Origin of the sequence: Micromonospora sp. NPDC005087 (assembly GCF_042872965.1) — a bacterium.
In the GTDB taxonomy this organism is placed as follows: Bacteria; Actinomycetota; Actinomycetes; order Mycobacteriales; family Micromonosporaceae; genus Micromonospora.
Window position 1 is genome coordinate 1 of the sequence record NZ_JBIALB010000024.1, and the last position, 54940, is coordinate 54940.

General features: G+C 70.6%; 57 protein-coding genes and 1 pseudogene (1 of these 58 cut by a window edge). 26 read left to right on the forward strand and 32 right to left on the reverse strand.

Features of this window, described 5'->3' with window-relative positions; all coding sequences use genetic code 11:
- Positions 1–168, forward strand: a 168-nt coding sequence (locus ACFYPS_RS32360; protein ID WP_387329756.1) for a zinc ribbon domain-containing protein, incomplete at its 5' end; no start/stop codon positions are given.
- An 80-nt stretch (positions 169–248) separates the two neighbouring features.
- On the opposite strand, the gene ACFYPS_RS32365 is transcribed toward ACFYPS_RS32360, so the two are convergent.
- Together ACFYPS_RS32365 and ACFYPS_RS32370 are read right to left on the reverse strand one after the other, a co-directional pair.
- Positions 249–977: a response regulator gene (locus ACFYPS_RS32365; RefSeq protein ID WP_387329759.1), complete on the reverse strand. Its 729-nt coding sequence runs from the start codon at positions 975–977 to the stop codon at positions 249–251.
- On the reverse strand, positions 956–2209 hold the full coding sequence (locus tag ACFYPS_RS32370; protein WP_387329574.1) for a sensor histidine kinase: 1254 nt from the start codon (positions 2207–2209) through the stop codon (positions 956–958). The genes ACFYPS_RS32365 and ACFYPS_RS32370 overlap by 22 nt, the downstream gene beginning before the upstream one ends.
- Positions 2210–2341: 132 nt before the next feature.
- Between ACFYPS_RS32370 and ACFYPS_RS32375 the strand changes: the two genes are divergently transcribed.
- From ACFYPS_RS32375 to ACFYPS_RS32390, 4 genes are read left to right on the forward strand one after another with little or no spacing between them, the layout of a single operon-like run.
- Entirely contained in the window at positions 2342–3238 is an 897-nt protein-coding gene (locus ACFYPS_RS32375; protein WP_387329577.1) for an ABC transporter ATP-binding protein, read from the forward strand.
- Positions 3235–4032: an ABC transporter permease gene (locus ACFYPS_RS32380; protein ID WP_387329580.1), complete on the forward strand. Its 798-nt coding sequence runs from the start codon at positions 3235–3237 to the stop codon at positions 4030–4032. The genes ACFYPS_RS32375 and ACFYPS_RS32380 overlap by 4 nt, the downstream gene beginning before the upstream one ends.
- A 2-nt stretch (positions 4033–4034) precedes the next feature.
- Positions 4035–4784: a hypothetical protein gene (locus tag ACFYPS_RS32385; RefSeq protein ID WP_387329583.1), complete on the forward strand. Its 750-nt coding sequence runs from the start codon at positions 4035–4037 to the stop codon at positions 4782–4784.
- Between the two features lie 31 nt (positions 4785–4815).
- On the forward strand, positions 4816–5379 hold the full coding sequence (locus ACFYPS_RS32390) for an SOUL family heme-binding protein (protein WP_387329586.1): 564 nt from the start codon (positions 4816–4818) through the stop codon (positions 5377–5379).
- A gap of 2 nt (positions 5380–5381) precedes the next feature.
- On the opposite strand, the gene ACFYPS_RS32395 is transcribed toward ACFYPS_RS32390, so the two are convergent.
- Genes ACFYPS_RS32395 through ACFYPS_RS32405 form a run of 3 tightly spaced genes read right to left on the reverse strand, consistent with a single transcriptional unit; the run spans position 5382 to position 9631 of the window.
- Positions 5382–6365 (reverse strand): hypothetical protein, encoded by a 984-nt coding sequence (locus ACFYPS_RS32395; RefSeq protein ID WP_387329589.1) that lies wholly within the window; start codon positions 6363–6365, stop codon positions 5382–5384.
- Between the two features lie 54 nt (positions 6366–6419).
- Complete coding sequence (locus ACFYPS_RS32400; protein ID WP_387329591.1) at positions 6420–8852, reverse strand: FtsX-like permease family protein; 2433 nt, start codon at positions 8850–8852, stop codon at positions 6420–6422.
- Positions 8846–9631, reverse strand: coding sequence for an ABC transporter ATP-binding protein (locus ACFYPS_RS32405; protein WP_387329594.1), 786 nt, complete (start codon positions 9629–9631; stop codon positions 8846–8848). The genes ACFYPS_RS32400 and ACFYPS_RS32405 overlap by 7 nt, the downstream gene beginning before the upstream one ends.
- 169 nt (positions 9632–9800) lie before the next feature.
- Here ACFYPS_RS32405 and ACFYPS_RS32410 point away from each other — a divergent pair, with 169 nt between their 5' ends.
- The 3 genes from ACFYPS_RS32410 to ACFYPS_RS32420 are packed head-to-tail and all read left to right on the forward strand — an operon-like array spanning position 9801 to position 12208.
- Positions 9801–10958, forward strand: coding sequence for a sensor histidine kinase (locus tag ACFYPS_RS32410; protein ID WP_387329597.1), 1158 nt, complete (start codon positions 9801–9803; stop codon positions 10956–10958).
- The gene (locus tag ACFYPS_RS32415) at positions 10955–11638 is read left to right on the forward strand and encodes a response regulator (protein WP_387329600.1); all 684 of its coding nucleotides are present in this window, start codon (positions 10955–10957) and stop codon (positions 11636–11638) included. Before ACFYPS_RS32410 ends, ACFYPS_RS32415 begins: the two co-directional genes overlap by 4 nt.
- 30 nt (positions 11639–11668) lie before the next feature.
- Complete coding sequence (locus ACFYPS_RS32420) at positions 11669–12208, forward strand: DUF1697 domain-containing protein (RefSeq protein WP_387329603.1); 540 nt, start codon at positions 11669–11671, stop codon at positions 12206–12208.
- Positions 12209–12252: 44 nt separating this feature from the next.
- Here ACFYPS_RS32420 and ACFYPS_RS32425 read toward each other — a convergent pair whose 3' ends face one another.
- Both ACFYPS_RS32425 and ACFYPS_RS32430 read right to left on the reverse strand, forming a co-directional pair.
- The gene (locus tag ACFYPS_RS32425; protein WP_387329605.1) at positions 12253–13230 is read right to left on the reverse strand and encodes an MBL fold metallo-hydrolase; all 978 of its coding nucleotides are present in this window, start codon (positions 13228–13230) and stop codon (positions 12253–12255) included.
- Between the two features lie 154 nt (positions 13231–13384).
- Positions 13385–14308 carry a serine hydrolase gene (locus ACFYPS_RS32430; RefSeq protein ID WP_387329608.1) on the reverse strand — a complete coding sequence of 308 codons (924 nt, stop codon included), beginning with the start codon at positions 14306–14308 and terminating at the stop codon, positions 13385–13387.
- A gap of 52 nt (positions 14309–14360) precedes the next feature.
- Between ACFYPS_RS32430 and ACFYPS_RS32435 the strand changes: the two genes are divergently transcribed.
- From ACFYPS_RS32435 to ACFYPS_RS32445, 3 genes are all read left to right on the forward strand, one after another.
- On the forward strand, positions 14361–15329 hold the full coding sequence (locus ACFYPS_RS32435; RefSeq protein ID WP_387329610.1) for a LysR family transcriptional regulator: 969 nt from the start codon (positions 14361–14363) through the stop codon (positions 15327–15329).
- A gap of 133 nt (positions 15330–15462) precedes the next feature.
- Positions 15463–16314 (forward strand): aldo/keto reductase, encoded by an 852-nt coding sequence (locus tag ACFYPS_RS32440; RefSeq protein ID WP_387329613.1) that lies wholly within the window; start codon positions 15463–15465, stop codon positions 16312–16314.
- A 79-nt stretch (positions 16315–16393) separates the two neighbouring features.
- Entirely contained in the window at positions 16394–17104 is a 711-nt protein-coding gene (locus ACFYPS_RS32445; RefSeq protein WP_387329615.1) for a hypothetical protein, read from the forward strand.
- A gap of 41 nt (positions 17105–17145) precedes the next feature.
- Here ACFYPS_RS32445 and ACFYPS_RS32450 read toward each other — a convergent pair whose 3' ends face one another.
- The gene (locus tag ACFYPS_RS32450; protein WP_387329617.1) at positions 17146–18297 is read right to left on the reverse strand and encodes an RNA-guided endonuclease InsQ/TnpB family protein; all 1152 of its coding nucleotides are present in this window, start codon (positions 18295–18297) and stop codon (positions 17146–17148) included.
- Between the two features lie 23 nt (positions 18298–18320).
- On the opposite strand from ACFYPS_RS32450, the gene tnpA reads away from it, so the two are divergent.
- Positions 18321–18752 carry an IS200/IS605 family transposase gene (gene tnpA, locus ACFYPS_RS32455; RefSeq protein WP_387329620.1) on the forward strand — a complete coding sequence of 144 codons (432 nt, stop codon included), beginning with the start codon at positions 18321–18323 and terminating at the stop codon, positions 18750–18752.
- A gap of 127 nt (positions 18753–18879) precedes the next feature.
- Here tnpA and ACFYPS_RS32460 read toward each other — a convergent pair whose 3' ends face one another.
- Positions 18880–19410 carry a nuclear transport factor 2 family protein gene (locus ACFYPS_RS32460; RefSeq protein WP_387329623.1) on the reverse strand — a complete coding sequence of 177 codons (531 nt, stop codon included), beginning with the start codon at positions 19408–19410 and terminating at the stop codon, positions 18880–18882.
- A gap of 131 nt (positions 19411–19541) precedes the next feature.
- Here ACFYPS_RS32460 and ACFYPS_RS32465 point away from each other — a divergent pair, with 131 nt between their 5' ends.
- Complete coding sequence (locus ACFYPS_RS32465) at positions 19542–20576, forward strand: winged helix-turn-helix domain-containing protein (protein ID WP_387329762.1); 1035 nt, start codon at positions 19542–19544, stop codon at positions 20574–20576.
- Here the strand turns inward: ACFYPS_RS32465 and ACFYPS_RS32470 are convergent.
- Positions 20507–21343 (reverse strand): helix-turn-helix transcriptional regulator, encoded by an 837-nt coding sequence (locus tag ACFYPS_RS32470; protein ID WP_387329626.1) that lies wholly within the window; start codon positions 21341–21343, stop codon positions 20507–20509. The genes ACFYPS_RS32465 and ACFYPS_RS32470 overlap by 70 nt on opposite strands.
- A 102-nt stretch (positions 21344–21445) precedes the next feature.
- On the opposite strand from ACFYPS_RS32470, the gene ACFYPS_RS32475 reads away from it, so the two are divergent.
- Positions 21446–22201, forward strand: coding sequence for an SDR family oxidoreductase (locus ACFYPS_RS32475; RefSeq protein WP_354962911.1), 756 nt, complete (start codon positions 21446–21448; stop codon positions 22199–22201).
- A 79-nt stretch (positions 22202–22280) separates the two neighbouring features.
- Positions 22281–23267 (forward strand): aldo/keto reductase, encoded by a 987-nt coding sequence (locus ACFYPS_RS32480; RefSeq protein WP_387329630.1) that lies wholly within the window; start codon positions 22281–22283, stop codon positions 23265–23267.
- Positions 23268–23292: 25 nt separating this feature from the next.
- Here ACFYPS_RS32480 and ACFYPS_RS32485 read toward each other — a convergent pair whose 3' ends face one another.
- Positions 23293–23808: a GNAT family N-acetyltransferase gene (locus ACFYPS_RS32485; RefSeq protein ID WP_387329633.1), complete on the reverse strand. Its 516-nt coding sequence runs from the start codon at positions 23806–23808 to the stop codon at positions 23293–23295.
- Positions 23809–23963: 155 nt separating this feature from the next.
- Here ACFYPS_RS32485 and ACFYPS_RS32490 point away from each other — a divergent pair, with 155 nt between their 5' ends.
- The 3 genes from ACFYPS_RS32490 to ACFYPS_RS32500 are packed head-to-tail and all read left to right on the forward strand — an operon-like array spanning position 23964 to position 26414.
- Complete coding sequence (locus tag ACFYPS_RS32490; protein WP_387329635.1) at positions 23964–24518, forward strand: NADPH-dependent FMN reductase; 555 nt, start codon at positions 23964–23966, stop codon at positions 24516–24518.
- A 28-nt stretch (positions 24519–24546) separates the two neighbouring features.
- Positions 24547–25560 carry an ATP-binding cassette domain-containing protein gene (locus ACFYPS_RS32495; RefSeq protein ID WP_387329638.1) on the forward strand — a complete coding sequence of 338 codons (1014 nt, stop codon included), beginning with the start codon at positions 24547–24549 and terminating at the stop codon, positions 25558–25560.
- A complete protein-coding gene (locus tag ACFYPS_RS32500; RefSeq protein ID WP_387329641.1) occupies positions 25557–26414 on the forward strand; it encodes an ABC transporter permease in 858 nt (285 codons plus the stop codon). Before ACFYPS_RS32495 ends, ACFYPS_RS32500 begins: the two co-directional genes overlap by 4 nt.
- Positions 26415–26475: 61 nt before the next feature.
- Here the strand turns inward: ACFYPS_RS32500 and ACFYPS_RS32505 are convergent, their stop codons facing one another.
- The gene (locus tag ACFYPS_RS32505; protein WP_387329644.1) at positions 26476–27381 is read right to left on the reverse strand and encodes an AraC family transcriptional regulator N-terminal domain-containing protein; all 906 of its coding nucleotides are present in this window, start codon (positions 27379–27381) and stop codon (positions 26476–26478) included.
- A gap of 159 nt (positions 27382–27540) precedes the next feature.
- Between ACFYPS_RS32505 and ACFYPS_RS32510 the strand changes: the two genes are divergently transcribed.
- Complete coding sequence (locus ACFYPS_RS32510) at positions 27541–27846, forward strand: putative quinol monooxygenase (RefSeq protein ID WP_387329646.1); 306 nt, start codon at positions 27541–27543, stop codon at positions 27844–27846.
- A gap of 1019 nt (positions 27847–28865) precedes the next feature.
- On the opposite strand, the gene ACFYPS_RS32515 is transcribed toward ACFYPS_RS32510, so the two are convergent.
- The 9 genes from ACFYPS_RS32515 to ACFYPS_RS32555 form a co-directional block, all read right to left on the reverse strand.
- A complete protein-coding gene (locus tag ACFYPS_RS32515) occupies positions 28866–30113 on the reverse strand; it encodes an FAD-dependent oxidoreductase (protein WP_387329649.1) in 1248 nt (415 codons plus the stop codon).
- A 31-nt stretch (positions 30114–30144) separates the two neighbouring features.
- A complete protein-coding gene (locus tag ACFYPS_RS32520; RefSeq protein ID WP_387329652.1) occupies positions 30145–30861 on the reverse strand; it encodes a maleylpyruvate isomerase family mycothiol-dependent enzyme in 717 nt (238 codons plus the stop codon).
- Entirely contained in the window at positions 30861–31700 is an 840-nt protein-coding gene (locus ACFYPS_RS32525; RefSeq protein WP_387329655.1) for a fumarylacetoacetate hydrolase family protein, read from the reverse strand. Before ACFYPS_RS32525 ends, ACFYPS_RS32520 begins: the two co-directional genes overlap by 1 nt.
- Positions 31697–32845, reverse strand: a complete 1149-nt coding sequence (locus ACFYPS_RS32530) for a cupin domain-containing protein (RefSeq protein WP_387329658.1) — start codon at positions 32843–32845, stop codon at positions 31697–31699. Before ACFYPS_RS32530 ends, ACFYPS_RS32525 begins: the two co-directional genes overlap by 4 nt.
- Before the next feature lie 13 nt (positions 32846–32858).
- Positions 32859–33065, reverse strand: a complete 207-nt coding sequence (locus ACFYPS_RS32535) for a hypothetical protein (protein ID WP_387329661.1) — start codon at positions 33063–33065, stop codon at positions 32859–32861.
- Between the two features lie 55 nt (positions 33066–33120).
- Positions 33121–33966 (reverse strand): ABC transporter ATP-binding protein, encoded by an 846-nt coding sequence (locus ACFYPS_RS32540; protein ID WP_387329663.1) that lies wholly within the window; start codon positions 33964–33966, stop codon positions 33121–33123.
- A gap of 1 nt (position 33967) precedes the next feature.
- Positions 33968–34753, reverse strand: coding sequence for an ABC transporter permease (locus tag ACFYPS_RS32545; protein WP_387329666.1), 786 nt, complete (start codon positions 34751–34753; stop codon positions 33968–33970).
- Positions 34750–35517: an ABC transporter permease gene (locus ACFYPS_RS32550; protein ID WP_387329669.1), complete on the reverse strand. Its 768-nt coding sequence runs from the start codon at positions 35515–35517 to the stop codon at positions 34750–34752. Before ACFYPS_RS32550 ends, ACFYPS_RS32545 begins: the two co-directional genes overlap by 4 nt.
- A 501-nt stretch (positions 35518–36018) precedes the next feature.
- Entirely contained in the window at positions 36019–36480 is a 462-nt protein-coding gene (locus ACFYPS_RS32555; RefSeq protein WP_387329672.1) for a MarR family winged helix-turn-helix transcriptional regulator, read from the reverse strand.
- Positions 36481–36570: 90 nt separating this feature from the next.
- Here ACFYPS_RS32555 and ACFYPS_RS32560 point away from each other — a divergent pair, with 90 nt between their 5' ends.
- The 5 genes from ACFYPS_RS32560 to ACFYPS_RS32580 are packed head-to-tail and all read left to right on the forward strand — an operon-like array spanning position 36571 to position 40054.
- Positions 36571–36756, forward strand: coding sequence for a hypothetical protein (locus tag ACFYPS_RS32560; protein WP_387329675.1), 186 nt, complete (start codon positions 36571–36573; stop codon positions 36754–36756).
- 5 nt (positions 36757–36761) lie between these two features.
- Positions 36762–37562: a class II aldolase/adducin family protein gene (locus ACFYPS_RS32565; protein WP_387329678.1), complete on the forward strand. Its 801-nt coding sequence runs from the start codon at positions 36762–36764 to the stop codon at positions 37560–37562.
- 18 nt (positions 37563–37580) lie between these two features.
- Positions 37581–38519 (forward strand): ABC transporter substrate-binding protein, encoded by a 939-nt coding sequence (locus ACFYPS_RS32570; RefSeq protein ID WP_387329681.1) that lies wholly within the window; start codon positions 37581–37583, stop codon positions 38517–38519.
- A gap of 16 nt (positions 38520–38535) precedes the next feature.
- Positions 38536–39525 (forward strand): ABC transporter substrate-binding protein, encoded by a 990-nt coding sequence (locus ACFYPS_RS32575; RefSeq protein ID WP_387329684.1) that lies wholly within the window; start codon positions 38536–38538, stop codon positions 39523–39525.
- Positions 39509–40054 (forward strand): aldehyde dehydrogenase family protein, encoded by a 546-nt coding sequence (locus ACFYPS_RS32580; RefSeq protein ID WP_387329687.1) that lies wholly within the window; start codon positions 39509–39511, stop codon positions 40052–40054. Before ACFYPS_RS32575 ends, ACFYPS_RS32580 begins: the two co-directional genes overlap by 17 nt.
- Here ACFYPS_RS32580 and ACFYPS_RS32585 read toward each other — a convergent pair.
- Positions 40021–40119, reverse strand: a pseudogene (locus ACFYPS_RS32585) (integrase); the annotation flags it as partial. The gene ACFYPS_RS32580 and the pseudogene ACFYPS_RS32585 sit on opposite strands and share 34 nt — an antisense overlap.
- Positions 40120–40360: 241 nt before the next feature.
- Between ACFYPS_RS32585 and ACFYPS_RS32590 the strand changes: the two are divergent.
- Positions 40361–41212: an SDR family NAD(P)-dependent oxidoreductase gene (locus tag ACFYPS_RS32590; protein ID WP_387329690.1), complete on the forward strand. Its 852-nt coding sequence runs from the start codon at positions 40361–40363 to the stop codon at positions 41210–41212.
- A 744-nt stretch (positions 41213–41956) separates the two neighbouring features.
- Here the strand turns inward: ACFYPS_RS32590 and ACFYPS_RS32595 are convergent.
- The 10 genes from ACFYPS_RS32595 to ACFYPS_RS32640 form a co-directional block, all read right to left on the reverse strand.
- On the reverse strand, positions 41957–45355 hold the full coding sequence (locus tag ACFYPS_RS32595; RefSeq protein WP_387329693.1) for an ATP-binding protein: 3399 nt from the start codon (positions 45353–45355) through the stop codon (positions 41957–41959).
- 295 nt (positions 45356–45650) lie between these two features.
- A complete protein-coding gene (locus ACFYPS_RS32600; RefSeq protein WP_387329696.1) occupies positions 45651–46547 on the reverse strand; it encodes an aldo/keto reductase in 897 nt (298 codons plus the stop codon).
- Positions 46548–47059: 512 nt separating this feature from the next.
- Positions 47060–47584, reverse strand: coding sequence for a ribonuclease E activity regulator RraA (rraA, locus tag ACFYPS_RS32605; protein WP_387329765.1), 525 nt, complete (start codon positions 47582–47584; stop codon positions 47060–47062).
- Positions 47585–47592: 8 nt separating this feature from the next.
- Positions 47593–48411, reverse strand: coding sequence for a fumarylacetoacetate hydrolase family protein (locus ACFYPS_RS32610; RefSeq protein ID WP_387329699.1), 819 nt, complete (start codon positions 48409–48411; stop codon positions 47593–47595).
- Positions 48408–48866, reverse strand: a complete 459-nt coding sequence (locus ACFYPS_RS32615; RefSeq protein WP_387329702.1) for a nuclear transport factor 2 family protein — start codon at positions 48864–48866, stop codon at positions 48408–48410. Before ACFYPS_RS32615 ends, ACFYPS_RS32610 begins: the two co-directional genes overlap by 4 nt.
- Complete coding sequence (locus ACFYPS_RS32620; RefSeq protein ID WP_387329704.1) at positions 48863–50002, reverse strand: hypothetical protein; 1140 nt, start codon at positions 50000–50002, stop codon at positions 48863–48865. The genes ACFYPS_RS32615 and ACFYPS_RS32620 overlap by 4 nt, the downstream gene beginning before the upstream one ends.
- A 12-nt stretch (positions 50003–50014) precedes the next feature.
- Entirely contained in the window at positions 50015–50839 is an 825-nt protein-coding gene (locus ACFYPS_RS32625; RefSeq protein WP_387329707.1) for an ABC transporter ATP-binding protein, read from the reverse strand.
- Positions 50839–51735 carry an ABC transporter permease gene (locus ACFYPS_RS32630; protein WP_387329710.1) on the reverse strand — a complete coding sequence of 299 codons (897 nt, stop codon included), beginning with the start codon at positions 51733–51735 and terminating at the stop codon, positions 50839–50841. Before ACFYPS_RS32630 ends, ACFYPS_RS32625 begins: the two co-directional genes overlap by 1 nt.
- Positions 51735–52751, reverse strand: coding sequence for an ABC transporter substrate-binding protein (locus ACFYPS_RS32635; RefSeq protein ID WP_387329713.1), 1017 nt, complete (start codon positions 52749–52751; stop codon positions 51735–51737). Before ACFYPS_RS32635 ends, ACFYPS_RS32630 begins: the two co-directional genes overlap by 1 nt.
- A 133-nt stretch (positions 52752–52884) precedes the next feature.
- Positions 52885–53742, reverse strand: a complete 858-nt coding sequence (locus ACFYPS_RS32640) for an IclR family transcriptional regulator (RefSeq protein WP_387329715.1) — start codon at positions 53740–53742, stop codon at positions 52885–52887.
- 529 nt (positions 53743–54271) lie between these two features.
- Between ACFYPS_RS32640 and ACFYPS_RS32645 the strand changes: the two genes are divergently transcribed.
- A protein-coding gene (locus ACFYPS_RS32645) for an aldehyde dehydrogenase (NADP(+)) (protein ID WP_387329718.1) crosses the window boundary here: on the forward strand, positions 54272–54940 show its 5' end (the start). 783 nt of this gene lie beyond the right edge of the window; 669 of the gene's 1452 nt are visible here — the first part of the coding sequence; its start codon is at positions 54272–54274; the stop codon falls past the right edge of the window.

Genomic DNA, 54940 nt, shown 5'->3' on the forward strand with positions numbered 1-54940 from the left:
GGATGCTCCGCCTGCGGACACGTCGCCAAGGCCAACCGGCCCAACCAATCCACCTTCCACTGCCGGTCGTGCGGCTTCGCTGAGCACGCCGACCGGAACGCAGCCCGCAACATCGCCGCACGCGGCGTTACGGGCTGGGCAGCCGTCAGCCTGCCGAACGCGGCGTGACCTCGTGCTCATCACCACGAGCCGTCACGATCCGCAAGCTCGGCCCTTCAAGGTCGAGAAGCTGACCAATGAGTGCAACGTCAGACCAGGCCGGCGTCGTGCACCAGCAGGGCCACCTGGACCCGGTTGTTGAGGTCGAGCCGGGTCAGCAGCCGGGAGACGTACGCCTTCACCGTCGCCACGCTCATGAACAACTCCCCCGCGATCTCCGCGTTGGTGCAGCCCCGGCCCAGCGCGACCGCCACCTGTCGCTCCCGCTCGCTGAGCCCGGTGAGCAGCCGCAGCGCCCGCTCCCGGCGCGGGTCGGGGCCGGCCAGGCCCGGGGCGGCGGCGGTCACGTGGGCGATCAACGTCCGGGTCACCGTCGGGGAGAGCGTCGCCTCGCCGGCCGCCACGCGGCGCACCGCGTGCACGATGTCCGCCGGCGGGGTGTCCTTGAGCAGGAAACCGGCCGCCCCGGCGCGCAGCGCCCGCAGCACCTGCTCGTCGGCGTCGAAGGTGGTCAGCACCAGCACCTCCGGCGGGTGCGGCTGGGCGCGCAGCGCCTCGGTGGCGGTGAGCCCGTCCACCCGTGGCATCCGGATGTCCATCAGCACCACGTCCGGGGCGTACGCGGCGACCGCGGCCGGCACCTCGCCGCCGTCGGCCGCCTCGCCGACCACGGTCAGGTCCGGCAGGCCGCCGAGGATCATCGAGAGCCCGGCCCGGACCAGGGCGTCGTCGTCCACGATCAGCACCCGCACCGGGGTGACACCCGCACCGGCCCCGGTCTCGCCGGGCAACCCGGTCACGCCGGCCACGGCAGCCAGGCGGCCAACCGGAAGTCGCCCGCGTCGTCCCGGCCGTACGCCAACCGGCCGCCGGCCAGGGTGACCCGCTCGGTGATGCCGACCAGGCCGGTGCCGGCGCCCGGTAGCTGCGCCCCGGTCGGGGTGCCCACCGGCCACCGGTTGCTGATCGCCACGGTCAGCCCAGGGCCCGGCCCGCCGGCAAGATCCACGCTGACGGCCGCGCCGGCCGCGTGCTTGCGGGCGTTGGTCAGACCCTCCTGCGCGATCCGGTACGCGGCCCGCCCCAGCGCCACCGGCACGTCCTTTGCCGCGCCGACGCTGTCGGTGACGTTCACCCGCACCCCGGCCGCCCGCGACTCGGCGATCAGGGCGGGCAGGTCGGCGAGGGTGGGCTGCGGGGGCTCCGGGGAATCGCCGTCGCCCTCGGCCCGAAGCACTCCGATCACCTCGCGCAGGTCCTGCAGGGCGGCGTGCGCGCTGCCCCGGATCACCCCGGCCGCCCGGGCCACCTCGTCCGGGGGCGCGTCCGGGCGGAACTCCAGCGCGCCGGCGTGCAGGCTGAGCAGCGAGATCCGGTGGGCCAGCACGTCGTGCATCTCCCGGGCGATCCGGGTGCGCTCGAGGTGGCGGGCCTGGGCGACCCGCAGCTGCTGCTCCGCCTCGGCCCGCTCGGCCCGATCCCGCAGGGACACGATCAACTGCCGCCGGGCCCGTACGAACATCCCCCAGGCCAGCACGGCGAAACTGATCACCACGCCCCACGTCGCGGTGGCCCAGTACGGCATGTCCGGGTCCGGGCGCAGCCAGCTGAAGACCATGTTGGTGACCAGACCCACGCCGGTCATCGCCACCGCGACGGCGGTGCGCCGGTGCACCACCACGGTGAAGTAGAGGATCACCAGCGGGATGGCCGCGGCCATCGAGAACAGCGTCAGCGGTGTCGTGGCCACCAACAGCCCGAGCGGCCACCGCCGGCGCAGCCAGAGCAGCCCGCAGCAGGCCAGCCCGAGCAGCGCGTCCGCGCCGATCATCCAGTCGTGCGGCAGCGGGGTCGTGACGGCCGGGTCGGGCGACAGGGCGTCCGCGGTGGCGAACAGCACCCAGAGCAGGGAGACCAGGAAGGCCAGGGTGTCGACCGCCCAGTCCCGGGTGGTGCGGCGCGGCCGGCGGGTCGCCGCGTCCGGGTTGGCCGCGTCGGCCAGCGCCCCGGGCAGCAGCCAGGGGTGTTCCGGCACGGCGAGGCTGGTCACGAGGCAATGCTAGGCAGCCGACCGGCACCGCGACCAGCTACCAAAGTCGAGACCCACGCGTCGACCAAGGTCGGTGCGGCGCCGACCGGTGGCCGCAGCGGATGGCCGGGCGGCGCGGGCAGTCTCGACGACATGATCACCGTGGAGAACCTCACCAAGCGATACGGGCCGCACCCGGCGGTGGACGACGTGTCGTTCCAGTGCGAGCCGGGCACGGTCACCGGCTTCCTCGGCCCGAACGGCGCCGGCAAGTCCACCACCATGCGAATGATCTGCGGGCTGACCGCACCGACCGCCGGCCACGCCACCGTCTCCGGGCGCCCCTACCGGGAGCTGCCCAACCCGGGGCGGGAGGTCGGGGTGCTGCTGGACGCCTCCGCCCAGCACGCCGGGCGGACCGGCCGCGAGGCGCTGACGCTGTCCGCGTACACCATGGGGTTGGACCGGCGGGAGGTCGCCGCGAAGCTCGACCTGGTCGGGCTCAACGCGGTGGCCGCGAAGCGGCGGGTACGGGCGTACTCGTTGGGCATGCGCCAGCGGCTCGGCCTCGCGCAGGCGCTGCTCGGCGACCCTCGGGTGCTGATCCTCGACGAGCCGGCGAACGGCCTGGACCCGGAGGGGATCTTCTGGATGCGCGGCCTGCTGCGCGACTTCGCCGACCGGGGCGGCACCGTGCTGCTCTCCTCCCACCTGCTGCGCGAGGTGGAGGCGGTCGCGGACCGGCTGGTGGTTATCGGGGGCGGCCGGATCGTGGCCCAGGGCAACAAGGACGAACTGCTCGCCGGCGGCGGCACGCTGGTCCGGGCCCGCGACGGCGCGGCGCTGCGCCGGGCGCTGGACGCGGCCGGCCTGACCGCCGCCGACGGCGGCGACGGGCTGCTGGTGCAGGCCGACGCCGAGGCGGTCGGCCAGGCCGCCGCCGACGCCGGCGTCGCGCTGGCCGAGCTGCGCCCCGCCGACGGCGGTGGCCTGGAACAGCTCTTCCTCACCCTGACCGCCGGCGAATCCACCAAGGAGGCCGTCCGATGAGCACCACCACCGTGCCCGCCGCCGGCGCCGTCACGCCCCGGCAGCACGCTCCGGTACGCCGCCCGTCGCTGCTCCGACTCACCGCCGTGGAGCTGCGCAAGCTCGTCGACACCCGGGCCGGCCGCTGGCTGCTGATCACCATCGGCCTGGTCGCCGCCGCGATCGTCACCATCCAGCTGATCTACGCCAGGGACGCCGAGCAGACGTTCGTCAACTTCTTCACCCCGTCGCTGCTGCCGATCGGGGTGCTGCTGCCGGTGCTCGGCATCCTGTCGATCACCAGCGAGTGGTCCCAGCGCACCGCCCTCACCACGTACACCCTGGTGCCCCGCCGCGAGCGGGTGGTGGCCGCGAAGCTGATCGCGGTGGTGGTGACCGCGCTCGCCTCGGTGCTGGCCAGCCTGGCCGTCGCCGCCGCCGGGACGGCGCTGGCGTCCGCCACCGGCGGCGCGGGCACCTGGCAGATCGACGTGGCGCTGATCCTGAACGCGGCGATCTTCCAGGTCACCGGCGTGCTGATGGGTGCCGCCTTCGGTCTGCTGCTGCTCAACCCACCGCTGGCCATCGTCGGTTACCTGCTGCTGCCCACCCTCTGGGGTGTGCTCGGCGAGCTGGTCCGGCCCCTGCGCGGCCCGGCCGGCTGGCTGGACACCAGCCGGACCATGGAACCGCTGTTCAGCAGCGACGCCATCACCGGCGAACAGTGGGGCCGGATAGCGGTGTCCCTGCTGGTCTGGATGGTCCTCCCGCTGGCCGCCGGCCTGTTCCGGACGCTGCGCCGCGAGGTGTCCTGAGCATGGCCGGCGAGGATTACGGCCCGCGCACCGTCGTCACCGGCGGGCCGGTCGAGCTGGTCGTGCTGTGGGGCGGCTTCCCGCTGCTCGGCGCGGGCGCCGGCGCCCTGCTCGCGCTGGCGGCGGGCTGGGTCGCCGGGCTGCCCTGGGCACCCGTGCAGTGGCTGTTCAACCTGCTGGACCGGCTGCCCGAGCAGCAGGCGATCGCCGGCACCGCAGCGGTGGGCGCGCTGGCCGGTCTGGTCATCGCCGGGGTGGGCACCGCCGAACGGCTGGTCGTCACCGTCGACGCGGCGCGGGTCCGGCTACGCCGCGCCGGCGAGGACCGGCACGTCACGCGGGCCGAGACCCGGGTGGTCTTCGTCGACAGCGGAGATCTGGTGCTGCTCGACGCGGACAGCGCGGAGCTGGTCCGGGAGTCGACCGACCTGCCGGGCCCCCGCCTGGCCGCGGCGTTCCGCACGCACGGCTGGGGGTGGGCGGACGGCGATCCGCACCGGTCGGCGTACCGGCTCCGGGTGCCCGACCTGCCCGGGCTGCCCGCCGGCGCGGACGCCCTGCTGCGGGCCCGCGAACGGGCGATCCAGCGGGATCGGCGCGACGACGCCCGGGCACTGCGCCGGGAGCTGGGCCGGATCGGAGTGGTGCTGCGCGACGAGCGCAAGCGGCAGTACTGGCGGCTGACCGGGCGGGCGGTCACCCCCGGGGCGGAGGAGCCGACTTCGGCCGAGCAGGGGTCGGACGGGCGGTAGCGTCTGTCCCAGGAGATCCTGGGAGCGCGCGATGACCGAGCAGCAGCCGTACCGGGTGGTGTCCCGACACCCCGGCTTCGAGCTGCGCCGGTACCCGGCCCACCTGGTGGCCGAGATGCAGATCCAGGCGTCGTTCACCCGGGCCCCGATGGAGGCGTTCCGGCCGCTGGCCGCCTACATCGGGGGTGCCAACCGGGCCCGGCACCCGATCGGGATGACCGCGCCGGTCATGCAGGAGGCCACCGGCACGGAGAAGATCGCGATGACCACGCCGGTGGTCCAGGAGGAGGGCGAGCAGCCGGACACGTACCTGGTCCAGTTCGTCATGCCGGCCAGCTTCACCGCCGCCACCCTGCCCGAGCCGGTGGACCCCCGGGTGCGGATCCGGGAGGTCCCGGCGCAGCTCGCGGCGGCGATGCGCTTCTCCGGGCGGTGGACGGAGAAGGCGTTCGGCCAGCGGGCCACCATGCTCGGCCGGTCGGTCACCGCGGCCGGGCTGCAACCGACCGGCGCCATCCGGTACGCCCGCTTCGACCCGCCGTGGAAGCCGTGGTTCCTGCGCCGCAACGAGGTCGTGCTGCCGGTCGTGGAGTGAGTTCAGCGGCGGTAGCCGAGCGCGGGCGGCCAGGCCAGCAGCAGCCCCATCCCGAGCCCGGCGAGCAGCCCGACCAGCGAGAGCAGCACGTCGGAGTCGGCCGCGTTGATCGGGCTGTTGCCGGCCAGCGCCGTGAACGTCGCGCCGATCGGCAGCAGCACGATCATGGCGATGCCCACCACCACCAGCATCGCCAACGGGCCCACCAGCGCGGCGAGGGCGGCCACCGCGTGGTGCCACCAGACCGGCCGGCCGCCCGGCCAGTCCCACGCCAGCAGCGTGACCCCGGTGAGCAGCACCGCCCCGAGGGCCAGCTCCGGCAGGGCTCGCGGGCCGGGCGGGACCGCCCGGATCAGTCCGACGCCGGACACGGCCGCCACGCCGAGCCCGACCGCCAGCACGCAACGGGCCCGGGTCCGGGCCGGAGCCGCCGCCAGGGCGGCACCGATGGTCAGGGTGACCAGCAGTACGCCGGTGGCGAAGGCCGCCGGGTTCAGCTCCGGCTCCCGGTCGGTCGGTGACTCGATGCCGGCACCCACCAGCGTCAGCACCCCCGCCACGCAGGCCGCGCCGGTCAGCACCCGCCGGTCCGCGCCGGCCCGGGGTACGCCGCGCTCCCGCCAACGCAGGACCGCCGCCAGCACGCCGAGCACCGCGCAGCCGCCGGCGGCGAGCAGCACGGTCGGCCCCGTACCGGTCGGGTCGGCCCGGTCGATCGTGACGTCGGCGGCGAGCCAGAGGCCGCCGAGCAGCACCGCAGGCCCGGCCCACCGCAGGCGCCCGCGGCCGGTCAGCACCAGCCCGAGGACGACCGCGACGATCGCCGTGAACCGCACGTCCCGCGCCCAGTAGGCGTTGTTGCCCGGCAGCCGCTCGGACCAGGGGCCGATCGGCTCGGTGAGCGGTTGCAGCACCGTCATGCCGATCGCCCAGAGCAGCACGGCGGCGGCGGACAGGAGCAGCCCGACCGGGCGCGCAGATCGCATCGGTGAACGGTAGCGGCCCGGCGCCCACCGCGGCGGCCCTCGGGACGGGACGGGTCATCCGGCGAAGGTGCCCACCGGCGACCGGGCGGGACGGTGGCGCAGCAGCCGCCACGTCGGCAACACACTCGCCATCACCGCGAGCAGTAGGCAGAGGCCGACGACGCCGCCGACCACCGACCACGGCACGACGAGGTCCACCGGCGCGCCGACCTGCTCGGCGAGGCCGGCGCGGATGCTCAGCAGACCGGCGAACGCCACGCTCCCGCCGAGCGCCGCGCCGATCAGCACCACCAGGGCGGACTCGGCCGTGACCAGCCAGAGGACCTGCCGTCGGGTCGCGCCGGCCAGCCGGATCAGCCGCAGGTCGGCGGCCCGGCCGGCGGCGGCCAGCAGCAGCGTGTTTGCCACCGCGATGGCCCCGTAGCCGGCGGACACACCGATCAGCAGCAGCGTGAACAGCCAGACGAGGCGGTCCTCAGCGGCGTCTGCCTCGGCCGCCCAGGTGGCGACGTCGACGACCCGAGCGCCGGCGGGAGGATCTATCCGGTCCCGGACGTACACCGTGGAGGTCAGCGCCGACGGGTCGTGCGCTCGCACCACGGCCCGGGGCACAAGCAGGTCGCCGGGGAGTGAGTCGTCGCTGACCACGGCGACGATGCGCAGCGACAGCAACGCCCCGTCGGCGAAGACCAGGGCGTACGGCTCGGACGGCAGCAGATTCGCCGAGGCGGTGACCACCACCGTGTCGTCACCGCGCAGGTCGTCGAGCGAGCCGGCGACGACGGTGAGTGCCCGGTTCGCGGCGGCGAAGCCCACCGAGTCCACGCCGAGCGCGGTCAGTGGCCGGTTCTCCGGCGATGTTCCGGGGTCGGTGCGGAAGACGGTGGTCGGCAGGAGGGCGGTGCCGCCGGTCGCGGCGACGGCCCGGTCCGACAGCCCGGGAGTCCGGTCGGGCACGACGACCCAGCCGGCGTTCACGTTGTCCGTCCGACCTGCCGCATACGCGGCGGTGGTGGTCCGCACCATCCCGGACACCAGCACCGCGAACGCGACCGTGAGCAGCACTGGCGCGGCTGTGGACGCGGTCCGCCGGGTCGCGGTCAACGCGCCGCCCCGGACCAGCATCCCGATCGCGCCGCCCGGCCGTCGCACCGGAGACCGCAGCAGCCGCACCACCGGCCCGACCACCGCCGGGGCGAGCACGGTGGCACCGGCCACCAGGGCCATCACCGCGTAGAGGGCGTACGTCGCCGCGTCCCGGGCTTCGTCGGCGGTCGCCGTCCCGAGGCTGAGCGCGGCGCCCGCCGCGACCAGCAGCGCGCCGGTGGCGGTGCGCAGCCGCCCGATCGGCCGCTGTTCCACCGCCGCCTCGCGCAACGCCTCCAAGGGGCGCGCCCTCGCCGCTCGGCGCGACGCCGACCAGACGGCCAGCAGCGCGATCACCGGCCCGGCGGCGAGCGAGACCGCGACCGGCCAGTGTTCGTAGCGGACCTGGAAGGTCGCCGGCTCGAAGCCGACGTCGACCAGCAGTCCACCCAACGCCGCGGCGAGCGCCGCGCCGACCAGTAGGCCGACGAGCCCGGCGCCGGCGCCGACGGCGAGCGCCTCGGCGTACACCATGCGGCGGACCTGGCGTGGGGTGGCGCCGACGGCGCGCAGCAGGCCCAGCTCGCGGCGGCGCTGCGCGATGGTGAACGCGAAGGTCGAGGCGACCACGAACACCGTGACGAAGCCGGCGAGGGCTGCCGTGGCGGTGAGCACCTGCATGCCGATCCAGCGGGTACGGGCGTCACTGCGAGGCTCCAGCGCGCCGCGCGCGTCGCCGGTCAGCACCCGTCCGTCGCCGCCGACGACACCGCGAGCCGCCACGGCGACCCGCTCCGGGTCGGCGCCCGGCGCGAGCACCAGCCCGATGGCCCGGACGCCGGGCGCGAGCGCGGCGGCGACCTCGTCCGCGACGTAGACGCCGGGCGCGTCGACCAGACCACTGACGGTGTACGGCTCCGGGCCCGCCGCCGTGAGAAGGGTGACCGGCGCGCCGGTACGCAGCCCGAGCGCACGGTCGACGACCACCTCGCCGGGCTTCCGGGGCGGCTCACCGGCCGTGCGGCGCAGTCCGCCCAGTCGGGTGCTGGACCAGCCGTGCCCCTGGTGGGCGTCCTCCCGCTGGGCATCGGTGGCCGCGGGGCGGCCGTTGACGAGCGGCTGGGCGTAGAAGGTCCGGTCCGGCATCGCCGCCGCGACGCCCGGCAGACCGGCCAGCCTGCTGGTGAGTTCCGCCGCCACGCTGGCCGACCAGGGCCGGCTCGGCACGAACGAGTCAGCCGGCGCACCCGCCTCAGGGCTCTGCACCACCACCGCCGCCTGCGTCAGCCGGTCCGGCACCTGCGGGCGCCCGGAGGCGAGCAGCAGGGTGGCCGCCGCGACCAGCGCGACCCCGATGGCGACGGCCACGAACGCGCTGGCCGACCGCCGGATGTTCAGCATGACGGCTCCGCGACCGTCTCCATCGCGTGCCGGGAGGGACCGACCGGATCTGTCTCCCGTTCGGCGATTCGCGCGGCGACGGCGGCGGCGGTGATCTCACCGGTCAGCTCGTCGACGACGCGGCCGTCGGCGAGCAGAAGAACCCGATCGGCGTACGCGGCGGCGGCGGGGTCGTGGGTCACCATCACGACGGTCTGCCCGTGGTCGTCGACGAGCGCGCGCAGCAGCTGGAGCACCTGCCGGGACGCCGCGCTGTCCAGGGCCCCGGTCGGTTCGTCGGCGAAGACCACCGCCGGTCGGGTGATCAACGCGCGGGCCACGGCGACGCGCTGCTGCTCACCGCCGGACAGGTCACTCGGCCGGTGCCCGGCCCGGTCGGCCAGTCCCACGGCGTCGAGCGCGGCGGCGATGTCCCGGGCCGGTGGACGGCGGCCGGCGAGGCGCATCGGCAGCTCGACGTTCTGCGCGGCGGTCAGCGTGGACACCAGGTTGAACGCCTGGAACACGACACCGATCCGGTCGCGCCGCAGCCGGGTCAGCGCGTCCTCGCCGAGGTCGTTCAGGGGCGTGCCGTCGATCGTGACGAGCCCCTCGGTCGGGCGGTCCAGCCCCGCCGCGCAGTGCAGCAGGGTGGACTTTCCTGAGCCTGAGGGGCCCATCACCGCCGTGAACGTGCTGCTCGCGAAGCTGGTGGTCACGCCGTCGAGCGCCGTCACCCGCCGGGTCCCGGTGCCGTACACCGCGCGCAGCCCCGTCAGGGTCACCGTGTGTGTGGTCATGACCGCCACGGTGCCCGCTGCGGCAGGTGCCGCGCGTCGTGCCAGCGCGGACACTTTCCGACCCTCCTCCGGGTGGACCCACGGCTCGGTGGACGACCCGACGTCGTTCCCGAGGATGACGGCCCGCAGGTGGACGCGGTCGCCGTGGTGGGCCGATACCGTCTACCGGGTGACCGCTCTCCTGCTGTCCCGGCGGCTGCGGCCGGTTGATCTGTACACCGTGGATGCCCTGTTGGCCGTGGCGGTCGGCGGGCTGCTCTGCCCGTACGCGGCGCTGGAGTCGCCGCTGCACGGTGGCGTACGCGAGCCGCTCTGGGTATCCGTGCTCGTCGGGATGGCTCTCGGGCTGCCGTTGGCCGTCCGGCGACGGTGGCCGATCACAGTCGCCGTCGTGATCAGCGGCAGCACCACCGTGGCTCTGATCACCGGGGTGATCCCCAACTTCGCCGCCGCCGCACCGGCGTTCGCCATCGGCCTGTCCTTCTACACGGTGGCCATGTCGACGGCCACGCGCCGATCGATCCTCTGCGCCGCCGGTTGTCTCGCTCTGGTGAGCGTCGCCCTGGTGCTGACCGCAGGTGACCTCTGGTCGCGGACCGGTGCGGTCGTCTACGCCGCCGTCATGATCGCGCCAGCCTGGCTGATCGGCTGGCTGATCCGGGAGCGCCGCGCCCTGGCCGCCCGCCAGGGCGAGCACCTGATCCGCCAGGCCGCCACCGAGGAGCGGCTGCGGGTGGCCCGGGAGCTGCACGACGTGGTGGCGCACACGTTGAGTCTCATCGTGGTGAAGGCGGCCGTCGCCAACCACGTCGCCGAGGCGGACCCGCGTGAGGCCGGGGCCGCGCTGCGGGTGATCGAGGAGACCGGCCGGAACGCGCTCACCGACGTCCGCCGGGTGCTCGGCGTGCTGCGCGAGGGCACCCCGTACGCCCCGACGCCCGGGGTGGACGAGTTGCCCGTCCTCGCCCGGCAGGCGGCGATCGGCGGCGTCGACGTTCAGCTCGACGTACGGCGGGAGGAACCGGAAGGCGTGGTGCCCGAGTCGGTGGGCCTCGCGGTGTCTCGCATCGTGCAGGAGGCGGTGACCAACGTGGTGAAGCACGCGGCGCCGGCCACCTGCCGGGCAACAGTGACCGTCACGCCCAGGGAGGTGCGGGTGGAGGTGACCGACGACGGCCGGCGCCCCGTGTCGAACGCCGGGGAGGGGCACGGGCTGATCGGCATGCGGGAACGGGTGGCGTTGCACGGTGGGGAGTTCCACGCCGGACCACGCTCCGACGGCGGCTTCGCGGTGACGGCCAACCTGCCCTACCGGATGGCCGCGTGATCCGGGTGCTGATCGCCGACGACCAGGCGCTGCTGCGCGGCAGCTTCCGGCTGCTGGTCGATCTGACTCCGGACTTCACCACTGTCGGCGAGGCGGGCAGCGGCGTGGAGGCCGTCGCGTTGACCGCACAACACCGGCCGGATGTGGTGCTGATGGACGTACGGATGCTGGAGATGGACGGCATCGAGGCGACCCGGCGAATCTGCGTCGACCCGGCGACAGCCGGCACCCGGGTCATCATCCTGACGACGTTCGACCTGGACGAGTACGTCTACGGGGCGCTGCGCGCCGGAGCCAGCGGGTTCCTGCTCAAGGACACCCCGCCAGCGGACCTGCTGGCCGGGATCCGGGTGGTCGCCGCCGGCGAGGGGCTGCTCGCGCCGACGGTGACCCGCCGGCTGATCGACGAGTTCGCCCGCCGGCCGGAGCCGGCCCGGCCGCTGCCCCGACACCTTGACGGGGTGACCGATCGGGAACGGGAGGTGCTCGCGCTGATCGCCCGGGGCCTGTCCAACGCGGAGTTGGCCGCGCACCTCAGTCTCAGCCCGGCAACGGTCAAGACGCACGTCGGGCGGTTGCTGACGAAGCTGGCGGCGCGCGACCGGGCGCAACTGGTCATCGTCGCCTACGAAACGGGCCTGGTAGGTCCCGGCGGGTCGAGGCCGACCGACCTACGCTGAGCGGGTCGACCGCGCACCCGAGGAGAAGCCATGACCCGGTACGTCGCCCTGCTGCGCGGGGTCAACGTCGGCTCCACCCGGCTCGCGATGGCCGACCTGCGCCGGCTCGTGACCGACCTCGGGCACGACGACGCCGGGACGTACCTGCAGAGCGGCAACGTGGTGTTCGGCAGCAAAGTACGCGACGCCGAGAAGCTGGCCGGCGGGATCGAGCGGGCGCTCGCCGACGAGCTGGGTCTGAGCGTGCCGGTGCTGGTACGCAGCGCCCGGGAGCTGGCGGCGGTGGCCGGTGGCAACCCGTACGCCGAGCGGGAGGACGACCCGACGAGGCTGCTGGTGGCCTTCCTCGCCACCGCCCCGAAGCGGTCCACGGTGGACGCGCTGACCGTGCCCGGCGGCGAGAACGTGGCGTTCACGGTGACCGGCCGGGAGGTCTACCTGCACTTCCCCGACGGTGGCTACGGGCGGTCGAAGTTCACCAACGCGTACCTGGAGAAGAAGCTGGGCGTGGTGGCCACCACCCGGAACTGGAAGTCGGTGCGCGCCCTCGCCGAGCTGGCGGCCGGCTGACCCGGCGGGGGTCACGCAAGACCGCGACCCCCCGCCCGGGCCGGTCAGAAGTGGTACGCGGTCTCGTACTCGGGCACCAGCACCCGGCTGCGCGGCGAGATCCGGCGCACCGCCGCGATCATGTCGTCCAGCCGGAGGCGGTCGGCGGGTGCGACGACCGGCGGGTTCTGCAGCTCGGTCTCGAAGTTGTCCCAGTGCACCGGCACCACGACCTTCGGGTAGTCGAGCCCGGCCAGCAGCCGGGGCAGGTAGTCGCCGGTGGTGGTGGCGCTCTGCATGGCCACCATGGCCACGTCCGGCGCCAGGCCGGTGAGGTTGCGCTCGGCGACGTCGCTGGCCCCGGTGAAGTAGACCGACGGGCCGCCGTCGACCCGCAGCAGGTAGCCCAGGGTGTCCCCCTCCGGCAGGTCGGCGATGGTCGCGGGCTGCGCCGGCTGACTCACCCGCACCCCGGGAAAGGCCACCGAGTACGTCGCGTTGCGGCTGTGCAGGGAGCCGACCACCTCGACGCTGTGGTCGCCGAAGTCCAGCACCTCGCCGCCCTTCACCACGCTGAGCTGCGTCGACGGCAGGCCGTAGGCCAAGCCCAGGTGGTACGCGGTCACCGTGCCGAACACCCGCGCGCCGGTGCGCTTGGCGATGTACGGCACGTCCATGCAGTGGTCCCAGTGGGTGTGCGTGACCAGCACCGTCATGGCCCGGTCGACACGCGGGTCGATCACGTCGGTGCGCACGGTCAACGCCTTGGCCGGGTTGAACGGCCCGGTGAACAGCCCGGTGTCGATCCGGCTGAGGAACGGGTCGACCAGCACGGTCCGGTCGCCGATGTCGATGCGCCAGCCGGCCGTACCCCACCAGCGGAAGCTGACCGCGCCGCGGCGGCGGCTGGTCGGCGCGGGGGCGGCGGTCGGCGGCGCGGCCTGGGCCGGGGCGGAGGAGGTGGCGGCGAGGCCGCCGGCGGAGACCAGGGCGGTGGTGGCGGCGGCGTCGCGGAGGAAGCGGCGGCGGTCGAGACTGGGCATGACGGATCTACTCCCCGTGGTCGGGCGATTGGTTCGACAGGAGCCAATCAGCGCCACCGCGCCCAGGTCCAAGATCGAAGGCCGCCAGCTCCGATACGCCGCCGCATATCGGGCCTGCTCAGCGACGATGCGCCGATGCTCGGACGGCTGAAAATCAGTCGCCGCGCAGCGCCTCGACGGCCGTGCGGGCCGCATGCCCCATCGCCAGGTCCACGTCGATCCGGCGCGGGGTCAGCCGGTCGGCACGGGCGAAGACGGCAATGGCGTACCGGCCGCCGTCGGGGTACTCGGCGACCCCGGCCTCCAGGTGCAGGCCGGGCAGGGTGCCGGTCTTGCCGGACACCCGGACGCCGGGCGGGAAAGCGGCGGCCAGCCGGGTCCAGAAGATCTGCCGGGCCATCCAGGTGCGGACCATCGCGCAGGCCTCCGGCGGCCCGCCCTCGTCCCGCCAGATCAGCGTGAGCAGTCGAGTGATCTCCCGGGCCGTGCTGGAGGTGGTGCGCGTCGGGTCGAAGACCCGCATGGCCCAGACCCGGTCCGCCGGCAGGGTGGGAAAGATCCGGGCGAACTCCGTTTCGTTCCGCGCGCCCACGTCGGCGAGCATCCCCTCGACCAGGTCGCGCGGGCCGCCGAGCACGCGGGTACGGGTCAACCCCAGCTCGGCGGCGAGCATCGGCAGCAGGTCCGGGCCGACCCGGCGCAGCAGCAGGTCGGCAGCGGTGTTGTCGCTGACCGACATGGCGAAGTACGCGAGGTCGCGCAGCGACACCTCGGCGTCGTCGGTGCAGCCGGCCAGCCCCCACCCGCCGAGCCGGTCGGCGGCGGTGACCAGGACCCGCTCGGTCGGGTCCAGCTGACCGGCGACTACCTGCCGGGCGAACTCCAACACCAGCAGGATCTTGAAGATCGAGGCGATCACCACCTGCTCGTCGGCCCGTACCCCGACCTCCCGACCACCGCCGGCCGGACCGCCGTGGTGCTCGACGGTCAGGTCGACGGCGTCCAGGTCGACGGCGTGCAGGCTGGCCGTCACCCCGACCTCGGCGAAGATGGCCTCGATGTGCTCCCCCACGTCCACCCCGGCACGGTATCCAGCGGCAGCGGGCCGGCGCTGGCGTAGGGTCCGGGCGGTGGATCTGCTCCGGCACCTGCGGCACTTCGTGGTGGTCGCCCACGAGCTGCACTTCGGCCGGGCCGCGGAGCTGCTCGGGATGGCCCAGCCGCCGCTCAGCCAGTCGATCCAGCGGCTGGAGCGGGAGCTGACGGTCGAGCTGTTCGACCGCTCCCGCCGCCAGGTGCGCCTCACCACCGCCGGTGAGTTGCTGCTCGGCGAGGCGGAGGAACTGCTCGCCGGTGAGGGCCGGCTGCGCAACCTGATGGGGCAGGTCCGCGCGGGCGAGCTGGGCGTCCTACGGGCCGGGGTGCCACCCGAGACGCCGGCGGTGACACTGCGCCTGCTGCTGGACGCGCTCACCGCCCGGGCACCCGGCCTGGACGTGGAGCTGCACGAGCTGACCAGCAGCGAACAGGTGCGGATGCTCACCGAACGGACCCTGGACGTGGGTCTGGTGCACCACCCGGTGGCGGCGGACGGGCTGCGCTTCGGCGCCCCCGTCGACGTACCCCTGGGGGTGCTGCTGCCCCGCACCTCGCCGCTGGCCCGCGGCCGGGAGGTGACGCTCCCCACGCTGGCCGACCTGGACCTGGTGGCCGCGCCCCGGGCCACCGCGCCGGGCTGGCACGACCACCTGCTCGACGTGTGCCGCCGGCACGGCTACCGGCCGGCCCGGGTCCGACCGGCCCGCAACCCGGAGTTCCTCTTCGGCCTGGTGCTGGCCGGTGGCGCAGTGGCCGTCGAGCCGGCGACGGTGGCCCGCCGGGAGCCCCGGATCGCCTGGCGGCCGATCGCCGGCGCGCCGCTGGCGAAGCGCACCTCGGCGGCCTGGCCGGACCGGTCGGCGCATCCGGCGGCACCCATGTTCGGGCAGCTCGCCGCCGAGGTGCTGGCCGGCGCCGAGCCGACGCCGCCCGCGCCGGGCACCCCGCCGTCGGTACCCGCGGCGCGCCCCTGGCCGGTGCTGTTCGACACCACGGGGTGAAAAAGCCACCGTTGCGCTCGTCACGCCGCGACGAACGGTGATTCGGCCTCCCGCGCGGGTAGGGATGACAGGTGGCACGGGTGGACGTGACTCCGCGCCCGGGTGCCCTGAACGAAGACGCGAAGGAGCCGCAGTGGCCAACACGATTCCCGACATCAGCCTGAACGACGGCACGACCATCCCGCAGCTCGGCTTCGGGGTGTTCCAGATCGAGCCGAAGGACACCGTCGCGGCGGTGACCAAGGCGCTGGAGGTGGGCTACCGGCACATCGACACCGCGGAGATGTACGGCAACGAGGCCGAGGTGGGCCAGGCGGTCCGCGAGTCCGGCCTCGACCGGAACGCGGTCTACGTGACCAGCAAGCTGAACAACGCCTTCCACCGCCCCGACGACGCCCGCAAGGCGTTCGACTCGACGCTGTCGGCGCTGAAGATGGACCACATCGACCTGTTCCTGATCCACTGGCCGCTGCCGACCCTGTACGACGGCGACTTCGTCTCCACCTGGAAGGCGCTGGAGGAGTTCCAGCGCGACGGCCGGGCCCGCTCGATCGGCGTGTCGAACTTCCAGGTGTCGCACCTGCGGCGGCTGGCCGCCGAGGCGGACGTGGTGCCGGCGGTCAACCAGATCGAGGCACACCCGTACTTCGGCAACGAGGAGGTCCGCGCCTACGGCCGCGAGCACAACATCCTCACCGAGGCGTGGTCGCCGATCGCGCAGGGCAAGGTGCTGGGCGACCCGACGGTGGCCGACATCGCCGAGCAGCTCGACCGGACCCCGGCGCAGGTGGTGCTCCGCTGGCACGTGCAGCGCGGCGACATCATCTTCCCGAAGTCGACCACCCCGAAGCGGATCGAGGAGAACACCCGGATCTTCGACTTCGAGCTGGACGACACGGCGATGGAGCGGATCACCGGTCTGGACAAGGGTGAGGCGGGCCGGCAGGGCGGCAACCCGGACACCTTCGCGTACCTGCCGGCGTAACGCCACGGCCGGTGACGGCGCACAGAGAAAGGGGGCCCGGTCGGGCCCCCTTTCGCACGTGAAAGGACCGCCCCCGGCGATGTCGCTCCGCCGTACCACCCTGGCTCTGCTGTCGTTGCTCCTACTCGGGCCGGCGGCCTGCGCCCCGAGCCAGGCCGCCGAGGCCCCCCGCTGGTCCGCGCCGGCGGTGTCGGCCTCGCCGACCCCGCCGAAGCCCCGCCCGGCGCCGACCTCCACCGCCGAGGTCCGCAGCCGGGTGACGGAGGCGATGCTGGACCTGGACGCCCAGTTCAACCCGGAGACCGCCCAGTACACCGACGAGAACACCGACGCGTGGAAGTTGATCTCCCTGTGCAGGGCCAGCCTGCCGTCGGACATCAAACGCACCGCCTACCGCGAGCGCACCTGGGACGGCGAGAGCGTGTGGGTCCGGCAGTACGTGGTCGGCTACCTGAAGGTGCCCGGCCGCAAGCTCGCCGACGAGCTGCGGTCCGTCCTGTCGACGTGCAAGCAGTACGAGGTGCCCGACGACGGGCGCACGTCGACGATCCTGCGGCCCTCACCCCCGCCGGTGCCGAACGGCCCGGACGTGATTACCTTCTGCGAGCGGTTGAAGGGCAAGGCGACCCGGCACCAGTGCACGCTCCTCCTGGTGCGCGGCAACTTCGTCATGGAGGTGGACGCCTCGGCGGGCAACGGCGACCTGGCGGCCGGCACCGCGCTGATCGCGAAGATCGCGCCGCTCGCGGTCGCCGCTCTGGAAAAGATCGCGTCAACTACCCACCCATGAATGGGCGGGCTTGCGGATCACTGCCCTCGCTGGCTGCGAGGTCAGGCCGCGTGTGGGCGATTGACTGCGCCCCAGCCCACGACACCGCGCGCAGCGATGTTGAGGGCCGCGTTGTGGTCGGCATGGGCAACGACCCGACATGACCGACAGAGAAAGGTTGCCTGGTCGGGGCGGTTCCGCTTGTCGCGGTATCCGCAGCCCGCGCAGGTCTGGGAGGTGTACCGAGGGTCGACCTCTACCAGCGGTACACCCGCGCGCCTCGCCTTGTAGGTGAGGAACGCGCGGAGCTGGTGGAACGACCACGACGACAGCGTGACCCGTTGGGGCTTTCTCAGCCGGACCCGGTCGCGGATGCCCGTCAACTTCTCGACGGCGATTCCGCGGCCGGTGCGTGCAGCCTCGGTCACGATGGTCTTGGCGATGATGTGGTTGGTGTTCGCGGCGTGCCGGGCTTCCTTCTTTCGCCGGCGGGCCAGCAGCCGGCGGGCGGATTGGGTGCCTTTGGCTTGGAGTCGGGCGCGCAGCCGTTGCTGGCGGCGGCGGTAGCGGTTGAGCTGACTCCCGGCGTACCGGGTGCCGTCGGAGTCGTAGGCAATGTTTGCTACGCCCATGTCGACCCCGAGGAACCCGGACGGCTCGAACACGCGCGGCTCGGGGATCTCGACGGTGGTGTACAGGAACCACATGCCGTCGCGATGCACCAGATCGGACTCGCCGATCGGATGGGCCGCGATCGTCTTCAACTGGTCGGCGGACCCGGTGAACGCCACCGTCTTGAGTCGCCCGCCCACGGTCCAGATGGAGACGGTGTGGGCGTCGTGCCGCCACGACAGCATCCTTGCGTCATACGGCTGTGCGGCGTCCCAGCGAAACGTGATCGAGTTGGTCTCGACCTTGCTACGACGCCTCGATCCGGGCTTGCCGTAGTTACCTGCGTGCAGGTTCGCCGCAAGTGTGCTGTAGGCGTCAGCGACCTTTTTGATGACGTGCTGGGCGGCCTGGGCGCCGAGCCGGTAGCCGGTTTTGATGCCGTGGTAGGTGTGTCGCCGCAGGTCGTAGTTGCGGTAGCAGTCGTTCTCTCGCGCCGTTGCCGCGACGTCGGATGCTGCGGCGTTGCAGGCGCGCAGGGTCGCATCCAGCGCTGACGCCTGCTCGGGGGTCGGCAGGAGCTTGACCTGCACGACCAGCTTCACGCGCCCACCGTATCATTTGGTCTATGTCACCTCGATGGGCCCCGGACCCGGACGTGCGGCGTGGTCGTAGCGTCGTCTACAACCTGCACGCACACTTGGTCTTCACCACGAAGTATCGCCGTGGGGCGCTCACCGACCCAATTCTTACCCGCTGCCAACAGATCATGGCTGCTGTCTGCAACGACTTCGGCGCGCAGCTGCGCGAGTTCAACGGCGAAGACGACCACGTACACCTACTCGTGCACTACCCACCCACAGTCGCTCTATCGAAGTTGGTTAACTCACTCAAAGGCGTATCGGCCCGGTATCTGCGGCAAGAGCACGGCCCGCACCTGCGCCGATATCTGTTGGGTAACCACCTGTGGTCGCCGTCGTACTTCGCCGGATCGTGCGGCGGCGCACCGCTGGCGGTCGTGAAGGAGTACATCGAGAGCCAGAAATGTCCCGGCCCGTGACAGCGTTCCTCCCGGCCCTGAACGCTGAACGGCCGGGGTTCCCGCTTTATCAACTGCTGAACGCTGCCGCAGGGCGGGCGCCGCTGCTGCCGCGCCCGCCCCTCCCCCCGGATGGTGACCCCCCTGGTCAGATGCGGCCCACCGAGTCCTGGTTCTGCAGCACCAGCCACCGGCCGTGCTGGTACGTGTAGCTGACCCCGATCAGCAGCGGCACGCGGGTGCCGGTTGCCGGCACCGCGTAGACGGAGTCGAACAGCACGAAGCCGGTGTGGCAGCCCACCACGGTCTGCTTCGCCACGCTGAACGACTGCGTCCAGGAGTCGTCGGCGAAGAACCCGCGCAGCCAGTCCACGGTGGCCCGCTTGCCGTCGAGCACCTCACCGTCGGAGGCGAAGACGGAGGTCACGTCGGGGTGCAGCAACGCGGCGAAGCCGTCCAGGTCACGCCGGGCGGTGGTCTCCACGTACGCCCGGACGGCGCGGTCGAAGGCGCGCTCGCAGCCACGGGCCGTCGCGTCGCCGGCTGGCGTGTCACCCGGGCCGGGGGTGGCGGCCGACACCGCGGCGGGAGCGGCCGCCAGCAGGCCGGCGGTGAGCCCGAGCAGGGCGATCGTGCGGCCGAGCCGGCCGGCGGGGCGGGCAGAGGCAGGTGGGCGCATCGGGTTCTCCTCAGGACGGGTTGGCTGTGCCGTCGCAGCCAACCCGGCCCGCCGCACCGCCGGGTAGTGATTCGACCCAGCTCGAATGCGGGCCGCACATCGATGCCGCCGCTTGTACGATCCGCGCTGTGATGGTCGCGCATCTGGACGGCTCGAGCCTCGCCCGGCTCCGGTTGGCGATCTCGCCGGCCGCGGAGGTGACGTCCTGGCTGCGGGCCGCGCTGTCCCGGTTCGGGCATCCGGTGCACGGCGATCCGGGTCCGGCCGCCCGCGCCGCGCTGCGGCATCCCGACGTGGCCCTGGTCGCGGCGCTGGTGACGCCACCCGGCCGGCTCGGCTACACGCCGGACCTGCTCACGCCGAAGCCGCCGCTGGGCCCGCTCGACGCGGTCTTCGACCAGCAGTTGGCGGCCATGGCGGCGACCCCGGCCGGCGAGGTGGCGACGCAGGTGCACGAGCGGTTCCCAGCGGGCGGGATGCCGGCGCGGGTCCGCGCGGCGGTCGAGGACGGCACCCTCGCCCGGCGGGTCACCGACGGGCTGCGGCACTTCTGGCTGGCCGCGCTCGCCGAGCAGTGGCCGTCGGTGCGGGCCACGCTGGAGGCCGAACTGGCGGTCCGGGCCACGGCCATGGCCACCGCCGGGGTGGGCAGCATGCTGAACAGCCTGCACCCGAAAGTCGGCTGGACCGGCAGGTCGCTGACCATCGACAGCTCGTACCGGATCACCACGGCGCTGACCGGCGCGGAGCTGGTGCTCGCGCCGTCGGCGCTGGCCTGGCCGCAGCTGTCCACCCAGCTCTGCGACGAGGGCAACGCGGTGCTGGTCTACCCCATCGGCGCCGGGCGGGCGCAGCAGCGCCGGGCGGGCCGGCTCGACGACCTGGTCGGTGCGAGCCGGGCGGCGATCCTGGCGGACCTGGACGTGCCCCGGTCCACCGGGCAGCTCAGCGAGCGGCACCGGCTGGCCCCGGCCACCGTCTCCTACCACCTGGGGGTGCTGCTGCGCTCCGGCCTGGTGGTCCGCGCGCGGGAACGGCACAGCGTGCTCTACCGGCGATCCGCCCACGGGGACGAGCTGATCGGCTGCCGGCCGGGTCAGGGTGCGACGCGCTCGGCGAGCCGGCGGAACACCGCCTGGGTGGCCGAGCCGGGCTCGGGGACGTAGACGATCATCCGCTGGTCGGTCTCCGGCACGTGCAGCACCCGGCACTCGAACTCCAACGACCCCAGCTCGGGATGCGGCACTCGCTTGACGATGGGGCGGCGTTGCTCGACGTCGTGCTCCGCCCAGAGCCGCGCGAACCGGGGCGAGGTGCCGAGCAGCTCGGTGACCAGCTCGCGGATCGCCGGGTCGGCCGGGTAGCGGCCGTAGGCGGCCCGCAGGTCCGCCACGGTACTGCGGACGAAACAGATGGTCTCGGCGTCGGTCCAGTGGCTGTCGGTCGCCGGGCGCCGGAAGGTCCAGCGGATCATGTTGCGGTCCGCGTCCGGCACGGCGGCGAGATCCCCCACGAAGTACGTGGCCAGCCGGTTCCAGGCCAGCACCTGGTACGCGGCGTCGACGAGGTACGCCGGTGTCTCGGTCATCGCGTCGATCAGGTGCCGCAGCCCGGGTGGCACCACCCGGCTCGGCCCGCCGGCCGGCGGCGCGGTCTCCCCGGCGACCCGGAAGAGGTACTCGCGCTCGTCCCGACTGAGCAGCAGTGCCCGGGCCATCGCGGCGAGCACCTGCCGGGACGGGTGCGGGCCGCGGCCCTGCTCCAACCGGATGTAGTAGTCGATCGACATCCCGGCGAGCTGGGCCACCTCCTGCCGGCGCAGCCCGGGGGTGCGTCGGCGTTCGCCCTCGGGGAGCCCGACCTCGGCGGGGCGCAGCCGGGCGCGGCGGGTGCGCAGGAACGCCGCCAGTTCGTCACGACGCAGGTCGGTCATGCGTCAAGCGTGCCTCAGCCGGCGGCGGCGAGGGTGGTACCGCCGGTCCCAGCCTCGGCCGGTCTCTCCCGCCGGGCAGGCCGGACGGGCAGCGTCGAGGACATGACGACGAACATGATCGCCCTGATCACCGGGGCCAACAAGGGAATCGGCCTCGCCACCGCCCGGCAGCTCGGCAGCCTCGGAATGACCGTGCTGGTGGGCGCGCGGGACGCCGAGCGGGGCCGGGCAGCGGAGCGGGAGCTGCGCGACGGCGGCGCGGACGCCCGGTTCGTGCCGCTGGACGTCACCGACGCCGAGTCGGTGGCGACGGCCGCGAAGCTGGTCGAGCAGGAGTACGGACGGCTGGACGTGCTGGTCAACAACGCCGGCATCGTGCTCGGCGACGGCGCGCGGGCGCTGCCCAGCGACACGACCGTGGCGACGCTGCGCCGGGTGTACGAGACGAACGTGTTCGGGGTGGCGGTGGTGACCAACGCGCTGCTGCCGCTGCTGCGCCGGGCACCGGCGGCCCGGATCGTCAACGTCTCCAGCGAGGTCGGCTCGATCGCGGTGATGACCGACCCGGACGGCGCGCTGTTCGCGCTGACCTCGGTGCCGTACCCGTCGTCGAAGGCGGCGCTGAACATGCTCACCGCGATGTACGCCAAGGAGCTGCGGGACACCCCGATCAAGGTGAACGCGGCGAACCCGGGCTACTGCGCCACCGACCTCAACGGCAACAGCGGCTTCCGCACCCCGGAGCAGGGCGCCGAGGTGAGCGTGCACCTGGCGACGCTGCCGGCGGACGGGCCGAGCGGGTTGCTCTGGGGCTTCCAGATGGACGCCGGCGGCGGGTACGGGGTGCTGCCCTGGTGAACGCTTGACCTGGAGTGCGCTCCAGCCGGCAGGGTGGCACGCGGGCGCCCACCGGTAGGGCGCACGAGAGGAGATCCCCATGCGGTACCGCACGATCGGCACCGACCCGGCGACCCGGCGCGAGGTCAGTGTGCTCAGCCTCGGCGCGATGCTGTTCGGCAGCGCCACCGACGAGGCCACCTCGTACGCGATCCTCGACCGGTACGTCGAGGCCGGGGGCACCTTCATCGACACGTCGGACAACTACGCGTTCTGGGTGGACGACGGGCAGGGCGGGCAGAGCGAGGAGCTGCTCGGCCGTTGGCGGCGCAGCCGGGGCGTCGGCTCCGAGATCGTCATCGCCACCAAGCTGGGCGCCCGCCCGCTGGCCCCGGGGACCAGCTACCTGGACAACGCCGAGGGTCTGTCCGCGAAGGTGATCCGCGAGTCTGCGGAGCGCAGCCGGGACCGGCTCGGCGTGGAGCGGCTGGACCTGCTCTACGCGCACATCGAGGACTGGACGGTGCCACTGGCGGAGACGGTGGAGGGCTTCGCCGAGCTGGTCGCCGAGGGGACGGTGGGTCTGCTGGGGGCGAGCAACCACCGGGCGTGGCGGGTCGAGCGGGCCCGCGCGCTGGCCACCGCGGCCGGCCTGCCGGGGTACGAGGTGCTCCAGTACCACCGCAGCTACCTGCCAAACCGCACCGACCTGGCCAGCGCGCTGGACCCGGACGGCGAGCCGGGCGGCGTCAGCGGCGACCTGCTCAGCTACCTGCGCGCCGAGCCCGAGCTGACCCTGGTGGCGTACTCGCCGCTGCTCAAGGGGGCCTTCACCCGGGCGGACAAGCCGCTCAGCGCCGCGTACGACCTGCCGAGCGCGCCGCGCCGGCTGGCCGCGCTGCGCGAGGTGGCCGAGCAGACCGGCGCGACACTCAACCAGGTGGTGCTGGCCTGGTTGCTGGGCGGCGACCTGCCGTCGATCCCGCTGGTGGGCGCCTCCTCGGTGGCTCAGCTGGACGAGAGCCTGGCCGCGGTGGACCTGGAGCTGACCGCCGAGCAGCGGCACCGCCTCGACACCACCTGGTGACCCGCGATGAACCGCCCCGCCGGCGTCAGCCCGCCGCCGGTGGGGCGGTCAGGTCGACCCGCCAGTCGTTGGCCCGCATCATCTGCCCCGGCGGGTATTCGAAGCCCGTCTCGCCGAGCAGGGTGAAGCCGGCCTTGCGGCAGACCGCGTTCGAGGCGGGATTGTCGACCGAGGGGTAGGCGTGCGCGTAGCGGCGGGTCTGCCGGGCGCGGGCCACGTTGACGACCGCGAGCACCGCGGCGGTGGCCAGCCCCTGCCCCCGGTACGGGGGCAGCACCGCCCAGCCCATCTCGTACACCGGCTGCTCGCGCCACTCCCGCGCCCAGTAGCCGACGCTGCCCGCCCGCGCGCCGTCCGGCAGCACCACGGTGAACATGCAGCCCTGGCCGCCCTCGGCGAAGTGCACGTAGCGGTCGTGCCGCGCGAGCACCTGCTCGTCGGTCTCCGGCCCGCCGGTGTGCTTGCGCGTGTCCGGTGAGTTGAGCTGCCGCAGCAGGTCGAGGTCGTCCTCGTGCCACGGTTCGATACGTACCTGCGCCATCCCGCCCCCTGATCGTCGGGGCCCAGTCAAACCGATGCCACCGACATCGCGTCACTGAAACGCCGCCCGCACGGCCCGCTAGATCCGTTCTAGCGGGCCGCCGGCCGCTCTCTCGCGCCTCAAAGGTGAGACCGAGAGGCCGGGAGGGGGAAACGATGACGCCGCTCAGGATCGCCGTGATCATCGGCAGCACCCGGGAGGGGCGGGCCGGGGACCGGGTCGCCCGCTGGTTCGTCGAACAGGCCGAGCGGCACGACGACCTCGCGGTGACGGTCGTTGACCTGACCGAGTACGACTTTCCGGCCAGCTACCCGGCCGAGCCGACCGCATCCATCCGGGCGTTCGTCCGCGAGGTGAGCCAAGCGGACGCGTTCGTCGTGGTCACCCCCGAGTACAACCACAGCTTCCCGGCGCCCTTGAAACAGGCGATCGACTACGCGTACGACGAGTGGCAGGCCAAGCCGGTCGGCTTCGTGTCGTACGGCTGCCGGTCCACCGGCCTGCACGCGGTCGACCAGCTGCGCACCGTCTTCACGGCGCTGCACGCGATGACGGTGCGCGACGTCGTCGGAATCGACCTGCTCGCCGGCGAGCCGACGCCGCAGTGCACCGACGAGCTGCGCCGGGACACCCGTGTCCTGCTCGACCAGCTCCGCTGGTGGGGTCTGGCGTTGCGCGACGGCCGCGCCGCCCGGCCCTACGCCTCCTGAACACGACGACTGACGAAAGGTAAGGATCATGAGTAGACGCACCACCGGCCTGGCCATCGAGGCCGAGGGGCTCACCCGCTCGTTCGGGGACACCAAGGCGCTGGCCGGCATCGACCTCCAGGTGCCGGCCGGCACCGTCTACGGCCTGCTCGGTCCGAACGGGGCGGGCAAGACCACCGCGGTCCGGGTGCTCGCGACGCTGCTGCGGCCTGACGGCGGCACGGCCCGGGTCTTCGGGCACGACGTGGTCAGGGAGGCGGACACGGTCCGCGCCCGGGTCAGCCTCACCGGCCAGTACGCCTCGGTCGACGAGGACCTGACCGGCACGGAGAACCTGGTGCTCCTGGCCCGCCTGCTCGGCCTGCGCAAGCCGGCAGCCCGCGACCGCGCGGCGGCCCTGCTCGCCGCGTTCGGTCTGACCGAGGCGAGCGACCGCCAGGTGAAGAAGTACTCCGGGGGGATGCGGCGGCGCATCGACATCGCCGCCAGCATCCTCAACACCCCGGACCTGCTCTTTCTCGACGAGCCGACGACAGGTCTCGACCCCCGCAGCCGCAACCAGGTGTGGGAGATCATCCGGGCCGTGGTGGCACACGGCACGACGGTGCTGCTGACCACCCAGTACCTGGACGAGGCCGACCAGCTCGCCGGGCGGATCGCGGTCGTCGACCACGGCCGGGTGATCGCGGAGGGCACCCCGGGCGAGCTGAAGTCGTCGGTCGGCTCCGGCACCGTCCACCTGCGGCTGCGTGACCCCGGGCAGCGGCCCGAGGCGGAGAAGGTGCTCCAGGCGGCACTTGGCGTACCGGTGCAGCTCGAACCCGACCCGGTCGCGTTGCTCGCCCGGGTCGGCGAGGCCGGCAGCGACCTCGACGCCAGCGCGCAGGCCGCCCGCGCCCTCGGCGACCTGGCCCGCGCCGGCATCGTCGTCGACGACTTCTCCCTCGGCCAGCCGAGCCTGGACGAGGTCTTCCTGGCCTTGACCGACCACCCCGCCGTGCCCGCCGACGAGCGGGACGACCAGCTGGAGGCAGCCCGATGAGCAACGCCACCACCACCACGACCGAACGGGCGCCGTCCGTCTACGTCCCGTCCGCCGAGGCGCTGGCGACCGTGCTCGCGCCCGGCGCCCGACCGCCCCGACCGAGCGCGCTGGGTGCGTCGCTGACGTTCGGCTGGCGGGCCATGCTGAAGATCAAGCACGTGCCGGAGCAGCTCTTCGACGTGACCGCGTTCCCGATCATCATGGTGCTGATGTTCACGTACCTGTTCGGTGGCGCCCTCGCCGACAGCCCGCGTGACTACCTGCAGTTCTTCCTGCCCGGCATCATGGTGACCAGCGTCGTGATGATCACCATGTACACCGGCGTCGGTCTCAACACCGACATCGAGAAGGGCATCTTCGACCGCTTCCGGACGCTGCCCGTCTGGCGGCCGGCCGCCCTGGTCGGCATGATCTTCGGCGACGTGCTGCGCTACATCCTCGCCGCCCTGGTGATCCTCGGCGTCGGGCTGGCGCTCGGGTTCCGGCCCGACGGCGGGGTGGCCGGCGTCGCCATCGGGATCGGGCTGCTGGTGGTCTTCTCGTTCGCCTTCTCCTGGGTGTGGACGTTCTTCGGGTTGGTCCTGCGCAGCGAGAAGTCGGTGATGGGCGTCAGCATGATGGTGCTGTTCCCGCTGACGTTCCTGAGCAACGTCTTCGTCGAGCCGAGCACCATGCCCGGCTGGCTCCAGGCGTTCGTGAACGTCAACCCAGTGACGCAGCTGGTGGCCGCGGTCCGCGCGGCGATGGCCGGCTCGCCCGACCCGTCCAGCACGATGTGGTTGCTGGCCTGGAGCGCCGGGTTCGTGGTCGTCTTCGGCACGCTGACCATGTACCGCTACAACCGCCGCTGACCCTGCCGCTCCGACAGAACTCCAGCCCTCTGCACATTTGAAGCCCGGTGAGTGCCGGCGGTCAGACGACCGCCGGCACATCGGACCGGGTGATGCCGTGCAGGCGGGCCGCGTCCTGGCTGGGAGGCGCGCCGAACTGGCGACGATATTCACGGCTGAACTGCGACGGGCTCTCGTAGCCGACGCGGATGCCCACCCCGGTGACGTCGCTGGAGTGTGTGGCGAGAAGGAGCCGCGCCTCCTGCAACCGGATCTGCTTCTGGAACTGGATCGGGCTCATCGCGGTCACAGCCTGGAAGTTGCGATAGAACGCCGACACACTCATCCCGGACAGGCGCGCCAGATCCTCCACCCGGAACGACTGCGCGTAATGGTCGCGGATCCACCGCACCGCCCGAGCGATGTGACTGAGGCTGCTGTCGGCCAGACCGAGCTGGCGGACGGCGGCACCCTGCTCCCCGGTGAGCAGCAGCCACAGGATCTCCCGTTTGATCAGGGGCGCGAGCACCGTGACGTCCCGGGGCCGCTCCAGCAGCCGAAGCAATCGGATCACCGCGTCGCCGAGGTCATCGGGAGCGTCGCTGACCACCATCCCGGACGGCGGCCCGCCGGTCAGGGGCGGGAGATCACCCGGCGCCGCCTGCAACAGCAACTCCGCGACCGTGGCCGGGTGCAGCACCAGCCCGAACCCCAGAGCCGGCGAGTCGGCACTGGCCTGGGTGAAGCGGCCGGTGACCGGCAGATCGACCGACGCGACAAGGTACTGGCCGGCGCAGTACTCATACACGCGGTCGCCCAGCGCCATCTGCTTGGCGCCCTGAGCGATGAGCGCCAGCACGGTGCCCGACATCGACGTGGTCGGCGGAGTCTGGTGCTCGACCTTCGAAATCAGCACCCCGTCAATCGCGGTGCTCATGTCGGGCCGCGCGTGACGGGCCAGCAGTGCCCGCAACTCGTCAAGGTCCACGACCCGATTGAAGCACAAGACTGATGCTCGCCACAAAAGCAGGATCAGGCAAGGACCCGCAATCATCCGTCTATCAGTTCCGCAGGTGGCGGTGCTTGTATCGAGGTGTCAAATTTCTCCGCTAGCCCATCACAGCTCGACGATTGAGGAGGCACTTCGATGACTGTCCGCCACGGGTTCCACGCCACCATGACCGCCCAGCCGGGAAAGGCTGACGAGCTGATCAAGCTGTTGCTCGACGCGCCGTCGCTGTCCCACGACGACTGCCCCGTCTTCCTGGTGGCCCGCTCGGCGTCCGACCGCGACGTCGTCCACGTCATCGAAGGCTGGACCAGCGCCGAGGCGCACAGCGCGTTCTTCGGTGGCGAGCAGGCACAGGCCCTGGTCGCGAAGCTTCAGCCGCTACTGGCCGGCGAGTCGACGTACACCGACGCGGTGCCGGTTGGCGGCAAGGCGACCTTCTGAACCGGCGACCGCACCAATCACCCCAATCCGTATCAGCGAAAGGAACCCGATGAACTCCCCCCGACCGGGCTGTCGGTTCTCACCGAGCATTGCAGTACTTCAAGATTCTTTTCAGCAGAAGTTTCAGCGTTCCGCCCAACATTTCAGTCGGTCGGGCTGTGCCACTGCCTGGACCTGCGACGCACCTTCCCCGTCCGTCACGACGGCAGGCTGCAACCCGGGCGACAGGGCCCCATCCGACCCGGCAGCGTGGGCCAACGGCCGATCGCCGAAATCTGACGGTCCGGCGATCGACCTGCGGGCCGCCTGGCCGACATGATGGACCGCGTGGCCGACAAGTTGCGGAGCGCGGCGGCCTCGGCCTATTGATCCAGGTCGTTAGGGTCTGGCAACCGGTGGAAGGCGTCGGCCGGCACCGCAGTCTGCCTGGTGGCGCCGACTCATTTGCTCGGCCGATTTGTGCTTGCAGTGACCTGGGCAAACGTGCGTGAGCATGCCGCTGACCCGCTGGACTACTGGGGTTAGTGGTCGCAGGCGGCGAGTGAGTGCGTGATGGGTTGGCCGGTGTGCCCGTTGTGCCGGGTGTAGGTGAGGGTGAGTCAGTCATCCCGGAGTGCGTCGGATTCGCGTAGCGCCGCGTAGCGGTCGAGCAAGATCGGCACTCCCGTGTGCACCCACCACGGAAGGTGAACGGCGCCGGCGGACATGCCGTGGCCTGGGTCGAACTCGGGGAGGTATATCGCTGCGATGTTGTCGTGCCACGGTGTGGATTCGCGGCTGGTGAGAGGTTCGCCAACGACCTGCTCGATGGTGTCGGTGATGAGCGTCCGCAGGGTGAACCAGTCGTCTGGCAGCGGCGTGTCGGCGGCCCGGCCGAGGCGCCGGGCGAGGACGTTTGCGTCCGTGCGCGGCGCATGCCGCGCACGGACGCAAACGGGTTGCCGGCCGGCTCGAGCGGGGGAGAACTACCTCTTCGTGCGGATGAGCGCGTTCAACCTGGGTTGCTGTGGAACGGGTGCTCATGCCGCGGGAAACATCGGTGGCACCTGCTCGGGCGTGAGCGCGGTCGGCCCGAAGAGCCAGTCCACGTAGCTGTAGTCGTAGAGGTCGTGGCCCCGGAGTACCGCGTTGCGCCACAGCCGTTTGTCCCCGTCGTGGTGCCACAGGTTGCCCCAGGCCCGCGCCGTGGTCAGCACGCGACGGCAGTGCTCCGGGCGGACGGCGTTGTAGGCCGCCAGGGCGGCGTCCCAGTCGATGCCCGTCGGGGTCCCTGCGGCCGCGGAGCCCGTGACGCCCTGCGCGCCCACGTGTTGGGCCAGCACCCATGCGTCCTCGATGGCCATGACCGCGCCCTGCGCGAGGTACTGCAGCGGCGGGTGAGCGGCGTCCCCGGTGAGCGCGACCCGGCCGTGGACCCAGTTCATGATCGGCTCGCGATCGAACATCCGCCACCAGCGGTCGCGCCACATCAGCGGCAGGCCGGCCCGCACCTGCGCACAGGTGGCCTCGAAGGCGGCGTCGAGCTCGTCGGGCGTGCCCCAGTCCTCCTTGCCGGCCAGCGCCTTCGGGGACTCGAACACCGCGACCTGGTTGAACATCTCGCCGTGGCGCAGCGGGTACTGGACGAAGTGGCACCTGGGGCCGACGTAGACGACCACGTCCTTGAGGTGCACGTCGAGATCGGCGACCTTGTCGATCGGCACCGCCCCCCGGTAGGCGACGTACGCGGAGTTGACCGGCTCGTCGTCACTGAGGATTGTGCGGGCCACGGAGTGCAGCCCGTCGGCGGCGAGCACGATCTCGCCGAACTGCCGCCCTCCCTCGTACACGGCCACCGCGCCGCCATCGACCTGCTCGTACCCGGTCACCTTGACGTTGTTGACGAGATCCACCTCGGCCCGCTGGCAGGCGCGGAGCAGCGTTCCGTGCAGGTCGCTGCGGTGGATCACCATGTACGGGAAGCCGTAGCGCCGCTCCACATCGTGCAAGTCGAGCCTGGTCAGGACGCTGGCGTCGATGGCGTCCTTCATGACGATGTTTTCGGGGAGCACGCCCAGCGACTTGATCTCGTCGAGGAGGCCCCAGTGGTCGAGGATCCGGGTGCAGTTGGGGGCGATCTGCAGGCCGGCGCCGACTTCGCCGAACTGGGGTGCCTGCTCGAGCACCCGTACCTTCAGCCCCTTCTGGGTCAGTGCGAGGGCGTTGGACAGCCCGCCGATGCCACCGCCCACCACGACGACGTCGACATCGCTGCTGCCTTTGGTCATGTCTGGTGTTCCTTTCGCGAGGTCGCGCCGCCTAGAGCCAGCGCGGGAGTTCGGGTGCGGGTTGGCCGGCGGGGCCGGTGACGCCGTCCGTTGGGCGGCCGGAGAGGTATGCCGTGAGGCTGGCGAGGGTGCCGGTCACCGGCGTGGGGTCGCCGGTGCCGGCGACGGCCCAGGTGCCGTCGTTGTCGGTGGCCGTGAGGGTGAGCGGGGGGCCCTCGCCGCCGGCGGACCGTTTGGCGGTGATGTCGTCGATCAGGGCGGCGAGGAAATCGGCCGCGAGATCGTCGAAGCCCACCCCGAGGTCGACGGCGTGGACCATGACCTCGCGTGCGCGCATCCAGGGGATCTCCTCGGCGGGGACGTTGCGGCCCTGGGCGGTGCGGACCTGGTTGGTCCACTGCTGCTCGTCCAGCTCGGCGAGCCGCGCGTCGAGGGTCGCCGCGGCCTGCGCCGCCCAGGCGCGCAGCTCGGCCGCAGGCCGCGTGGCACTCGCCTCGATGTCGGCGTCTCGCTGCTGCGGAGAGCTATACATCGGCGTCTGCTCGCCGGTGCGCGCCCAGTGCGCGAGGTTGACCAGCGCGTCGGCGTTGGCGGCGACGTGGGCCAGCAGGTGCTTGCCGGTCCAGCCGGAAAGCGCGGTCGGCCCGTCCAGCCGGTCGTCCGGCAGGGCGGCCAGGGCGGCGACGAAAGTCTTGGTGCCCTGGGCCATCCAGCGCAGGCTGTCCGCCCGGGTGCGGTGGGCGGGCATCACACAACCGACTCGGCGACGGCCTTGGCCTCGGACCGGCCCAGTCCGGTGATCTCGGTGGTCAGGACGCTGCCGTCGGCGAGGTACCGGGCGGGCTTGCGGGCGTGGCCCACGCCGCCGGGGGTGCCGGAGGCGATGACATCGCCCGGGTTGAGCGTGACGATCGTGGAGATGTACCGCACCAGGGCGACGGGGTCGAACACGAGGTCCAAGGTGTTGGCCTGCTGCACCACCTCACCGTTGACGGACCCGGTCACAGTGAGCGAGGGCCGGGTGCCGCCGGGCAGCTCGTCGGGAGTGACCAGGTATGGGCCGAAGGGCGTGGTGGCCTCCCACGTCTTGCCCTGCAGCCACATCTTGGTGCGGTACTGCCAGTCGCGCATCGTGACGTCGTTGAGGACGGCGAACCCGGCGATGGCCTCGCCAGCGTCTGCCTCGGTGGCGCGGCGCACGGTCTTGCCGATGACGATCGCGAGTTCGGCCTCCCAGTCGACCTGCTCGGACTCCGGGGGGAGCTGGATCTCGTCGTTGGCCCCGATGAGCGCCTCGGGGTACTTGGCGAACAACGTCGGGTGCTGCGGCAGCTCCCGCCCCATTTCGAGGATGTGGTTGCGGTAGTTCAGACCCACGCAGATGATCTTTCCTGGGCGGGGAACGACCGGCGCATAGCCGATGGCCCGGACCGCATGCACTCCCCCCGCGCGGGCGGCGTGCCCGGCCCAGTCCGGCTGGGCCAGCAGCTCCCCGACATCGGTGAGGCCGAGGTCGAGCAGGGTCTCCCCCTCCACGCGCACGGCCCGGGTGGCGCCGTCGGCGGTACGGATGGTGGCGAGCTTCATGCGTTCTGTCCTTCCAGATGGACGCGGTCTAGGTGCAGCGCCTCGAATATCGGGCTGTCGCTGAATCTGAAGAGATCAAGAGCCGCCGAGTCGGAGTCGGACGCCGACGCCTCGGATCTGGCCGAGAACGGCACCCAGGACGGGACGACGAACAGATCACCGCGGGTGACCGACCAGGACGCGTCGCCGACCGTGACGCGTCCACTGCCGTCAAAGACCTGGTACACGGAGGAGCCGGCCTCCCGGCGGGGCGCCGTCTCGGCGCCGCTGCGGATCCGGTGCATCTCCGCCCGGATGGTCGGCAGCACATCGCCCCCGGTCGTGGGGTTGATGTAGCGGACCGCCGCGTGACCGGGCTCGACCGTCCCGGCGTGACCATCGGCCTCCAGGTCGAGCTGGTCCGCCAGCGCTCGGTGGGTGTCGAGCCAACGGTAGGCCAGCAACGGGGTGCCGGGCTGGGAGCCGGGGGCCGAGACCGGGCGCAGGCCGGGGTGGCCCCACAGCCGCTCCGAGCGGGAGCGCTCGGGGGTGGTGCGCTCGGCCGCGGTGATCTGGTCACGGCCGAACTCGAAGAACTGCGACTCGGTGACGTACTGGAAAGGGATGTCCAGGCCGTCGATCCACGCCATGGGCTTGTCGGCCGCGTTGTGATGCGCGTGCCAGTTCCAGCCCGCCTGGGGCAAGAAGTCCCCGCGGCTCATCGCCACAGGATCACGGCCGACCACGGTCCACACCCCCTCGCCTTCGACGACGAACCGGAACGCGTGCTGGGAATGCCGGTGCTCCGGGGCGTCCTCGCCCGGCATCAGGTACTGGATAGCCGCCCACAGCGTCGGCGTCGCGAACGGGCGACCGCCCAGTGCCGGGTTCGCCAGCGCGATCGCCCGCCGCTCCCCGCCCCGGCCGACAGGCACCAGATGCCCGGCCAGGTCCGCCAGGGCCACCAGGCTCTCCCACCGCCACAGGTGCGGGACCGCCTTGGACCGCGGGTGCGGCGGCATCAGGTCGCCGATCTCGGTCCACAGCGGGACCAGCAGCTCCTTCTCGAAGCCGCAGTACAGCTCTTCGAGCGCCGCCGACGGCGTAGGTTGATCCGGCGAATCGACCACAGCGAGGCGCACCGGCGAGTTCTCGGTGTCGGTCATCTCTGGCTCCTTCTCACATGGCATAGCGGGGCGGTGATCGAGGCGCCGCCGAGTTTCGAGCTTGTACGGGCAATGTCGTCAGCAAGCCGGCCGTACCGGAGGAGAGGCCCAGGTCCGCCTTGACGTCCCTCAGGACCGGGGAGGCGGCCGCGATCGGGCCGCGCAGGTTGAGGCCTACCAGCAGGACGGCCGCCAGCAGCAGCCACTGTCGTACCGGCACCTCAGCACGCCACAGGCGGTGCGGCGGCATCGGGGGCACGACCGGGGGGAGATGCTCAGGGCTGCGGCACCTCTTCGGGACGGCGGCCACGTTTGGCCTGCTGGATTAGCTCGTACACCTGCGACCGCAGCTCCGCGAAGCGGGGCAGCGAGCGGGTGTGGAGCTGGTCCCGCTCGTCGGGCAGGTTGATGGCGACGTCCTCGAGTACGACCGTGGGAGAGCTGGAGAGCACCAGCACCCGCTGGCCGAGGTAGACGGCTTCGTCGATGTCGTGGGTGACGAACAGGACCGTGACGCCAAGGCGCTGCCACAGCGACCGAACCAGGTCTTCCAGGTCGGCCCGGGTCTGCGCGTCGACGGCCGCGAACGGCTCGTCCATGAGGAGCACATGCGGCTCGTAGGCCACGGCGCGGGCGATCGCGACACGCTGCTGCATGCCGCCGGAGAGCTGCCACGGATGTGCCGCGTGCACGTCCGCCAGGCCGACCGCGGCAAGCGCCTCACCGACCAGGCGCTGGCGCTCCGCCCTGGGTACCTTCTTGTCCTTCAACGGCAGTTCGACGTTCTGCCGGACGGTCAGCCACGGGAACAGGCTGCGTCCGTACTCCTGGAAGACCACCGCCATGCCGCGCGGAGGTGCGGTGACGGGCTCCCCCTCCAGAATGACCTCGCCGGACGTCGCGTCGAGCAGCCCGGCGATGCACTTGAGCAGGGTCGTCTTGCCGGCGCCCGAGGGCCCGACGATGCAGGTGAACTCCCTGGGCGCGACGCTGAAGGTCAGGTCGCGTACCGCCTCCACGCCGCGCTTCCCTGCCCCGTAGACCTTCCGGACGCCGCGGACGTCGAGCATCGGGGTTGTCGTGGCCCCACGTTCCGTGGCGGTGATGGGAGAGGTGGTCATGTCAGCCCTTTCCTCGCTGCGACCTGCGCAGGCCGGTGTACCAGGCCAGTGCCCGCACCTCGACGGCGTGGAACACCAACGACAACGCGACCCCGACGAGCCCGAGCAGGATGATCCCGCTCCACATCTGGGGGATCGCGAAGCTACGCTGGAACTGGATGATGGTGAATCCGAGGCCATTACTGGCCGCGAACATCTCGGAGATCACCATCAGGATGATTCCGATGGACAATGCCTGCCGGGCCCCGGCGGCGATCTGCGGACTCGCGCCACGCAACACCAGATGGACGAGCCGGGAGCCGGGCCGCAGCCGGTAGCAGCGGGCGGTGTCCCGCAGTACCTGGTCGATGCCGCGGACGCCTTCGATGGTGTTGAGCAGCACCGGCCAGAGACACCCGGACACGATGACGACCACCTTCATGCCGTTGTCGATGCCGACGAACAGAACGATGATCGGTACGAGCACCGGCGGCGGGATCGCGCGGAAGAACTCAAGCACAGGCTCGAGCACAGCGCGCAGCGTGGTGAAGGAGCCGACCGCCACACCCAGTCCGATACCGGCGACCAGCGCGATGACGTAACCGACCGCGAACCGGGCGAGGCTGGGCAGCACGTCAGCGACGAACCTTCCCTCGAACCACGTTTCGCGGAAGGTTCCGAGGATCTCGCTGAGCGGCGGCCAGAAGAAGCTGTCGCTGTTCTCGGTGGCGACCCACCACGTCGCCGCCAGGACGATCGGGAGCCCGAAAAGGACGAGGGCCTTCTTTCCCAGAGAGGACAGAGTCACTGTGCAACCTCCCCACGCACTGACGGATGCCACCGCAGGACCCGGCGCTCGGCGGCGCGGACCACCACGTTGACACAGACACCGACCAAGCCGGCGACGATGACCAGCGAGTACATCGTCGCGACGGCACCCGAGCTCTGCGCGACGGCGATCTGATGGCCCAGGCCCGGTGTACCGATGATGAGTTCACCGGTGATCTCGAGGATCAAAGCGATCCCCGCAGCCAGCCGGAAGCCGGTCATCACATACGGCAGCGCAGTCGGCCAGATCACTGTGCGCACCTGCGTCCAAGAACTGAACCGGTACGAGCGGGCGGTCTCCCGGGCGACCGGATCGACGTCGCGCACTCCGTACAGCACCTGCATCAGCACCGGCCAGAGGCTGGCGTAGACGACCAGCAGCAGGGTCGAACGCATTTCGGTGCCGTACAGCAGAACGGCAAGCGGGATCAGGGCGACCGACGGGATAGGCCTCAGAAACTCGATGGTTGAGGAGGTGGCGGCACGCAGCACGGGAACACTGCCGATCAGGATCCCGAGTGCGACGCCAGCCAGCGCTGAGATCGTCAGACCCAGCGCCCAGCCGCGCAGCGTCCCGAGCAGGGCCTGCCAGAACGCAGGCGTGCCGGCCTGGGCGACGAGCGAGGCCGCCATCTCGCTGAACGGTGGCAGGAAGCGGGCCTCCACCACGCCGACCCGGGGTAGCAGTTCGACGACGAGGACGAGGCCGAGCAGCCCGGCCAGGCCGAGCACCGGACGGGGCACGGCAGGCCTGCGCCGCCGCACCGCGCTCGCTGGGGCAGTCGTCGCCGTCATGACCCGGTCCTGAGCGGGCCAATGGCGCGGGCCCCGCCAGCCACTGACATGAGCAGTCCTCCGATCGCGCGGGACAGGTGTGTTCGGCTAGCGAACGATCGTCCCTGACAGAAATTCGTTCGTATACGAACGAGTTGCTTAGAACATTAGGGCGGCCGCGCAGGCGGCGTCAATGGCGGATTTCCAGTCTGTTTCCAGTCAAGGACACCCCCATCTCGCCTTCCAGCGGGCCGCCGCGGCAGACCGGAACGCCGACGAAGTGCTGGCGTACGCGATGACGCACGCTCTTGAACTGTTGTAGGGACCCGCACATCATGGCTTGTGGCCCAGATCGTCCCGCCGACCGAAGCCGCGTCCCCGCCGTGAGACATGGGGGCCTCGGAGGAGGTCACCCGTCTCATCCCGGAGATCGTCGACCACGTGGACCGGCGCCCGGGCGCCGTCCCGACGTCAGTCGCAGATGAAGTCGCGTAGCAGCGCGGCCAACCGCTCGGCCTGACCGTCCGGCAGGCGCGCGGCGAGCAGTTCCTGCAGCCGCTCGACGCGTGGCAGCAGGTCGGCGTGGGCCTGCCGGCCCGCCGGGGTCAGTCGCAGCTCGTGGCGCCGCCCATCCTCGGCGCTGCGTCGCACGTCGATGAGCCCAGCGGTCTTCATCCGGTGGACGACGCCGTGCATGGTCGCCCGGTCCAGCCCCACGAACTCGCGCAGTCGCACCTGGTCCAGCGGCTCGTGCCCGGCGAGCGTGGTCAGGACCGCGAATTGTACAGATGTCACCGTGGACGACACCTCGTCAAGCCACAGCGCCGTGTGCACCTGCTGCGCGCGCCGCACCAGGTGCCCGAGGGCAGCCTGCAGCTGCAGTGCGACCGGCTGTTTGCCGTACCCGGACCTCTTGACGCCCCCTGTTGCCATGCCTACAGTCTACCAAAACTCGTTCGTATACGAACTATTCCACTCTTCATACCAGAACGATGTCGGTACATCTTAGGCCCGGGAGGTTGCGTGATCACCGATGAGAGAAGGCTCGGCACCATGGAGCGGGAACACATCCGCCTCGACGGCCGGAACCGGGCGCTGCGCACCGGCGGCATGGACGTCGTCGACCTGGTAGAGGAGTACCTGGCCGACTACGACACCACCGGCTGGACGCGCGGTCCGTGGCTGTCCGACCAGCGATCCGGGGAGTGATCCGGATGCTGGCACACGGCGCGGCGGACGTACCGCCGGTCTCCGCACAGGTGGCCGACCTCGTGGCTGCGAACCAGATACTCGTCGCGCAGGGCGTGCTGGACGCGTTCGGCCACGTGAGTGTCCGGTCAGACCGGGATCCCGAGCGGTTCCTGCTTGCGCGCAACCTGGCTCCCTCGTTGGTACGCGAGAGCGACGTCCTGGAGTTCGACCTCGACGGCGAGACCAGCGACAGCCGCCCGGTGTACCTGGAGCGGTTCATCCACGGCGAGATCTACCGGGCCCGCCCGGACGTCACCGCCGTCATCCACAGCCACTCGCCCGCAGTCGTCGCCTTCAGCATCTCCGACCAGCCGTTGCAGGCCGTGATGCACATGGCCGGTTTCCTGGCCGCGCCGACGCCGGTGTTCGAGATCCGGGACGTGGTCGGCTCGGCGTCGGACCTGCTGATCCGCGACTCCGGGCTGGGCCGGGCCCTGGCCCGGTCGCTCGGGGACGCTCCGGTGGCGCTGATGCGCGGCCACGGGTCCGTGACGGTCGCCGGTTCCCTTAAGGACGCCGTCTTCCGAGCGGTCTACACAGAGGCGAACGCCGAGGTCCAGGCGAACGCGCTGCGCCTGGGTGCGTGCACGTACCTCACGGAGGAGGAGGGCGCGGCAGCCGCTGCGACGATCGCCTCACAGGTCGACCGGGCCTGGGGAATCTGGCTTACGAAGGCTCGGGCGAGCCTTGGCAACCAGGACACCGGGCATCACGACACCACGCGGGTCACATCCATTTCACCTGCCAACGACATCCCGGAGTAAGACATGAAACGCTCTATTGTGGCCGGTGTCGCGGCCGCGACCTCCGTTCTACTGCTGACCGGCTGTGGCGGCTCGTCGATCGACAAGGCGGGCGACGGCGAGCTGACGACGATCAAGATAGCAACGCAGCCCATTGTGGACTCCGCGCCGCTCTACCTTGGGAAGGAGAAGGGCTTCTTCGCGGCGGAAGGCATCGATCTGAAGATTGACAGCGCTGTCGGCGGCGCCGCTGTGGTACCGGGGGTGGTGTCCGGCAACCTGCACTTCGGGCGCGGCAACCTCCTGTCCACGATGGTGGCCAACGACAAGGGTCTCGACCTGCAGTGCGTCACGAACGCGAACTCGGCGACGGGCGACCCCGACTTCGGTGCAGTGGTGGTGCCGAAGGACTCCCCCATCAAGACGATCGCCGACCTTCCCGGACACAAGGTGTCGGTGAACACCTTCAACAACATCGGGGACACCACGATCCGGTCCGTGGTCGAGGAGGCGGACGGCGACCCCAAGGGTGTCCAGTTCGTGGAGATCCCTTTCTCGGACGCGCCTGCCGCACTCGAGAAGGGCCAGGTCGACGCGGCCTGGATCCTCGAGCCCTTCCTGACCGAGGCGAAGGACCACGGGGCGCGGGTCCTCTCATACAACTTCACCGAGTTCCATCCCGAGCTCGACATCTCCTGTGTCTTCACCACTAGGCAGATGATCGAGCGAGAGCCGGACCTCGTGAAGCGCTTCCAGGCGGCGATGAACAAGTCCCTGGAATATTCACAGCAGCACGAGGACGAGGTACGGAAGATCGTCGGTACGTACACGAACATCGAGCCCGCGGTGCTGGAGCGGATCGTCCTGCCGAAGTTCCGGGTCGATTTCAACCGTGAGGCTGCGGCGAAGCTCGGTCAGTTGGGTCATAAGTACGGGACTCTGTCCAAGGAGCCCGACCTCGACAAGCTGCTGCCGTAGCCGCCGGGAGGGCGCAGTGAACCGAATCAGCCTGTCCTTCGCGTCGTGCAACTACGACAGGTTCCGGGCCCTGGAAGACGGGAGGGTGCGGCCCGAGGGGATTGACCTGAACGTCATCTCCCTGCCGGTGGAGGAGACCTTTTTCCGCCAGCTCAAGTTCGCAGAGTTTGACGTGTGCGAGATGAGTCTCTCCTCGTACGTGCTGACTCTCGAGCGGGCCGCACCGCCCTTCGTCGCCCTGCCGGTCTTTCCGTCGCGCTACTTCCGGCATCAGACGATGTTCGTCAACGCGAGAAGCGGTATCGAGACCCCGGGTGACCTCAAGGGCCGTCGCGTTGGCGTACCGGAGTACCAAATCACCGCCGGCGTCTGGCAGCGCGGAATGCTGCAGGACGAGTACGGGGTGCGTCCTCAGGACATGAACTTCTTCTCCGGTGGTGTGGAGACCGGGGGACGTACCGAGAAGATTCCGCTAGATCTGCCGGATGGAATCTCCGTACAGCCGATTGGCGCAGACCGGACCCTGTCCGCCATGCTGGCGGAAGGCGAGATCGACGCCCTATTCACCGCCCACGTTCCATCGTGCTTCTACGAGCACGAACACGTACGTCGCCTGTTCGGCGACTACAAGAGGGTGGAGCAGGACTATTTCAGCAGGACCGGCATCTTCCCGATCATGCACCTCGTCGTGCTTCGGCGGGACGTGTACGAACGCGCTCCGTGGATCGCCCGGTCCTTGCTGAAGGCCTTCGACGAGTCGCTCAGGTTGGCGAAGGAAGACCTGATGTACCGGAGCTCGTTGAAGACGATGCTTCCCTGGCTCAGCGACCACCTCGAGGAAACAGTCCGCGTCATGGGCGAGAATTACTGGGCGTACGGCGTTGAGCCGAACCGGACAGTCCTGGAGACCTTCCTCCGGTACTCGTACGAACAAGGTCTGGCGAAGGTCCGGTGGCGTCCGGAGCAGTTGTTCGTGCCCAACGTTCTCGATGAATACATCGTCTGACATTTACAAACCCTCGGAGCTAACACCGCTGACCGCCGTCCACATCGTCGAGTGCGTCGAGGCGGCGGGCTTCCCGGCCGGCGCCGTCAACCTGCTCCCTGGTCTCGGTCGGGACACCGGTGCGGCCCTCGTCGCGCATCCCTGCGTGGACGCCATCGGCTTCACCGGCAGCCCGGCTACGGGTGACGCGATCGCCCGTGCTGCAGTGCCCAAGCCGGTGCTGCTGGAGCTGGGCGGAAACAACGCGACCGCCGTGCTCGACGACGTGGACGTCGGCCGAGCTGGCTCTGGAGGCGGCTCGCCGCGCAAGGTCGAAGAGGAGGCAATCGGGCCTGTACGACTCGTTGCCGAATTCGGGTCTGTACCTTGTCCGCAGTCAGGGGGCCGAGCGCTCACCGATCGACTCGTGGTTTCCGCCGTCAGGCGTCGGCTGCGGGCGCGGGCTTCTGCCAGGCGTCAGGTGGTAGCGGACGGGGCGACCGAGTTCGCGTTGTGGCTGCGCGCGGTCAGGCGGGCGGCGAGCATGTAGGAGCCGTGGGCGTCGAGGTTGTTGCGGGCGCGGTCGTAGCGGCGGGTGGTGCGGGGGTCTGCGTGGTCGGCGAATGCGCGGCGCAGGTCGCCGCCCGAGGCGTCGAGGTCAGCTAGCGGTTTCGCAGGTCGGCCCCGCCCTGCACCGCTCGACCAGCGGCAGATCCGGATGCCGGCAGGCTGGACATCCCGTTTTCGACGTGTCAGATTTTCCTCGCAAGAGGGTGGCCGGAGCCCTCACGGAGCACCGTGACCCGTCCCTTGACACGCACTCCACCTGACCGCGTGACACCCCTTGGAGAAACCGATGAAACGCCATGACAGCGGGCCCGCCGACCCCCAGCCCCGCAAGGAGCGCAGCACGAGCCGCATCGCAGTCGTCACCGGCGCATCGAGTGGAATTGGCGCGGCAACCGCACTGCGCCTGGCCCGCGGCGGACTCACCGTCGCGCTGGTGGCCCGTCGCGCCGACCGCCTCACCGAAGTCGCCGCGAAAATCGCCGACAACGCCGGCAGGGCCGTCGCGTTCCCGGCCGACCTGACCGACGCGGCCGCCCGGGAACGGGTCATCACGCAGATCGCCGCTGAACTCGGCCCGATCGGCGTACTGGTCAACAACGCCGGCCACGGCTACTACGGCGCGTTCGCCGCCATGCCGTGGAAGGACGCCCACACCATGATCGAGCTCAACGCCACCGCGCCGGTCCACCTCAGCGGCCTCGTGCTGCCCCACATGCTCGCGGCCGGCGGTGGTCACATCGTCAACATCGGCTCGGGCGGCGCGCACGTGCACTTCCCCGGACTCGCGATGTACACCGGCACGAAAGCGTTCCTCGCGGCATACAGCACCGCAGTCCACCGCGAGCTACGCCGCACCGGTGTCCACGTCAGCCTCCTGCGCTGCGGCGACGTCCGCACCGAGTTCTTCGACAGCATGGCGGCGCGCTCCAGCCGGATACCGCGCGAGCCACGAAAGATCCCAGCCGAGCGCGTAGCCGAGGCGGTCTGGCAGGTCCTCCACCGACCGCGCCGCCTCGTGTGCGTACCCCGCTCGATGCGACTCGTCTCCGGCCTCGAACAATGGCTGGGCTGGCTGCTCGACCGGGCACCACTCGACCCCAATATGCGCGCCCAACTGACAAGGCACGCCGGTAGCTGAGCGGCCGCAGCGCCCTCAACAGACCAACCTCGCCGGCGGCGCCCGCCACCGCCGCCCACCCAGACCTCGATGACGACCGTGGCGACCGCCGACACCCTCCGATTTCGAAATCAACATGGGCGCCCGGAACGGCCGAAACTTTGGGCCCGCCGCGCGGTCGGAGCCGATCAAGCCCGCCACGTCGCCGCGCAGCTATCACGGCCACACGAGATCCGGCGCAGCGATCTCGCGGCCCATGAACGCAAAAGCATGCTGTCACCGGCAACGAACGGAAGATCCACACGATCTGCGTCGGTACCAGGTATAGGAAACGCGCCTACACCACGAGGGGAAACGACAACAGCGGTAGTTGTCGATATCCAATCTTCCACACATCGGCAAGAGAGTGCGTTCGAAGGAACAGATCCGCGCCTTGCCAGCAGAGTACGGCCACGCCGCCGCGGCGAGGGCAGGCGACCCTGCTCGGGTCCGCTCTCGAGCTTGAGGGCCCCGCCAAATTCAGACCGCCTCCGCCTAATCACGACCCTGGGCGTACCCGCTCTAGGAGCAGCGCATCGACACCCGTAGCCCACCTCCGGGGCCGTCCGGACTGGCAGTTGTGCGTACTGAAATGTTAGGCGGGAGAAACCAGAGCGGGGGGGCTGGGCGAGACGTTTCAAACTGCAGGTCAGAGGCGCTGCCGACTGAAATCTCCAGCGAGAACCGACACGGGCATCGACCCCGAGTTGCTCGTAACCTGCCTTTTCAGAGCCGCCAGGGAAGCGGCTCGGGCGGCAGGTAGCGGCAGGTGCTGCCGGTCGAGACCGATTCGCGCAGGTGGCCTGCGAGGGCCGGATGACGCTCGTCGAGCTTGCGCAGCGTGTCCCGGATCCGCGCGGTGACCGTCTTGCGGGCCCGCTCGGCCTCGTCGCCCAGCCGGCGGCTCCGGCCGGCCAGTCCGGCCGCGGCGCGCAACTCGTCGAGCAGCGCACCGCGTTCAACGTCCAGCGCGGCCACCTTCCGGTCGTCGCCGCGCGCGGCGGTCCGGTCGATCTCCTCGTCGAGGCGCTCCAGGTGCCGCCGGTAGCGGGCCTTCGCCTCGTCGTCGAGGACCGGGTCGCCACCCATCCGGCGGGCGGCGACCAGCTCCGGCCCGGCGGCCGGGTCGAGCAGCTCCACCGCCGGGACGTCACTGCCCGGCCGGCTCAGTAGCAGGTGCAGGTCGTGCAGCCCCTTGGCATCGGGCAGGTGCACGACAGCGCCGGCGTAGGCGAGCTGCCAGACCAGTCCGTCGCGGCGGAACTCGTACTCCTCGACCGGCGCTCCAGCCGGCGGGACCTGGCGCAGCCCGACGGCCTGGCCTGACCCGACGGCCTGGCCCGGTTCGACGATCTCGCCTGGCGCAGCGCCTCGGCCCTGCGCGGTGGTCCGGCTTGGGGCGGTGGCCTGGCCCTGCTCGGTGGCCCGGCTTGGCACGACGACCTGGCTTGGCGCGACGGCCCGGCTCGGCGCGACGGCTGGGGTGGCAGCGGCGGTGGGTGCCGGGCCGGCGAGTCGGTTGAGCACCTGCGCCATGTCGAGGGTGGTGGCGTCCCGGGCGGTGGCGGCGCGCAGCGCGGTCGCCGTCTCGGCGTCGCCCGGCTGGCCACGGCCGGCCAGGGCGTTCGCCAGTCCGGCGCGGGCGATGATTGACCAGGGCCGGGAGCCCATCCGGTCGGCGGCGTCGCGGGCGGCCGCGAAGCCGGCGATGGCGTCATCCCAGCGCTCCTGTGCGGCGTCGACCACGGCCAGCCAGTGGTCGACGGGACCGCTGATGTCGCAGCCGAAGAGCCCCACCGTCCACTCTCCATGATGGGGGGCCAGCGCGGCCCGCGCGCCGTCGCAGCGGCCCGGGTCACGGGATGCGGCGGCGGCCTGCGCGCGCAGCCGCAGCCAGAGCGGGGACACCGGACGCGGGTACCGGATATCGGCGGCCTCGATACCGTCGGTCAGCCGGACCGCCGTCTCGTCGTCGCCGCGCTCCGCCGCGGTGATAGCCCGCAGCAGCTCCCGGTAGGGGTAGTCCCTCGGGGCCAACCCGTCCAGCAGTACGTCGACCTCGTCGAACCGGCCCTGGAGCAGCAGACGGGACCAAAGCACGTGATGGCCCATGAACGCGAACTCGGCGTGCCCAGGGTCGGCGAGGTCGGTGAGGAAGGCGAACCGCTCGTCGGCCTCGGCGAAGTCACCCCGGAACGCCGCGATGATTCCACTGTCGACGGCAGCCGCGATCCGGTATCGGGCCAGGTCGTCCTGGTCGCCGCCGGTGACGAAGGAGCTGAACTCCTCGACGAAGCGGGGGTCGCCCAACTCCAGCAGCGCCACCCAGCGCAGCGAGGTGGCCCACAGCTCGGTCTCCCGGTCGCCGGTGCGGCGGGCCACGTCCCGGATCTCCGAGGTGAGCGCCGCCCGGGCCGCCGCGGTGCCCAACCCCCAGGTGGTGTCGTGGCGGGCCCACAGGCTGAAGGTGAGCGTCTCGTCATCCCGACCCCGACGGGCGATCGTCTCGGTGGCGGTGATCAGGTCGGCGATCAACGTGCCGACCGACGCGGCCCCGTCCGGCTCGCCGATGAGCCGCCGGTACGCCTCCCGCACCAACTCCGCCGCCTCGACCGAACGATCGGTCGCCACCTGGCGGGAGCGGTGGACGGTGAGCGCGACGCGGGCCAGCAGCACCGGATCGTCGAGCGTACGGGCCAGCGTCGCGGCCTCGGCGAGGAGCTGCCCAGCCTCCTCCCGGCCGGCGTGGTGGTAGCGCACCTCACCGAACTCGACGAGGATCCGCACCCGCTTCGTCCGGTCCTCGACGATCTCCAGCGCCCGGCGGAAGTGCACCTCCGCCTCGTCGACGGCGAGCCGGGCGTGCGCGTCCCGCCCTGCGGCGACCAGCAGGTCGGTGACCCGCGCCCGGTCGAGCACGGCGCCGGCCAGGTAGGCGTGGCGGGCCAGGTCGGCCGGAATCAGCAGGTCGCGGAGCTCCGCCGGTGGGTCGACCGCCCGGACGACTGCGGCGTGCCGGGCCCGCCGGTCCTCATCGCTGAGGCCGTCGTAGAGCGTCTCCCGGACCAGGTCATGGGCGAAGGCGAACCGGCCGCCACCCCGGCCGACGACCAGCCGGGCGGTCACCGCCCGGTCGAGCAGCCGATCGACCTGCGCCACCGGGGCAGCCGCGCTGGCCGCCAGGACCTGACGGTGGAACTCCCGGCCCAACACGGCGGCGACGGTGAGCGCCTCGACCACCGGTGCCGGCAACTGGGCCAACCGGCGCCGCACCGCCTCCCGTACGCCGGGAGCGACCGTGCCGCCCGTACCGTCCGCGCGCCACAGCCGCGCCGTCTGCTCGATGAAGAACGGGTTGCCCCCGGTACGCCGGTGCACCTCGTCGACCAGGCCGGCGTCGGGCTCCCGCCCGGCGGTACGCGCCATCAGCGCGGCCACATCGTCCCGGGACAGACCGGTGAGGGTGACCGTGGTCGCCTTCGTGACCAGCGGCATCAACAGTGGGCGCAACGGGTGCTCGCCCGACTCGACCTCCGCGTCGCGGTAGGTGCCGATCAGCAGCAGCCGTTCGAACCAGGTGTGCTGGGCGGCGAACGCCAGCAGCCGCAGCGACGCCGGGTCGGCCCAGTGCAGGTCGTCGAGGACCACCACGACCGGCCGATGCTGGGAGACCGCGACCAGGGCGGCGGTCACCGCGTCGTACAGGGCGAACGCCTCCCGGTCGGCAATGTCCCCGCCCGGGTCGACGCCGGCCCAACTGGCGGTGCGACCGGCCTGCTCGCTGCTGGTATCGGTTTCGCCCAGCAGGGCCGCGAGAGCCGGCTCCGCGGTCGGTCGCGCCACCGACCAGTCGTCGGCGGAGCGCTGCAGGCCGCGCAGCACCTGAACCCACGGCCAGTAGCCGGGGGCGCTGTCGGAATCCCAGCATGCGGAACCGAGCACCAGTGCCCCGCGCTGCCGAGCCTCGCGAGCCGCGGCGGTGACCAGCGTCGTCTTGCCGATGCCCGGCTCGCCGGTGACCAGGACGAGGCCGCCATGGCTGGTGGCGGCCCGGTCCAGCTCAGCGCGCAGCAGACCGGCGGGATGATCCCGCCCGATGATGGCGTCGCCGAGCCGCGCGTCCATGGTTTCCAGACGGTACTGGACCCGTCTGACACCCGGGGGATCCTCGGCACGGGTGTCCGCCCGCAGCTCAGGCGGATTGGAGCAGGCCGATGACGTAGCGGGTGAGCCGACGGGTCTGGCTGCCCTCGCTGGTCCGGGCCGGACTGCTAGGCCGGGTTCTCAACACCGGCCCGCATGGGTCCGCGCCGTGTGGCCAGACCGAGACGGCGTCGAGTGGTCGGCCGAGTTCACCACCGAGCGGGAGGCGGTTGCTTCCCGGCATCCAGCTGGTCCAGCTGCGGGAGGCGGTGCCCGGTTAGGCGGCGGTCTCGGGAACGAGGGCGGTCAGCTCCGCGACCTCAGCGTCGCTCAGCGCGATCCGCGCCGCCGCGAGGTTCTCCCGCAGGTGGGCCAGGCTCGTGGTGCCGGGGATGGGCAGCATCGCCGGAGAGCGGTGCAGCAGCCAGGCCAGCGCGATCTGCTGGGGCGTGGCCGCGTGCCGGGCGGCGATCGGCGCGAGGGCGGCGGCGACCTGGCCGGCGTTGTCCCCGCCGTCGCGCAGGCTGACCGGGTGCCAGGGCGAGAACACCGCTCTGGTCCGCTCCGCCGCCGCAAGCAGGTCCGCACCGGTGCGGTTGCCGATGTTGTACAGGGAGGTCACCGCGGCGATCTCCGCAATCGGCCGGGCGAGTTCGAACTGCGCCACGGTGCCGTTGGACAGCCCGATGTGCCGGATCCAGCCCTCGTCCTGCAGCTTCCTCAGCTCGCCGACCTGGTCCTCGAACGGGGCGTCGGTCGCGTACCCGCTGTGCAGGTAGTAGAGGTCGAACCGATCCACGCCGAGGCGGCGCAGGCTCAGCATGGCTGACTGCCGCAGGTACTTCGGGTTGCCCACCCAGCCCAGGGTCGAGTAGTCGTGGCCGCCCCGGACGAAGCCGCCCTTGCTCGCCACCACCAGCCCCGCCGGGTAGGGGTGCAGCGCCTCGCGGATCAGCAGCTCGTTGGTGTGCGGCCCGTAGACATCGGCGGTGTCGATGAAGGTGACGCCCTCCGCCACCACCGCGCGCAGCAGCGCCAGCCCACGCTCGTGGGCGGGGTACGGGCCCCAGACCTGGTCGCCGGTGAGCTGCATCGCCCCGAAGCCGACCCGTCCGACCGGAAGGTCGCCGCCAATGATGATCGTGGGCGGGGTGGACGGGGAGCCAGACGTCATGGTCATCTCGATTCTGGGTCGCCGGCGGCCCTGTCGCCGACGCCGCCCCGCAACTTCGACGCCATCCTGCGCACGGCCCGCGACGTCTTCGGCGAACTGGGCGCGGAGGCCACCCCGGAGGAGGTGACCCGCCGGACGGGGGTCCGTATAGGTACTCTCGACCATAACTGATTCAACCGGGATGAATTGGTCGAAGCGGTCTACCTGGCGGAGGTTCAGGCGGTCTACGACCACGGCGGAACGCCCGGCCTATCCGTGGGGATCGACCGGGCGTTTTCGCACTCACGAGCGGTGGCGGCGGGATTTGAACCCGCGGAGGGCGTTAACCCTCACACGCTTTCGAGGTCTGTGATCATGCGTCCGGACCGGTCCGGCAGTGCACATGACCAGCGGTTCCGCTGTCCATCGGACCATCATGGACGACCGCGTACGGCAGCGAATGAGACCACAGTTGAGACCACCCTGATTTATGCCCTTGGCCATTGGGGCGAGTTAACACAGTACCGGCACTACTAGCCGGTAGTGGCAAGTTCGACGACGAGGCCGTCGTCGTCGATCCAGGCTCGCGCGCCCGGCGCGAACGTGACGCGGCCGAACTGCACCGGAACGTCGACGAACCCCCACCCATCCTTCGTGCTACGGGTGGGATTGGTGCCGAGCGCGAGTACGACGATCGGAAGTTCTGCGATCGCCGCTGCGTCGCGGACGGCGCCGTTCACCACGATCCCGTTCCACCCGTTTTCGATGGCCACCGCCGTGATGGCGTCGCCGACCAGCGCCGACGCCGTCGAGCCGTCGCCGTCGATCACGAGAATGCGTCCATCACCCTTTTCCCGGAGCACCGATCCAACCAATGCGTTGTCCTCGCAGCACAGCACCGTCCTGATGATCCCGCTGGTGCTACGCTTCCCTCCGAAATGGCGCAGCACCAGCCGGCATGCCCGGCGATTTGGATCGAAGTCGTCCATGAGGTCAGCTGTGGCCTGTGGCCCGCCGCCCAGGGAATTCTCACCGGTACGCTCGCCTGGGCCCCCCACTGGGAAAGTCACGAGTAGTCCGACCCCAGCGCGACCATGCGCACCCCCTCTGAATCTGTGGGCTGGGCGCCCCAACCGGTCGACAGCGGAGCACCTTCCACAATGTGGTTGCGAAGCACGCCGAGGCCTTCAACCTCGACCTCGACGACATCGCCCAGCTTGACTGGTCGCGAGTTCGCCGGCGTTCCCGTAAGAATGAGGTCGCCGCGCTCGAAGGTCATCGTGCGAGAGAGGTCGGCGATCAGGACCTCCGGACTCCAAAACAAGTCGTCGAACTTGCCGTTCTGCACCACGGTGCCGTTGACCCGGGTCTCCAGCGACTTCCCGGCCGGCTCCCAGCCGATCACGAGGCCCGGTCCCACGGCACCGAGAGTATCGCTGCCTTTAACGCGCACCATCGCGTTCTCATCTGTGTCACGGAAATCGTGCAGCCCGAAGTCATTCGCGATCGTGTAGCCGAGGATGTGATCAGCAGCGGTATCCGGCGTGACGTTGCGGGTCGTGGAACCGATCACGACCGCGAGCTCGCCCTCGTAGTTGAGGTACTTACAGCCCTGAGGACGCACTACTGATCCGCCGTGACCGTTCAAGCACCTGGCGGGCTTCATGAAATACGTCGCCGCTAGCGGCTGGGTACGCCCGAGTTCCGCCAAACGGTCCGGAAAGTTGAGATGCACACACACTACGGTTTGCGGCTCGCACGGGGGGAGATGCGGGTAGTCGGAAACGTCGACGATCCGGCCGTCGCCAAGATCAGCCCGTCCTTCGACCACGTCGACTACGACGACACGGCCGTCGACGACCAGCCGGCGCTGCTCGCGGATCATGCGGTCACCTCCGTGGCACCTTGCGGGTAACCACGGCCCGCGTAGTCGAAGTTGGCGAGCTCGAGCCGGGTCAAAGACGGGGCTTGGGGGGACGCGTAGAAGGCTCGGATCTCGGCGATGAGGCCAGACTCGGGGTCGATGTCGTGCCATTCGAGCCCCCGCAGCACGACGTCGTCGCGCACCTTGAAGTGGGTCCACTCGACCACCGCGACGTAGCGTTCCGAGTCCACTGCGATCCGGTCGATCGTCCACTGCGAACCCAGCTTCTCGACCGCCTCAGCCCAGCGGCGCGCGATCTCCGACGCTCCGCGGAACGCACCACCGTACATGCCGGGTGGAAAGTAGTGAACCGCGTCCTCGGTGAGGCACTCGCACATCAGAGCAACGTCGGCCCGATTGCATCCGTCGAAATACCGACGGACGACCTGTTCGATCCGGGATTCGTCGGTACTCATGCCACACCTCGCCACGGGGTGACGGGAATCCGCTCGCCGTTTGCGAACGAAACGATCGGTTCAAAACGCTTTGCTCTCATTGTTTGACCCTCTGCATCAGTGAGCTCGCTTTCCTTGTCGAGTAGCTTTAGGACCGTCAGGCATGCCAGGGCGCCCTGTCGTACCGACCCGAACCCGAAGCGGTCGAGACCGAGCAGCGCGGCAGGCGCTGACGTGGTGCGCGCGATGAGGTCGGGGACGCCGATTCCGAGCGCGTGCAGTTTCGATATCGTCGTAACGAGGTCGAAGACTGGACCTCGCCAGTTCCGTGCGCTGGTGTCGGACGTGACGAGGTCCGGTAGGAAGCCACCGGCGATGGCTGATCGTGCGACGGCGAATGACAGGTTGCTCTTCCCGTGAGCCGAGTCGAAAAGCACACCACGCTCGCGGGCAGCTCGCACGTCGTCCATCACCCGGCCGGCTTCGGTGAGGATGCCGTTGGGCTTTCCTGTGTAGCAATGTGCAACGACGTCACCGGGGCGCAAGCGGTCGAGGATCTCGGGGAGCGGGACCGTGGTGTCGCCGATGTGGCACATCAGCGGCAGCTCGGCTGCGGCGCCCAGCTCCACGGCGCGTTCGAGCAGCTCGCCGCCCCGATCGCCGACTACGTCCTCGGACAGGCGAATCTTGAACCCTCGCACGATATCGCGATTGTCCGTCGCGACCCGTAGCGCGTCGTCGAAGCTTAACGCCAGCGGGTGGCGCAACTCACCGATTCGTGTATCGACCACCCCTGTCGTTGCGACGTTGAGGAAACAGGTCACTGTGATCCGTGCAGGTTCGACCACAAAATGCTTGAAGCCTTGGAAAGAAGAGGCACCCGAGGTGCCGGCGTCGTTGACAGCGACCACTCCCCGGCCAAGGTGCGCCTCGTCGGGCGGCGCCCCGACTTCGGTGGCGTAGGGGAACACGTGCGAGTGGGCGTCGATCAATCCGGGCACGACGTAGCTTGCCGTGCAGTCGATCTCCTCGGCGTCCGGTGCCGACACCCCCGTACCGATCGAGTCGATGCGCCCGTCCTTGACGAGCACGTCGGAATGCTCGTCGGAGAAGCCTTCACCGAGCGTTGTTCCCCCACGCAGTAGATACGCAGTCATCCGCCTCGACCCCTACTGTGGCACGGGCGTCATACCGGCGCCCGGCGCCGCCAGTGCCCAGTTCTCCGACTTGAACACATCGCCGCGGATGAGGTCCCACAGCTCGTCGGCGAGCGCCATAAACTCGGGCGTCCGTTTCACCGGTAGCTCCCGCGGTCGAGGAAAATCCACACGTACGTCGGCGATGAGCCGGCCCGGATGCGGTGCCAGGACGAGAACCCGGTCGGCGAGATAGATCGCCTCGTCGATCTGGTGGGTGATGAACACGACCGTCTTGCGATCGGTGTTCCACAAGGTCATCAGGCCCTGCTGCATCACTTCACGAGTCTGCGCGTCGAGCGCCGCGAACGGCTCGTCCATGAGAAGGAGCTCGGGATGCGTAGCCAATGCCCGGATCAGATTGACCCGTTGCCGCATGCCACCGGACAACTCGTGTGGGTAGTGATCGGCGAAGCCTTCAAGGCCGACAAGCTTGAGCAATCGATCGGTCTCGTCCCTGCTGCGCTTGCGACCTTGTACCGCAAGGCCTATCTCGACGTTGGCCCGTACGGTCTTCCATGGCAGCAGGGAGTCGTTCTGAAACACGAACGATGTGTCACGACCCGGCCCGCGCCGCACCGAGTCCCCGACTGTCACCGTTCCTGACGTTGGCTCAAGCAACCCGGCGATGATCCGCAGCAGCGTTGTCTTACCGCATCCGCTTGCGCCGATCACAGTGACGAACTCGTTGCGCTCGATGGATAGATTGATGTCGTCGAGCACCAGTTGGTCGTTGACTTGCCGACCGGTTCGACGGCGGAAGGTGTGGCCGACCGCGTTCAGCGTGATGTATGGCATCAGAATTCCCCGTTCCGTCCGCTGCTTTCGTGTGGCCAAGGGGCGAGGACGCGTTCGAGCAATCGGATCAGTCCGCTACCGATCAGCGCGATCGCCGAGAGCAGGATCAGCGAGGTGAAGATGCCCGCGGTGTCGAAGCGATCCTTTGATTGGAAGAGGAAGTAGCCGATTCCCGATGTCGAGCCGAAGAGCTCGCCCACGACCACACCGACCATCGCCCGGCCTAGCGCCACCCGCATTCCGACCGCAATGAACGGAATCACGTGCGGGAACTCGACATAGCGCAGAATCTGCCACCGGGTCGAGCCGAACGAGCGGACCATATCCTTCAACTGCTGGTCCGCGTTCTCGAACCCGACGTACGTGTTCAGGACGATGCTCCAGATGACGAAGAACCCGATCAGGGCGATCTTGCTGTTAAGGCCCAGCCCGAGCGACAGAATGAACAGGGGCGCCAGCGCGATGATCGGGATCGCGTTGAGGAGTTCGACCCACGGGCTCAGCGCCAGCCGCAGCGGTCGCCAGACACCCATCAAGACGCCGATCGCGATTCCTGCGATCGTCGCTCCTCCATAGCCGAGCAGGATCTCCAACAGGCTCGGGTAGAGATTGGACCAGAGCTCACCGTCACGCCCCATCTGCCAGAGCCGCTCGACGGCGCTCGACAACGGAACGAAGAACAGATCGTTCGTGATTACCTTGCGTCCGAGGATCTCCCACAATCCCAGCCCGACGATGACTGAGATCGTCGCGGTAACCGGTCCTTGCCTGCGCACCATTGCGAGCGGCCCGCGACGGCTGCGCGCGCGAACCGGGCCGGCCGGCGGCTCCATCCGCGTTGCGGCCGCTCGGCTCGTCCGCTCCATTCCTTCGGTTCCCGCAAGGTTCGTACCCACTAGTTCCCTCCGTTCCCGGAAGAAGCGACACACTTCGTCGACACGAGGTCGCTTCCTGGTTTATCGGCGGGCTTGAGGTTGCCGGAGTCGATGAGCAACTGGGTGGTGGTTTCGACCGCCTTGGTTGGATCGTTGACGCCCGGCCTCACCTTCGTGACGTAGAGCTCATAGGTCTGGGCCGCTATGGCGTCGGTGACTCCTGTGTGCTTGGCGAGGATCGCAATCGCCGCATCCTTGTTCTTCGAGTCCATGAACCAGGTGTGGATCTCTCGGAGCGCGTTGTAATACTTGCGGAGCGTGTCGCAGTTCTTGGACTCGAAGTCGACTGTCGTCTGCTCGGTCGACCCGTAGTCAGGAACGCTGTCGGGGCTGTACGCGGGGACCTTCAGCCCCTTGCCCTCGGCCGTGAAGTCGTAAGGCTGAAGCATCACCGCTGCGTCAACGGTGTTGGTCATGACCGCAGCGAGCCGGTCGCTGCTTCCGCCAGCCACAACGAAGTCGTACTTGCTCCGATCCACTCCAGCATCCGACAGCATCTTCTCCGCGACTGGCGCGGTGGCGGTCGTGATCGAGGACACCGCGATCTTCGCGTTGCCTCCCAGCGAGCCGAGTTGGCTGACGCTCGTGAGGCCCGTTCGCAAGACCAAGGCGTAGGGAGCGGGTCCTGTATCGTTGAGGACGCGAAGCTTCGCCCCGTGCGCGACCGCGGCGATGACGGGGTCGGGAAGGCCGCCGGCCATGTCGGCGGCGCCCGCAGCGAGGAGCTGGACGAGGTCCGCCCCCGACCCGCTCTGGGTCCGCGAAATCTCGATATTGACGCCGTTTTTGGCGAAGAACCCCTGGTCCTCACCGATGTAGAGCGGCCAGTACGGGGCTTGGTCAGAGGCGATCGCGTAACGAATTTTCCCCGGCGCGCCAGCCTGCGATGACGAGCAGGCGCTTGACGCGGCGGCAAGCGACGCAACGACGGCGACGGAGACCGCCACTCGCATCTTGGTTCTAGGAAATCGATTCATCGGTACTCCTGGATCGGCACCGGATCGCGTCCGCACGATCCGCAGCTGCGGGCCGACTGGCGATCTCAGGCGTGCACTCTCGCACACGCCCCCGCGACACCGCATAACACTTCGTTCCGCTGAATGAGACGGGCTAGAACCTCGATAGAGAGGGCGTTCCCATCAGGCGCGAGAGCGACAGTGCCGCGGTCCTAACGGCGGGCGCGAGGCGCTGCGGGTCCATCCGCGTGATCAGTCCACCTATTGAGACGGCCCCGACCGCGAAGCCGTCCGAGCCGAGAACAGGACATGCGACGCATGTGACGCCTTTGGCTGACTCCTCGTGTTCGAAAGCTACCCCGCGGCGCTTGATTGCGGCCAATTCGCGGCGCAGCATCCCAGGCATGACGATGGTGCGTGAGGTGATTCGCTCCAGTTCGCCTTCGCGGACAGCACTCAACACCTCAATCAACACCTCCGGCCGGGAGAACGCGAGCAGCGCCTTGCCGCCGGCCGTGCAGTGGGCCGGGAAACGACCGCCGACCCGGGATGCCATAGGTGGACCGCCCCGACCGAGAAGTTTCTCCACGAAGACGACCTCTCGGCCTTCAAGCACGGTGAGGTGCACAGTCTCGTGCGTTGCTTCCCATAGGTCGCGCAGGTACGGCAGTGCTGCCTCATGGAGGCCTCGTTGCCGAGGCGCGAGTTGGCCGAGTTCGAACAGCCGCATCCCGAGCTGGACACCCTTGTCTGTTCGCTCGACGATCCCCCATTCGGCAAGTTCGTTGATGAGTCGATGCACCGTAGCCTTCGCTATGTCGGTCCGCCTCGACAGCTCGGAGAGCGAGAGCTCGCGATCGTGGGGGCCGAAAGAACAGACCAGGCTCAGAGCGCGGCCCAGAACGGAGTTGGGTCCCTCGTCCCGTGCAGTCGATCGCATGGTCACAGGATGGTCCGCCGATCGGCGCAGCACAAGATCCTGGCAGACAAGGGCGTTCAGAAGCCCCGTCACGGGGCCTGTACGAACCGTTCCAATCAATGGGTCGGTCTTCCTACCAGCCCGGTTGGTCGATGGGAACCACCTCCATTGACCCCGTCAGCTGTGGCTCACGTTGCCCCCGACGCGCCCTGCCGAGCCGATCAGTCCCCCCGGCGGACGGTAGCCGGCGACGTTGTGATCTTGCTCGGTCCAGTAGGCTCGGCAACTGGGCCGATGGATTTATCAGCTGGTGTACTTTCCATTGCGTCAATCACCCAGTTGGCGGCGCTTGCTGAGCAGTGTGGCTTACGGCGCCCTACGATGGACCACATCTCCCCCTGCGATGCTGCTCTGAACGGTGCGCTGCGCATCTTCTGACAGGGCCTCGAACGTCCCATCCCGGCACCTGGTCACGGAAGATGTTGTTGGAAGCCTCGTGTGTGGCTCAAACCGCATCATTACCGGCAGTTGGCACGTGCGACCACGCCGGTGAGTCCTGGCGATGCTGCCACCGCTCTCGATCCCCAGAGCGCGCAGACGACCGAGAAAGTGGAAGGGAAGTATGGAAACCGATATCACCGAACTGAACCGCGTGCTCGCCGCGGCGGCCGAGGCGGCGCCAGTGCTCGCGGAGACCACTCCCGCGCAGCGTGCCCAGTGGCTGCACGGGGCCGCGGACGCGCTCGATGCGGCCGGCTCGGAACTTGTCCCGCTCGCGGCCGAGGAGACCCAGCTGCGGGAGTCGCCCCGGCTGCAGGGTGAGCTGAAGCGCACGACCTTTCAGCTGCGCTTGTTCGCCGAGGTCCTCGCCGACGGCGAGTTCCTCCGTGCGGCGATCGACCACGCAGACCCGGGCTGGCCGATGGGTCCGCGCCCGGACATCCGCCGCACCGCGGTGCCCCTCGGCCCCGCACTGGTGTTCGCGGCGAGCAATTTCCCGTTCGCGTTCAGCGTCGCTGGCGGTGACGTGGCGTCGGCGCTTGCCGCCGGCTGCCCGGTCGTCCTCAAGGCGCACCCCGGGCATCCGAAGCTGTCCGCGAGGACGGGCGCGGTCGTGCGCGAAGCGCTAGTCACCACAGGCGCGCCAGCCGGGATCTTCGACGTCATCTTCGGCGTCAACGCGGGCGTGACCGCACTGAAGGACCCTCGGATCGCCGCGGCGTCGTTCACCGGTTCAGTACCGGGCGGACGCGCTCTGTTCGACATCGCCACCTCCAGGCCAACGCCGATC

Bases quoted from the DNA above. Each gene is read 5' to 3' on its own strand.
- ACFYPS_RS32625 (WP_387329707.1), bottom strand. From the start codon at position 50,839: ATGCCATACATCACGCTGAACGCGGTCGGCCACACCTTCCGCCGTCGA.
- ACFYPS_RS32425 (WP_387329605.1), bottom strand. From the start codon at position 13,230: ATGCCCAGTCTCGACCGCCGCCGCTTCCTCCGCGACGCCGCCGCCACC.
- ACFYPS_RS32530 (WP_387329658.1), bottom strand. From the start codon at position 32,845: ATGACCGACACCGAGAACTCGCCGGTGCGCCTCGCTGTGGTCGATTCG.
- ACFYPS_RS32635 (WP_387329713.1), bottom strand. From the start codon at position 52,751: ATGAATCGATTTCCTAGAACCAAGATGCGAGTGGCGGTCTCCGTCGCC.
- ACFYPS_RS32470 (WP_387329626.1), bottom strand. From the start codon at position 21,343: ATGACCGACCTGCGTCGTGACGAACTGGCGGCGTTCCTGCGCACCCGC.
- ACFYPS_RS32620 (WP_387329704.1), bottom strand. From the start codon at position 50,002: ATGACTGCGTATCTACTGCGTGGGGGAACAACGCTCGGTGAAGGCTTC.
- ACFYPS_RS32490 (WP_387329635.1), top strand. From the start codon at position 23,964: ATGACGCCGCTCAGGATCGCCGTGATCATCGGCAGCACCCGGGAGGGG.
- ACFYPS_RS32390 (WP_387329586.1), top strand. From the start codon at position 4,816: ATGACCGAGCAGCAGCCGTACCGGGTGGTGTCCCGACACCCCGGCTTC.
- ACFYPS_RS32420 (WP_387329603.1), top strand. From the start codon at position 11,669: ATGACCCGGTACGTCGCCCTGCTGCGCGGGGTCAACGTCGGCTCCACC.
- ACFYPS_RS32595 (WP_387329693.1), bottom strand. From the start codon at position 45,355: ATGGACGCGCGGCTCGGCGACGCCATCATCGGGCGGGATCATCCCGCC.
- ACFYPS_RS32400 (WP_387329591.1), bottom strand. From the start codon at position 8,852: ATGCTGAACATCCGGCGGTCGGCCAGCGCGTTCGTGGCCGTCGCCATC.
- ACFYPS_RS32515 (WP_387329649.1), bottom strand. From the start codon at position 30,113: ATGACCAAAGGCAGCAGCGATGTCGACGTCGTCGTGGTGGGCGGTGGC.
- ACFYPS_RS32465 (WP_387329762.1), top strand. From the start codon at position 19,542: ATGGTCGCGCATCTGGACGGCTCGAGCCTCGCCCGGCTCCGGTTGGCG.
- ACFYPS_RS32475 (WP_354962911.1), top strand. From the start codon at position 21,446: ATGACGACGAACATGATCGCCCTGATCACCGGGGCCAACAAGGGAATC.
- ACFYPS_RS32375 (WP_387329577.1), top strand. From the start codon at position 2,342: ATGATCACCGTGGAGAACCTCACCAAGCGATACGGGCCGCACCCGGCG.
- ACFYPS_RS32615 (WP_387329702.1), bottom strand. From the start codon at position 48,866: ATGAGTACCGACGAATCCCGGATCGAACAGGTCGTCCGTCGGTATTTC.
- ACFYPS_RS32395 (WP_387329589.1), bottom strand. From the start codon at position 6,365: ATGCGATCTGCGCGCCCGGTCGGGCTGCTCCTGTCCGCCGCCGCCGTG.
- ACFYPS_RS32590 (WP_387329690.1), top strand. From the start codon at position 40,361: ATGAAACGCCATGACAGCGGGCCCGCCGACCCCCAGCCCCGCAAGGAG.
- ACFYPS_RS32495 (WP_387329638.1), top strand. From the start codon at position 24,547: ATGAGTAGACGCACCACCGGCCTGGCCATCGAGGCCGAGGGGCTCACC.
- ACFYPS_RS32485 (WP_387329633.1), bottom strand. From the start codon at position 23,808: ATGGCGCAGGTACGTATCGAACCGTGGCACGAGGACGACCTCGACCTG.
- ACFYPS_RS32405 (WP_387329594.1), bottom strand. From the start codon at position 9,631: ATGACCACACACACGGTGACCCTGACGGGGCTGCGCGCGGTGTACGGC.
- ACFYPS_RS32460 (WP_387329623.1), bottom strand. From the start codon at position 19,410: ATGCGCCCACCTGCCTCTGCCCGCCCCGCCGGCCGGCTCGGCCGCACG.
- tnpA (WP_387329620.1), top strand. From the start codon at position 18,321: ATGTCACCTCGATGGGCCCCGGACCCGGACGTGCGGCGTGGTCGTAGC.
- ACFYPS_RS32500 (WP_387329641.1), top strand. From the start codon at position 25,557: ATGAGCAACGCCACCACCACCACGACCGAACGGGCGCCGTCCGTCTAC.
- ACFYPS_RS32380 (WP_387329580.1), top strand. From the start codon at position 3,235: ATGAGCACCACCACCGTGCCCGCCGCCGGCGCCGTCACGCCCCGGCAG.
- ACFYPS_RS32555 (WP_387329672.1), bottom strand. From the start codon at position 36,480: ATGGCAACAGGGGGCGTCAAGAGGTCCGGGTACGGCAAACAGCCGGTC.
- ACFYPS_RS32520 (WP_387329652.1), bottom strand. From the start codon at position 30,861: ATGCCCGCCCACCGCACCCGGGCGGACAGCCTGCGCTGGATGGCCCAG.
- ACFYPS_RS32525 (WP_387329655.1), bottom strand. From the start codon at position 31,700: ATGAAGCTCGCCACCATCCGTACCGCCGACGGCGCCACCCGGGCCGTG.
- ACFYPS_RS32445 (WP_387329615.1), top strand. From the start codon at position 16,394: ATGTCGCTCCGCCGTACCACCCTGGCTCTGCTGTCGTTGCTCCTACTC.
- ACFYPS_RS32600 (WP_387329696.1), bottom strand. From the start codon at position 46,547: ATGACGTCTGGCTCCCCGTCCACCCCGCCCACGATCATCATTGGCGGC.
- ACFYPS_RS32540 (WP_387329663.1), bottom strand. From the start codon at position 33,966: ATGACCACCTCTCCCATCACCGCCACGGAACGTGGGGCCACGACAACC.
- ACFYPS_RS32610 (WP_387329699.1), bottom strand. From the start codon at position 48,411: ATGATCCGCGAGCAGCGCCGGCTGGTCGTCGACGGCCGTGTCGTCGTA.
- ACFYPS_RS32480 (WP_387329630.1), top strand. From the start codon at position 22,281: ATGCGGTACCGCACGATCGGCACCGACCCGGCGACCCGGCGCGAGGTC.
- ACFYPS_RS32510 (WP_387329646.1), top strand. From the start codon at position 27,541: ATGACTGTCCGCCACGGGTTCCACGCCACCATGACCGCCCAGCCGGGA.
- ACFYPS_RS32565 (WP_387329678.1), top strand. From the start codon at position 36,762: ATGCTGGCACACGGCGCGGCGGACGTACCGCCGGTCTCCGCACAGGTG.
- ACFYPS_RS32385 (WP_387329583.1), top strand. From the start codon at position 4,035: ATGGCCGGCGAGGATTACGGCCCGCGCACCGTCGTCACCGGCGGGCCG.
- ACFYPS_RS32580 (WP_387329687.1), top strand. From the start codon at position 39,509: ATGAATACATCGTCTGACATTTACAAACCCTCGGAGCTAACACCGCTG.